This is a genomic window from Bradyrhizobium cosmicum (genome assembly GCF_007290395.2).
GTDB classification, from domain to species: domain Bacteria; phylum Pseudomonadota; class Alphaproteobacteria; order Rhizobiales; family Xanthobacteraceae; genus Bradyrhizobium; species Bradyrhizobium cosmicum.
Genome location: NZ_CP041656.2, coordinates 5,417,039 through 5,474,219, shown reverse-complemented (window position 1 = coordinate 5,474,219; position 57,181 = coordinate 5,417,039). Strand labels below are relative to the sequence as shown.

Here is a 57,181-nt window from a genome sequence, read left to right as displayed (position 1 = left end):
TCGCCGAGCGCGCCGAGCGGCAGCAGCGTCGCCACCAGTGCGATCTGGTAGACGTTGACGACCCAGACCGACTGCTCCGGGCTGACATGCAGGTCGGCGGCAATGGCGGGCAGGGCGATGTTGGCGATCGCGGTGTCGAGCGAGGCCATCGCCAGCGCGGTGAAGATGGCGGCGATCGCCCAGCGCCGCTGCGCAGGCGGCAGACCGTCGGCGACGGTGTGGTCGGGCTCGCGCGCGGCGGCAGGTAACGTGATTGTCATTGCGTTAGCGCGTTGCTCCGGCGGCGTGGCTCAGGGGACTTTGGGCATGTACTACGGCCAAGCCTGCTTCCACAGGCATATGCTTGCATGCTGTGTATGCGCGAAGGCGGGGCGATGCGGCCGCGCGCCGGCGTATGATCGCGCCGGCTGCTGCAATCCAGGGGGATCATCATGCAACTCGTCGTTCTGCCCGGTGACGGCATCGGACCGGAGATCACGACCGCGACATCGGGCGTGCTGCGCGCGGCCTCCGAGCGCTTCCAGCTCAATCTGCGGCTGGAGGAGCATGCGGTCGGGCATGCGAGCCTCAAACAGTTCGGCACCACGGTGCGTCCCGAGCTGCTCGACATCGTCCGCGCCGCCGACGGCCTGATCCTGGGCCCGACCGCGACCTTCGACTTCAAGGACGAGGCGCATGGCGAGATCAATCCGTCCAGGCACTTTCGCAAGGGCCTCGACCTCTACGCCAATGTCAGGCCGGCGCGCACCTATGCGGGGCGGCCCGGCCGGCTCGGCGAATTCGATCTCGTGGTGGTGCGCGAGAACACGGAAGGGTTTTATGCCGACCGCAACATGGAGCAGGGCAATGGCGAGCTGCTGGTCACGCCTGATGTCGTGATCTCGCTGCGCCGGATCACGCGTCTGTGCTGCGAGCGCATCGCGCACGCCGCCTGCCGGCTGGCGATGAAGCGGCGCAAGCATCTCACCGTTGTGCATAAGGCCAATGTGCTCAAGATCGGCGACGGGATGTTCCTCGACATCTGCCGCGAGGCGGCGAAGGCCTATCCCGGCCTCGAAGTCGACGACATCCTGGTCGATGCCATGATGGCGCATGTGGTGCGCAACCCCGATCGCTTCGATGTCATCGTCGCCACCAACATGTTCGGCGACATCCTGTCCGATCTCACCGCGGAGCTGTCAGGCAGCCTCGGCCTCGGCGGCTCGCTCAATGTCGGTGACCGCCACGCCATGGCGCAGGCGGCGCACGGCTCGGCGCCCGACATCGCAGGGCAGGACGTCGCCAATCCGGTGTCGCTGATCCTGTCGACGGCGCTGCTGCTGGCCTGGCACGGCGAGAAGACCGGCGCGGTGCGCTATGAGGAAGCCGCGCGCGCGATCGAGGCGGCGGTGGCGAAGGCGCTTCGCGCGGGCAGGGCGACGCGCGACGTCGGAGGCAAGCTCGGCACCGTCGCGGCGGGGGCGGCGATCGCGGAGTTCTTGCAGGCGGAGTGAGGGCCTCTCGCAGATTTTTTTGGGGCCCAGACCCAAAACGTCGAAAACAACCCCATGCACAGTAGATGGCTTCTTGATCGATAAGGGGTTTTCGGACCGCGTCGCGGCGGCATCCGCAGACGACGTAAAGTTGACCCGTCGGGCAAAACACTGGCATGATGTCATCGTGGCCGCGACTGTGAACAAGGCCCGCGCGCAGGCTGAAAGCCCGCCACGCTTTTCAAGATGATGCTCTAAGCCTTCAGCCGGGGAACGAGGCGTATCGCGTTCTCATGGCCGATCGCATCGAGATCCCCTGCCGGGAGTCCGAGCTTCTGCAACTGCGCCAACTGGCCAAGGCCGAAATACGGATAGTCGCTGCCGTAGGTGATCTGGGAGGCCGGCACGAGCTTGAGCAGCGCGGCCATGGACGGTGCGAACGTCGCATTCGCGGTGTCGTAGTGGAGCCGGGCCAGTTCGCCTTCGATCCCCTCCGGCGCAAACTCCTTCAGATCGGGCCGCGCCCCATAGAACGAATTGATCCGCCCCGCCATCATCGGGATCGTGCCGCCGGCGTGCGAGAACAACCATTTGATGTCGCGGTAGCGGGCAAATGTGCCGCTGAGCAGGAGGCTCGTCACGGTCCGTGTGGTGTCGTGCGGGACTTCGATCACCGCCGGAAACGTGCCGACGCTGAGCGCACTACAGCAGCTCGCGACCAGCGGATGCACGTAAACGACCGCCCTTCAGCTCTTCGAACACCGGCCTGTACGCGGCATTGCCAAGCCATTTGTCGCCGTAGCTGCTTTGCAGGCCGATCCCGTCCGCCTTGAGTGTGTCGAATGCATAGTCGATCTCCTTCAGCGTGGCATCGATGTCCAGCATCGACAGGGTCGCGAACAGGCCGAAGCGACCCGGATGGTCGCGCATCATCTCCGCCGCGTATTCGTTGCAGGCGCGCGCCAGCCGGCCGGCTTCCGCCGGTCCGAGGTCGAACCATACGCCCGGCGTGGAGGCGACCGACAGAATGCCGGTGCGTATGCCATTGCGGTCCATGTCCTCGACGAGCTTTTCGCGGGTCCAGGCCACCTGACCGGGAAAGTGCGGCTGCTTGCGTGCGTCTTCGTAGCCAAGCCAAAGCTTTTGATATTCGAGCGGATAGAAATGAAGGTGGGTGTCGATCAGCGCGGGCCTGGTCTGTCCGTGGACTGCAATTGTCGGAATGGCCGAAGCCAATCCGAGTGCGCCTACTCCAGCGAGAAAGTCGCGGCGCGACGACAGCGGGCCGCAACAGTTCAGGCAGCCCTGATGCCCTCGCGATGTCCGATCCCACATGATCATGTTGCGCATCTCCCGTGACGAGTTGGCAGTGACCTGGCCCGCTGTGTTTCGAGCTAATTGTTGGGAATTGGAATGTGCCGATTTTTCGTCGCGAAGCGATGTCTCTCATCTCGCAATCGCCAGCAATTTTATGTGAACGCGACCCGAGTTTTCCGCTACGTGAGCAATGTTCGCGAATGTCGCCTTCAGCCCGTAAGATGGGTAGAGCAGTTGCGAAACCCATCGCGCTTCACGTTGGATGCTGTCGATGGGTTTCGCCGCGCTCTCCCCATCCTACCGGCTGATATGTTGCGACATTGACCCGTCAGGCAAAACACTGGCAAAATGCAATCGTAGTGGGGATCGCGGTGTGGATGCATCGGTGGTGGCCTCAAGCAATTCCAGTGAGCTGACCTATGACGTCTGACAGTGATGGCATCAACCTCGCGGCCAAGCCAACCGGAACGGGTTGCGTGGAATGCTCGGCTGCAGGCGGGTGGTGGTTTCATCTTCGCAGATGTGTCGAATGCGGTCACATCGGCTGCTGCGATACGTCACCTAATCAGCACGCAACGAAGCACTACGCGGCGACGGGTCACCCGATCATCACCAGCTTCGAGCCGGGCGAACGATGGTTCTACGACTATCGCACAGGGGAGGCTTTCGCCGGCCCGAAGCTTCAAGGCCCTCACGCGCATCCGTTGGACCAGCCGGTGCCCGGACCGGCCGGTGCGGTGCCTCCCGACTGGCAAACGCTGCTGCATGAATAGGCGGTAGCGAACGGTCTCAAGAGGGCCGGACGTCGGCGTTGCAGTCCGATCTTCGCAGTGTCGTAGGATGGGTAGAGCACTTGCGAAACCCATCACGTGTCACGCTCGATACTGTCGATGGGTTTCGCGGCGCTCTACCCATCCTACGAGTCAGTCGATGATGTTGTTTCCCTCCGCCTTCAGGCGGGCGATATTGTCTTTCATCTGTTGCAGCCGCTCGGGCGCGTGGCCTTGCCACTGCGTCACCTCGGCGATGACGCGCAACGGATCGCGGGTGCGATATGACAATGTCGGATTGCCCGGAAACTTCTTATCCGTCACGTTCGGATCGTCCATGATCGGTCCGGTCGGCTCCACGACGTAGATTCGTCCTGGTGCGGTGCCTGCGGCCAGCTCGGCGCCCCAGATCGCCGCATCCAGCGTGGCCGCGAAATAAACCCAGGACAGCGGCTTCACATCGGTGAAGTTGGATTGATAGCCGACGACAATCAGGTCGCCGGGTTTCAGATCAGCACGTGTGCCGTGGAAGAAGGATTGCGAGAACATTGTTGCAGCAGATGACATGAGACGATCCTCGAAACCGTAGCTGAAACGACCCGTTGCTGGCATTGCAGATACCCAACGCAAGCAGAGCGTGCGTTAACACCAGCGTCGCTCAAGTCGCAAGCAAGCAGTCGCGTTCCGCTCCGTCTGTGGCAAGGCGCTCGCAGAGCGCGGCAGCTGAGGGCTCTTGCCGCGCAGGGATGTTCTCCGCAATCCTCGGCAATCCCGACGCGGAGACACCCCCACCAGCGCTCCCCCGCAAGCGGGAGAGGGAGCTCAAGTGCCGATGCCGACGCATCGTGTACTCCAAATGCGATTGGTCCCCATCCACGCGACTCACCGTCCCCGTGCCGGGCGGGATGCAGTTGATGATGATGCCGTGTTCGCCGGTCTCGCGCGACAGGCCTTTGGCCCAGGCGTGCACGGCGGCTTTTGCGGCGAAGCATGTGCGATGCGGCGGTTGCTGGTGAAGTTCAGCGCGATCGCCTCGTCCCGTTTGCTGTCGGACCGCGTCGTGTCCTCGGGTTCGCCGATGCGGAACTCATCCCATTGCCTTCACCGCCCAAGGCGTTGCAGCAGAAGCTCGTTCGACTGGGCGGGCAACGAGGGCAGCTGCCGCTTCAGTTCGGCGAAGGCCCTGTCGGTAATGTCGAGCGTGTTGTTAATGTCGTCCGTCGTCAGGGCGGCGTTGAAGAACATGTTGTGATAGGGGTGAAGGTAGACCCCCGATCGAACCGCATAGCCGGCCCAGAAGTAACCCTTTCGCATGTCCGGATCGTCGTCGAACAGGATTTGCGGCATCTGTGACGGCCCGGTCTGGCGAACGGGAATATCATGTGCGGCGGCTTGCGCCGCGATGCCTGCTCGCAGCCGCGCGGAATTGGCGATGATCCGCTCGAGATAATCGGTCGTCCGGATCTCTCGCAGGGTCGCGATCGCCGCCGCCATCGGCACGGCGGAGAACCAGAAGGATCCTGTCACGTAGATGCTGGACGCGGCGCTGCGCGCCTTCTCCGAACCGACGAGCGCCGAGATCGGATAGCCGTTGGCGAGCACCTTGCCCCATGCGCTGAGGTCGGGCTGCACGCCGTGCACCGACCAGCTGCAGTCGCGCGCGAGGCGAAAGCCGCTGCGCACCTCGTCGAGGATCAGCAACGCATCCGCGTCATCGCAGAGCTTCCGCAGTCCAAGCGCATATTCGGCCGAGGGCGCATATTGGTCATTGAACGTCTCATGACGGAATGGCGTCGCGAACACGCCGGCGACATCGCCGTCAGCCTTGCGGAACGCGTCCACGGCACTGTCGAGGTCGTTGTAGTTGAAATAGATGATGTGGGCCCGGTCTTCCGCCGTGATGCCCTTGATGTTGGGCGTGTTCCAGGGGGCGGAGCCGTGATAGGTGCCCTTCGCGACCAGAATCTTGCGGCGATCCCGATAGGCTCGCGCCGTGACCATCGCCATCGAGGTCGCATCGCTGCCGTTCTTGCAGAACATCGCCCAGGCCGCATGGCCGATCATCGACACGAGATCTTCCGCAAGCACGACCATGGCCTCGGACGGGCCGGTCATGGTGTCTCCCATCGCGGCCTGGGTCCGCGCGGCGTCTTCGACGCCGCGGTGCCGGTAGCCGAGCAGGTTGGGACCGAACGCACACATGTAGTCGACGTAGCGGTTGTCGTCGCAATCCCAGAGATAGGCTCCTTCGGCGCGCGAGAAGAACTGCGGATAATCCTCCGATAGCAGGGCGACCGACTCGTGACCGTACATGCCCTTGGGGATCACCTGCCGTGCGCGTTCGCGCAGCTCGGAGTCCTTCGAATTTCTCTTCATGGATTGTCCTGTCGGTTGTGGGGGCGCACCTCGATGCGAAGGAGGCCGCCGATGCGATCGTCACCTCGAGCGCGATCGGGGGCGATTGTCCCGGAAAGCGCTGCGCGCTTCCCGTTCATGCTCTAGCCCGCCAGCGCAATCTCGGGACGACGCTGCTGCCACGGCATCGCAGCCTCGAAGGCGGCTGCTGCCTGCAGGACACCGAGATCGTCGAAGCGACGGCTGACGATCTGCAGGCCGACGGGCAGGCCGGCGCGGGTCATGCCGCAAGGCACGCTCGCGGCCGGATGGCTCGACATGTTGAAGGGGTAGAGGAATTCGGACCATGCGAGCCAATCCCAATCGTGCTCGGGCCAATGTTCCGGCCTGACGCGCTCGACCGGAAAGGCCTCAACCGAGGCGACCGGGGTGATGAGATAATCCCAATCCTCGAGGAAGCGCGATATGCTGGCGACGTACGCGTATTTGCGCTCGCGCATGTCCATGTACTCGGTCGCGGAATAGTTGGCGCCTTCGCGAATGCAGGCGACGAGGTCGCTGCCCATGCTGCTCTCCCATTTCGGCAACAGCCCGGCGCGGCGGCCCCAGAGGGCCGCCCAGAAGAAGCGCCCGAGTTCCGGTCCCTGCGGCCCCCATGGCGGCGTCACGATCTCCACCTCGGCCTGAAGCTCTCCGGCAAAGACCTTGGCCGCCGCCGCGACGATTCCCGCTATCTCGTCGTCGACACGGGCATGACCGAGGTCGGGGCTGAAGGCGATGCGCTTGCCCTTCATCGAGGTCTTGAGCTTGGCGAGATAGGCATCGGGCTGTGCTTCGCAGGATGTGTGGTCGAGCCAATGCGGCCCGGCCATCGTCTCCAGCATCAGCGCGGCATCGGCCACAGTTCGCGCCATCGGGCCGATATAGGTGGCGTAGTCGTTGTTGGAGACCGGCGCGTAGGGGACCCGGCCGAAGGTCGGCTTCAAGCCGAAGACGCCGCAGAAATGGGACGGCATCCTAATCGAGCCGGCGCCATCCGAGCCGAGGTGCAGCGGTCCGTAGCCGGACGCTGCGCCTGCGCCGGCGCCGGCCGACGAGGCACCGGCATTGTAGCCGCGCTTCCATGGGTTGTGCGTGACGCCCGTGACCGGATTGCGGCTGATGCCGGACCAGCCGAATTCGGACATCGTGGTCTTGCCGAGGATGATCGCGCCGGCATTGCGCAGCCGCGCCACGACGACATTGTCCTCGCTGGCGATGGGGCCCTTCAGCGCATGCGTGCAGGTCGCTGTCTCGTAGCCGGCGACGCCGAAGGCGTCCTTGATCGTGACGGGGATTCCTTCGAGAGGCCGGGCCTCTCCGCTGCGCAGGCGCCGCTCCGATTCCCGGGCTGCAGCCAGCGCCTCGTCTCGCATCACCACGGAAAACGCGTTGATCGACGGCTCCAGCGCCGCGATCCGGTCGAGGATGCTAGACGCGGCCTCCACCGGCGAGAGCTCCCGGCTTTCAAAGCGCGTCTTCAGTTCGGACGCGGTGGCGTAACCCAGTTCGGCGTGCAAGTCGTTCATGTTGTCGGCCATCCCACCGAGGCGTTGATTGCATTGGTCGAGGTGTGATCGATCTGGTCTGACGGGCTCTGAAGATCAGGCCTTCTTCACACCGTAGAACTGGGAGAAGCCCAGGGGAATGCCGCTGAGCTTCTGCGAGTATGCGGCCGGTTGCGCGTAGTAGCCGAGCGGCAGATAAGGGGTGTCCTGCATGGCCTGGGCCTGGATGTCCCGCGCCAGGCGCTTTCTTTCCTGATCGTCCTGGGCCGACAGAAACGCGAGGCGCAGGGCCTCGATCTTCTCGCTGCTCGGCCAGCCGAAGGTGCCCGCCTTTCCAATGCCTCTCAGGTAGGAGTGAGCGGCGGGATTGATGGCGGACGCGCCCGGAACGTAATTGCACCATGCGCTCCAGCCGCCCTGGTCGAGCGGCCGCTGCGACGCGATGCGCTGCAACACGGTGCCCCAATCGGACACCTGGTAGTCGACTTCGAGGCCGATCTTCTTGAACATGTCGGCGGCGACCAAGCTCATGGAATTGAGCGCGTGGAGGTCGGCCGGGACGACGAAGACGATCCGCTCGCCCTTGTAGCCGGCTGCCTGCAGGTCGCGTTTGGCCTTGGCGTAATCCGGGGCGCCGGCAAAGACGTCCATGCCGGCATCGTTTGCGAGGGGCGAGGCGGGCAGGAAGAAGCCGACATTGTCCTTCCAGAAATCGCCGTTGGTGCCCATGACGGCCGTCATGAATTCCGACTGGCTGATCGCCGACAGGATGGCGCGACGGATCGCGGGATTGTCGAACGGCGGCACCAGATGATTCAGCCTGATCATCGCGAGATAGCCGCCGGTGTCCTTGACCTCGACCTTGATGTTGCCCCGCTTGGCGAGCAGCGGCAGCAAGTCCGGAGTCGGCTGCTCCCACCAGTCGACCTCGCCGACCTGCAGGGCGGCCGCGGCCGTCGCCGCATCCGGCAGAACGCGCCAGATCACGCGGTCGAGGTGGACGGTCTTGGGACCGGCCATGAAGCTGGCGGTGCCCGATGGTCGCGGCACGTAACCGTCGAACCGCTTGTAGACGACCTGGGATCCGACGACGCGTTCGTCCGGCACGAACTGGAACGGTCCGCTGCCGATCATCTCCTTGACCTGCTCCGTGCCCGGCGTCAGCGCGAGGCGCTCGGGCATGACGGGGCATACGCTTGACGGCTTGCCGAGCGCATAGGCCAGCAACGGAAACGGCTTCTTCAGGTCGAAGACGATCGTGTTGTCGGACGTTGCGGAGAGTTCGGCGGTCGCGCCGCGAAGGTCTCCACCGAAGACGTCACGGCTCCACCAGCGCTTGATGCTGGCCACGGCATCGCGCGCCAGCACGCGCTCTCCGTCGTGAAATTTCAATCCCTCCCGCAACGTCAGCGTCCAGCGCAGGCCGTCGCGGTCGATCTGGTGACCCGCCACCATCTGCGGCTGCGCTTCAAAACGTTCGTCGACGCCATACAGCGTGTCGAACACCAGCAGTGCGTGGTTGCGGGTCACGAGCCCCGTCGTCTGCACAGGATCGAGCAGAGTGAGATCGGATTGCGGAACGAAGGTCAGGACCTTCTCACCCGCTGCCGATGCAATGCGAGGCGCTGCAATCGCGGCCGTTGCCGTGGCGGTTGCGGCTTTCAGGAAATCTCGGCGGTGCATGGCACTCCTTTCAGGGAATGGAGATCAGGCGCGGACCTCGCCATGCGCCGAATGATATTGATATTAATTTCGATTATAAAGCGGAGTCTTTGGGCGCGTCTTCCAAGGAAAGATTCCTGCATTTTCACGATCATAGCGAAATATGAGCACAAAATCATCACGGGGCCGCCCATGCTGCAAGCAGGGGCGCCCTGAGACTTTCGGGAGATAGTGGAATTTTATATGAGTATGGATCGGCTTAGGGCTCGCGTCGTTCGACGACTTCCGGCAGGTAGCATCGCAAATAGGCGATCGAGCATCTGGTCGATTCCTCGAGATATTCCGGCGTGATGGATCGATGCAGGCTGTAGGACAGCGCCCAGACTCCATCCACCAGCGCGATCGACACCGCGACCCATTTCTCCAGATCCGGCACCTTCGGCATATCGAACGTCGCACGCAGATAGGCGGTGCGCTGCTTGGCGAGTGCGGCGTTGCCGCTCAGATCGGTGTTTCTGACCTCGACGCTGACGCCCGCGCCCATGAACAGGCGCAGCGCGGCGGGATTGCGGTTCAGATGCGCGGCGCCGGCCTTCTGGCTGTTGGCGATGTAGTGCTGCCAGGTTGGAGGAGGAGGGTGAACGGGAGCCATGGCGCGCGCCGCGATCTCGGCGTGGTAGCGCTGCGCCAGGGCGACAAAGGCCGCACCCCGGTTCGGAAAGAAGTGATAGACCGAGGCGAGAGGCACATCTGCCCGCTCGGCGATCTGAGCCAGACTGATATCCTCGTCGAGCCTTTCGGCGAGCAAGTCGGCGGTGGCATCGAGCAGAAGATGAAGCCGCTCGCGACCGCGCTTGCGCATCGGCGAACGACGTTCAGCACCCAATTCTTTGCCGTTCCCCAAATTGGTCGCCATCACGCTAAGAGATTCAGACGAAGCGCGGCGCCAAAGATTGAAATGCGCTGCGCTGATCGACAGCCGGGCGTGTACCGGTCAGCGTAGTTACCATCAACCCCTTGGCCGGATCAACCGGCGCTGGCGGCGTCGAGATCGGCGATGCAGTCTGTCACCCACCCTAGAACTGATACCGCCTCAATCCCCCATCCACCGGGATCACCGTGCCCGTGATGTACCTTGCCACCGGCGAGGCCAGGAACACCGCGAGTGCGGCAAGATCCTCCGGCTCGCCCCAATAGCCGACCGGGATCTCCTCCTCGGCAAAGCGCTCGCGATAATCTGGCGGATAGTTGCGGCGGATCTGCTCGCTCATGATGCGGCCGGGCGGGATGCAGTTGATGGTGATGCCGTGCTCGCCGATCTCGCGCGACAGGCCCTTGGCCCAGGCGTGCACGGCGGCCTTGGCGGCGAACGCGGCGTTGAGGCCTTCCGGCTCGGACTTGCCGGTGATGTTGACGATGCGGCCCCATTTGCGTGCGATCATCTGAGGCAGCAGCGCATGCGCGATGCGGCGGTAGCTGGTGAAGTTGAGCGCAATGGCTTCGTCCCATTGACTGTCGGGCGCGTCGACCGGCAGCGGGCGGCTGCCGCCGGCATTGTTGACGAGGATGTCGACATGGCCGAGCTGTTTCAGCGCGAAGGCCGCGATGTTCTCCGCGGCGTCCTTGGCCATCACGTCCTGCTCGAACGGCGTGATCAGGCCGCCTCCAATCTCCTTCGCCAACTCGGCAAGCAGATCACTCCGCCGCGCCACGCCGACGACGCGCACGCCTTCGGCAGCCAGGCCCTTGGCGATGGCACGGCCGATGCCAATGCTCGCGCCTGTCACGACAGCGGTCTTCGATTTGAGCCCGAGGTCCATGGTCACACGCTTTCTTGTTTTGGTTTTTTGATCTTGGTGTTCGTTTGCTGCTCGTTTCCTGCCCGTCCCAGGTGCGGCGATTTGCCCGACCGGGACGAGCAGTGGTAACCAAGAGCTCATCCGAAGGAAACACGAAAAAGAAAAGGCGCTGAACGATGGTCTGGGATCCGCAGCAATATCTGAAGTTCTCCGGCCACCGGCTCCGGCCCGCTGTCGACCTGTTGATGCGGATTCCGGATTTCGGCCCGCGCACGGTCGCCGACCTCGGCGCCGGCGCCGGCAACGTCACCAAGCTGATCAAAGAACGCTGGCCGGATGCGGCCGTCACCGGTGTCGAGGGCTCGGCCGAGATGGTCGCCGCCGGCCGCAAGGCGGCGCCGGACGTGCAATGGTCGCATGAAGACCTCGGCCATTGGCGTCCCGCGCAGCAATACGACGTCGTTTATTCCAATGCCGCACTGCACTGGCTGCCCAATCACGCGGCATTGTTTCCGTCGGTGATGGAGACGGTCACGCCCGGCGGCGTGCTCGCGGTGCAGATGCCGCGCAACTTCCTTGCCCCCTCGCATGTGTTGATCGGCGAGACCGCGCTGAACGGTCCCTGGCGGTCCAAGGTCGAACATCTCGTCACCCCGCCGCCGGTCGAGGGGCCGGCCTTCTATCACGACCTTCTTGCGCCGCTCTCGCAGAACGTCGACATCTGGGAGACCGAATATCTCCAGGTGCTCGAAGGCGAGAACCCCGTGAAGGAATGGACCAAAGGGACCTGGCTGACGCGCTATCTCGACATCCTGCAGGGCGAGGAAAAGGCCGCCTTCGAGGCCGCCTATGGGATGCGCGTTGCAAAGGCCTATCCGAAGAATGAGGCGGGACAGACGCTGTTTCCGTTCCGGCGCCTGTTCATGGTCGCCCAGCGCAAGGGCTGATCGCGCTGCCGCAATGCGATAGAGGCGCTCGCTCCCCTGGAGAGGCGAGCGCGCCGGGTTGCGTAAGTCACGGCGGTCAAGATAGCTTGCCTGCGGCAAATTGGGCTTAGGTCTAGTTGTTCGGGTGGTGGATTGCTGCCACTACTGACGACGCAAAACAAAAAAGACCCGGTTTTCAGGGGTTATTGGGGAGGTCTTTCATGCGCAAGCTGCTTCTCGCGGTCGCCGCGGCCGCGTTCGCTCTCGTCCCTGCTATCACCCAGGCCCAGAGCCCGATCGTCATCAAGTTCAGCCACGTCGTCGCCAACGACACCCCGAAGGGCAAGGGCGCGCTGAAGTTCAAGGAACTCGCCGAGAAGTACACCGACGGCAAGGTCAAGGTCGAAATCTACCCGAATTCGACGCTCTACAAGGACAAGGAGGAGATCGAGGCGCTCCAGCTCGGCTCGGTGCAGATGCTGGCGCCCTCGACCGCGAAGTTCGCGCCGCTCGGCATCAAGGAGTTCGAGGCGCTCGACCTGCCCTGGCTGTTCAAGGACGACGCGACCTATTCCAACGCGATGAAGGGCACGCTCGGCAAATGGCTGTTCCAGAAGCTTGAGACCAAGGGCATTACCGGGCTCGCCTATTGGGACAACGGCTTCCACATGCTCTCGGCCAATCGTGCGCTGATGAAGCCGACCGATTTCCAGGGCCTGAAGTTCCGCATCTCCGGCTCGAAGATCGCCGACCAGTATTTCCGCATCCTCGGCTCAATCCCGCAGATCATGGCGTTCTCCGAAGTCTACCAGGCGCTGCAGACCGGCGTGGTCGACGGCTGCGAGAACACCGCGTCCAATTATCTGACGCAGAAGTTCTACGAGGTACAGAAGGACATCACCGTGTCCTATCACGCGCATCTGCAATATGCCGTCATCGTCAACTCGAAATTCTGGTCGGGCCTGCCGCCGGATATCCGCACGCAGCTCGAGAAGGCGATGAACGACGCGACCGACTACACCAATTCGATCGCACGCCAGGAAAACGAGGACGCGCTGGCGGAGATTAAAAAGACGGGCAAGACCACGCTGCATTACCTGAGCGATGCCGATCGCAAGGCATGGCAGGAGGCGATGCAGCCGACGTATAAATGGGCAAAGGGCCGGGTCGGGCAGGAAGTGCTCGATCTGGTCGCCAAGGAACTCGACGTCAAGATGAACTGACGGCCGCGTTCTTACCGGAACAACCATGAACGGTCGGGGGTGATCCCACTCCCGGCCGTTTCGCTCTTGAATGACGAGCCGATGCTGGGGGGACCAAGTTGCTGCGCGTGCTGAATCGTTTTCTCGACCACCTCGAGGAATGGCTGATTGCGACGCTGATTGCGGCTGCGACATCGCTCATCTTCGTCGCCGTGCTGCACCGCTATGGGGCGGGACTGTCGATCGACATCGCCAAATGGGCGGAGGCGCGGAATCTCGGCTTCCTCGCCGTGCCTGCACGCGCCGCGTTCGTCTGGCTTGCCGCGCTGGATCTGTCGTGGGCGCAAGAACTCTGCATCTACATGTTCATCTGGATGGCGAAGTTCGGCGCCGCCTACGGCGTGCGCACCGGCATCCATGTGGGCGTCGACGTGCTCGTCAATGTCCTTCCCGGCGGATCGCGCCGGCGCGTCATCACCTTCGGACTGCTGTGCGGCGCCTTGTTTACATCCATCGTGTGCTATTTCGGCGCTGCCTTCGTCGGCCAGATGTGGCAGACCGGCCAGCAGTCGAACGACCTCGAAGCGCCGATGTGGCTGGTGTATCTCACGATTCCGCTCGGCTCCGGCCTGATGTGCTTCCGCTTCCTGCAGGTCGCCTGGTCGTTCTACCGTACCGGCGAGCTGCCGCACCACGACATGGCCGGCGTCGAGGGTGTCGAGCCGGATCCGGTGCATCCGGCGCCGGTCACGCGCAGCCAGGTCGTCCGCGACGAGCGAAGCCCGCTCGGCTGGGTCCTGATGCTGCTGCCTGTGCTGATCGTCGCGATCTGCTTCGCGCATGCCGCACATGTCATCACGCTGCCGCAAGGTCTGCGCGTCGCAATCGTGTTCGGGCTCCTGCTCTCGTTGATGCTCACGGGCATGCCGATCTCGATCGCGCTTGGTCTCACCGTGCTCAGCTTCATGTTCACGCTGACCGACGTGCGCACGGAGTCGGTCGCGCTGAAGCTCTTCACCGGCATCGAGAGCTTCGAGATCATGGCGATCCCGTTCTTCATCCTCGCCGGCAACTTCCTGACGCATGGCGGCGTGGCGCGACGGATGATCGCGTTCGCGACCGCGCTCGTCGGACACTGGTATGGCGGCCTAGCTCTGTCGGGCGTGGTGGCGTGCGCGCTATTCGCCGCGATTTCCGGCTCCTCGCCGGCGACAGTGGTGGCGATCGGCTCGGTGATCCTGCCCGCGATGGTCGCGCAGGGATTCCCCAAGCGGTTCGGCGCCGGCGTCATCACGACGTCGGGCTCGCTCGGGATTCTGATTCCGCCGTCGATCCCGATGGTCCTCTATGCGGTCTCCACCAACACGTCCGTGGGAAAGCTCTTCATCGCCGGCATCGTGCCGGGACTCGTGCTCGCGTTCCTGCTGGGAGCGACGACTTTCTACCGCGCCTGGCAAAACGACTACCCGCGGATGCCGAAGGCGACGTTCATGGAGCGCGTCGATGCGTTCCGCAAGTCGATCTGGGGCATCCTGCTGATCGTGATCGTGATCGGCGGCATCTACAGCGGCCTGTTCACGCCGACCGAGGCTGCAGCGGTCAGCGCGGTCTACGCCTTCATCGTCGCCGTGTTCATCTACAAGGATCTGAAGCTGCGCGACGTGCCGCGCGTGCTGCTATCATCGGCCAATCTTTCGGCGATGCTGCTCTACATCATCACCAACGCGGTGCTGTTCTCGTTCCTGATGACCTACGAGAACGTGCCGCAACAGCTGGCGCAATGGATGATCGACCAGGGACTCGGCTGGATCGGCTTCCTGCTCGTTGTCAACCTGCTGCTGCTGCTGGCCGGCAACGTGATGGAGCCGTCCTCCATCATCCTGATCATGGCGCCGATCCTGTTCCCGGTCGCGATGAAGCTCGGCATCGATCCCATCCATTTCGGCATCCTGATGACGGTCAACATGGAGGTCGGGCTGTGCCATCCGCCTGTCGGGCTCAACCTCTATGTCGCATCGGGCATCGCCAAGATGGGCATCACGGAACTCACGGTCGCGGTGTGGCCGTGGCTGCTGACGATGCTGGGATTCCTGGTGGTCGTGACATACTGGCCGGGCCTGTCGCTATGGCTGCCAAGGTTGCTCGGCATGTAACCGACCGAACGGCGGCGCATGGCTAACGCGCGGTAAATCCGCACGCTCAAATGCCATCGCTTTGCGGTGCACGCATTTTTACGGATGTGCGGTACGACCGTGCCAGCGGATGAGGCTGGCATGTTGTTCAACAGAATGGAAACCGGACCGGCGTCGATATCCGACGCCGTCTATTTGGAAGTCATCACGGGCCTGCACGGCACGACGATGCCCACCATTCTCGCCGCCGCCTGCCAGGCGATGGTCGGCGCCATCACGACCTATGAGACCGGCGACACCGCGATGGCGGCGCTGACGGTTGCCGGAATCGTCGTGGCCATTATCCGCCTGTTCGAAATTGTCGCATTCCGCCGTCGCCTCGCGCGTCCGCCGCAGCTCGGCCGGGCCGAGGCCGCGCGCTGGGAGCGGCGCTATATTGCGGGCACCATCGTGACGGCGCTGGTGCTTGGCGTGTTTGCCGCGCGCAGCATTGTGCTCGGCGATGCGCTCTGCTGCGTGATGGCGATCGGCATCGGCTTCGGGTTCGGTGCCGGTGTGGTGGCGCGGCTGGCGCTGCGGCCCGTCGCGGCGCTGCTCGATCTCGTCGCGATCGCCGCACCAGCCGCGATCGTGACCTTCATGCAGCCCGATCTCCGCCATGTCGGGCTCGGCCTCCTCATCCTGATGTATGTGGCCGCGAGCTTCGAGATGGTGCGGCTGAGCTTCAACGCCTCGATCAGCCAGATTACGCTCAAGCGGCAGTTCGAGCAGCTGGCGCGCTCGGACGCGATGACCGGCGTCTTCAATCGTTCGGTGCTGGCGGAGGATCTGCCCCGGATGCTGGCGGACGGGGCTCCCGGTATGATCGCCGTCCACACGCTTGATCTCGACCGTTTCAAGGAAGCCAACGACAGGTTCGGCCATCCCGTCGGCGATGCGTTGCTGAAGCAGGTCGCCGGGCGGCTCAAGGTGCTCGCGGCTCATGATGATCTCGTGGTCCGGATGGGCGGCGACGAGTTCATCCTGGTGCAGCGCGCGGCGGTCGACGCCGAGGCGATGGCGCGGCGCATCGTGCAGTTGATCAGCGCGCCCTATGATGTCGACGGACAGGTGATCGCGCTCGGCGTCAGCGTCGGCGTTGCCGTGGCGCCGGCGGACGGGCGCACCACGGAAGCGCTGTTGTCGCGCTCCGACCGGGCGATGTACCGCGCCAAGCAGGACGGCGGCGGCTACGGGTTTGCGCGCGAGCTGCGGATGGCGGACGATGCCGTGGCATCGGACAAGCCGGTTGCCGAAGGGCTGGCCGCGTAAGGACCTGTTGGAACCGCAATCGAGATGCGGTTAGATGCCTCCCCAATCAAGACCAGCCGGGGAGGGCTTATGAGCAGCATAGAAGCAGCCGACACGCCGAAGGGCGCAACGCCGTCCGTCATCGCGCAGCAGGCGGCGATGCTGAATGCGCTGCCGTTTTCCGACACGCGGGATTTCGATGATGCCGCGCGCGGCTTCCTCGGCACGATCGAGAACGCGGAGATCACCAACCCGCAGGGGCGAACGGTCTGGAGCCTGAAGCCCTACAGCTTCCTGTCCGATGAACAGGCGCCGCCGACGGTCAATCCGAGCCTGTGGCGGCAGTCGCGGCTCAACATGCAGCACGGGCTGTTCGAGGTCGTGCCCGGCGTCTACCAGGTGCGCGGGCTCGACATCGCCAACATGACGCTGATCGAGGGCGACAGCGGCGTCATCGTCGTGGACACCCTGACCTCGATCGAGGGGGCGCGTGCCGCGCTCGATCTCTATTTCAAGCACCGGGGCCTGCGGCCGGTCGCGGCCGTGATCTTCACCCATACCCACACCGACCATTGGGGCGGTGCGCGCGGCGTGCTGGAGGAGGATGCGCTCGCCACCGGGCGCGTCCCGATCATCGCGCCGAACCTGTTCATGGAGCACGCGGTGTCCGAGAACATCATCGCGGGACCGGCGATGCTGCGCCGGGCGCAGTACCAATTCGGCCCGTTCCTGGCAAAGGGAGCGCGAGGGCAGGTCGATTGCGGCCTCGGCAAGTCGATGGCGGCGGGCTCGGTCGCGCTGCTGCGACCGACCGACCTGATCATGGCGACCGGCGACCAGCGCGTGATCGACGGCGTCGAATTCGAATTCCAGATGGCGCCGAACAGCGAAGCACCGGCGGAGATGCATTTCTTCATCCCGCGCTACAAGCTGCTGAACCTCGCTGAGAATTGCACCCACAATTTCCACAATCTGCTGCCGTTCCGCGGCGCCGACGTGCGCAATGCGCTGGCTTGGTCGAAGTACCTGGGCGAGGCCCTCAAGCTCTGGGACGGCAAGGCGGAGGCGATGTGCGGCCAGCATCACTGGCCGGTGTGGGGACGCGAGCGCATCGGCACCATGATCCGGCAGCAGCGCGACCTTTACAAGTTCGCGCATGACCAGACCATCCGCCTGATGAATCACGGCCTCACCGCCGCCGAGATCGCCGAGACGATCCAACTGCCGAAGAGCCTGGAGGGCGCCTGGCATGGCCGCGGCTATTACGGCCACATCCGCCATAACGTGAAGGCGATCTACCAGAAATATCTTGGCTGGTACGACGCCAATCCGGTCAATCTCGATCCGCTGCCGCCGGTCGAATCCGGCAAGAAGTATGTCGAATACATGGGCGGCGCCGACGCCATTCTCGCGCGGGCGCGTGCCGACTTCGACAAGGGGGAATTCCGTTTCATGGCGCAGGCACTCAGTCATCTTGTGTTCGCCGAGCCGGACAATGCGGCAGCGCGTGCGTTGCTCGCCGACACGCTGGAGCAGCTCGGCTATGCCGCCGAGAGCGCGACCTGGCGCAATGCGTATCTGTTCGGTGCGCAGGAGCTGCGTCAGGGCATGCCGAAGACGCCGGCGCGTCCGCCGATGCCGCGCGAGACGCTGGCGGCACTGCGCACCTCACAGCTCTGGGACGTGCTCGGCATCCGCCTCAACGGCCCGAAAGCGGAAGGAAAGCACATCGTGCTGAACTGGAGCTTTTCGGATACGGGCGAGACGTTCGTGCTCAATCTGGAGAATTGCGCACTGACCTATACCGAAGGCGTGCAAATGGAGGGCGCCGACGCCAGCTTCACGCTCGCGCGCGCGACACTCGATGAGGTGATCGCGAAGCTGATGAGCTTTCCGGAGGCGGTGGCTGCCGGCAAGGTCAAGCTCACGGGCAACCCGATGAAGCTGGCGGAGCTGATGGGCCTGATGGACGAGTTTCCGCGGATGTTCGAGATCGTGGAGCCGAAGCGCGCGGTGGTGAGGTAAGAGCGCGCAACCTCACACTCACTGTCGTCGTCGTCCCCGCGAAGGCGGGGACCCATAACCCCAAGGAGAAGTTTGACGCGACACTGGCAACAGCGAGTCTTCGCCAAACATTATCCTGTGGATATGGGTCCCGGATCTGCGCTTCGCTTGTCCGGGACGACAGTTGCGGTCGGGGCTGCTACTCCGCGCTGCTCACCAGCTTGATCCGCGGCGTCTGCGCTTCCGTCAGGCTGCGATAGGCCGCGAGATAATCCAGCGCCATCCGCCGCGCGGTGAAGCGCGTTTCGAACTGCTTGCGGACCGCGGCGCGGTCCAGTTGCGGAAGCCGCTTGACGACGCCGGCCGCGCTGATGATGTCCTCGACGATGAAGCCGGTCAGGCCCTCGTCGATGATCTCCGGCACCGAGCCGCGATTGAAGGCGATCACCGGCGTGCCGCACGCCATGGCTTCAATCATGACGAGACCGAACGGCTCGGGCCAGTCGATCGGCAGCAGCAGGCCGAGCGCGCCGCTCAGGAAGTCGGACTTTTCGTGGTCGCCGATCTCGCCGATGAAGTCCACCAGCGGATTGCTGGTGATCATCGGCTTGATCAGTTCGTCGTAATAATCCTGATCGGCGCGATCGACCTTGGCCGCGATCTTCAGCGGGATGCCGCACTGCATCGCGATCTTGATGGCGCGATCGACGCCTTTCTCGGGCGCGATGCGGCCGAGCACGGCGAGATACTCCTGCTTGGCCGGCTTGGGTGTCAGCAAATTCTCCGGCAGGCCGTGGTGGATGGTCCGCACCCAGTTCGCCTGCGGCACCGGACGCCGCTGCGCATTCGAGATCGAGATGACGGGGACCTTGGAGAAGGTGTTGAACACCGGCTGATGCTCGGGAAGATCGAGCCGGCCGTGCAGCGTGGTCAGGAACGGTGTCGGCTGCCGGTGGAACAGCGACCATGGATAATAGTCGAGATGGAAGTGGAGGAAGTCGAACTCCTCGTCGTCACATTTCTGCCGCACGCGCTCCAGCATCACCATGTGCAGCGCATTGGGATCGCGCACGGAACCATCGAGGCGAAGCGCCCGCGGCCAGGTTGCGTCCAGCTTCGCCGACGTCTGTGAATCGCCGCTGGCAAACAGCGTCACGTCGTGTCCAAGGGCAACCAACTCTTCCGTCAACCAGTGCACCACCCGCTCGGTACCGCCATACAGCTTGGGTGGAACAGCCTCCGTCAACGGAGCTACCTGCGCGATGCGCATCTCGCCATCTCCTCTGCGATAATGATCGTTGAAACCCAGCCTCGGCACCGGCATGCCAACAGGGGAACGTTCTCGCATATGCGAAGTTCCTCTCCTCGAACGTTACTTCTTCGACACACCGCAGCGTGGTCGCGATGATGCCATCAGCTCTTCTCACATCGTCCGCATCCGCATGTCGTGATGGTCCAGCCCGGGAACCGAGGCGAAGCGGTCGATGTTCAGTCGATCACTAACAAAATTAGAAAACATCACGACGGGGTCGCAGTCACATGGATCATCTTTCTGGATACGCGCGCAGGCCATTTGCCTTTGTCTTGCGCTATCTGCGGCAACATTTGGCCACGCACCTGGTGATCCTGATCGCTGTCGTTGCAGCCGTTGCCTGCTCAGTGGGCACACAATATGGCGTCAAATCTCTCGTCGATGCTCTGTCGGCGGGGCCGTCGCACGGTGGCGGCGTATGGCTGGCATTCATTCTGCTCATGTCGCTGATCGCCGCGGACAACTTTCTGTGGCGGATCGCAAGCTGGACAGCGAGCTTTACCTTCGTGCGCGTCACCGGCGACTTGCGCCGTGACATCTTTCGTCATCTGACCGGGCATTCACCGAGCTATTTCTCCGACCGGATGCCGGGCATGCTGACCAGCCGGATTACGGCCACATCGAACGCCGTTTTCACGGTCGAGAACATGTTCGTCTGGAATGTGTTGCCGCCGTGCATCGCCACAATTGCGGCGATCGCCCTGATTGGAACCGTCAGTCCCTATATGGCGCTCGGCTTGATCGTGATCGCGGGCGGCATGGTGGCCGCCATGTTCCGTCTCGCCGCAGCCGGCAAACCGCTCCATGACGACTTCGCCGACAAGGCCGCTGTCGTCGACGGCGAGATGATCGATGTCATCAGCAACATGCCCCTGGTCCGAGCCTTCTGCGGCATCGGCCATGAGCACGAGCGGTTCGACGCCACGGTGAACCGGGAGCTCACGGCGCGTAGCCGCAGCCTGCGATATCTGGAGAAGCTGCGCCTGCTGCATGCCGCTGTAACCGTGCTGCTGACGATTGCCTTGATGGCCTGGGCGGTCACGCTCTGGCAAAAGGGCGAGGCGACCACCGGCGATGTCGTGCTGGTCTGTACGCTCGGCATCTCGATCCTGAGTGCGACGCGCGACCTTGCCGTGGCGCTGGTCGATGTCACCCAGCATGTTGCGCGCCTGACCGAGGCGATCGCGACGCTGCTGGTGCCGCATGAGCTCCGCGATCATCCGGAGGCGGAGCCGCTGGTCAAGAGCGGCGCGGCGATCGCGTTCAACAATGTCACGTTCGGCTATCCCGGCAGCGAGAAGATCTTCGAGCGGTTCAGCCTGCGGCTGCAGCCCGGCCAGCGCGTCGGCCTGGTCGGCCAGTCCGGCGGCGGCAAGTCCACGCTGTTCACGCTGCTCCAGCGCTTCTACGACGTCGACGAGGGCAGCGTCACCGTCGACGGCCAGGACATCTCCATGGTCACCCAGCTCAGCCTGCGCGAAGCCATCTCCGTGGTGCCGCAGGACATCTCGCTGTTCCACCGCTCGATCCGCGAGAACATCCGTTACGGCAGGCCCAATGCGACCGACGACGAGGTGCTGCGCGCGGCGATTGCGGCGCGCTGCGATTTCATCGACAGCCTACCGGAAGGCCTCGACACCATGGTCGGCGACCGCGGCGTCAAGATGTCCGGCGGCCAGCGCCAACGCATTGCGATCGCGCGCGCCTTCCTCAAGGACGCGCCGATCCTGTTGCTGGACGAGGCGACCGCCGCGCTCGACAGCGAATCGGAGGAAGCAATCCGCGAGGCGTTGTCGCGCCTGATGCGCGGCCGCACCGTGATCGCGATCGCGCATCGGTTGGCAACGCTGCGGAATTTCGACCGCGTGGTCGTGCTGAAGGGTGGTAAGATCATCGAGGACGGCTCGCCCGAGCGTCTGATGCAGGGCCACGGGCCCTATCGTGAGCTGGTCACGCAGGAAATGAGCCGGCTCGCGCAAGCAGCCGCGTAAATCAGTCGCGTTCAAGTCGTTTGCGTCTTGATACCAGCGCAGGGGAGCAGCCCATGGCGGCCGAAGCCGTAACACAACTCGTCTCCGTGACCCGGACTCTGGAACAGGTCGCGGAGCAGCCGTTCTACATTCCGATGACAGGGCCATCGGCGCGGCCACGGCGCTCGCTCAAGCACGACGATACCTTCATCGTGCTCGACAGCCACGGCGACATCGGCGCGTCCGCGGGCGGGCCCGACGGCCTGTTCAACCACGACACGCGTTACCTCGCGCGGCTCGAGCTCGTGCTCGACGATCTCCAGCCTTTGCTGCTCGGTTCGAACCTGCGCGACGACAATTCGGCGCTGACCGTCGACCTCACCAACCCCGATATCTACCGCGGCGGCAGCCTGGTGCTGCAGAAGGACCTGCTGCACATCGTGCGCACGATCTTCCTGTGGCGTGGAACGGCCTATCAGCGCATCGGCGTGCAGAACCATGGCGATCGCCGCGCCAGCTTCGAACTGACGCTGCTGTTCGGCAACGACTTCGCCGATCTGTTCGAGGTCCGCGGCGAACGGCGCGCGCGCCGGGGGACCGGCACGAGCAAATTGCTCGGGCCCACCGACGTGCTGTTCGAATACCGCGGCCTCGACGATGCCCAGCGCACCACCGCCCTGCATTTCGACCCGCGGCCGACGAAGTTGTCGGTGAATGCCGCGACCTGGCAGCTCGAGCTTGATCCGCACGAGTCGAAATCGCTGTTCGTTGCGGCGTCCTGCAACCGGCCGATCGGGGAGAAGCCGGCGCGCTTCTTCAGGGGCCTGCTGGCCCATCGCCGCGAGATGCGGCAATCGACCATGGGCGCGGCCAGCATCGAGACCTCCAACAACATCTTCAACGAGGTGCTGTGCCAGGCCATGGCCGACCTCAACATGCTGATGACGGAGACGCCGCAGGGCCGTTATCCCTATGCCGGCATTCCCTGGTATTCGACGACGTTCGGGCGCGACGGCCTCATCACCGCGCTGCAGATGCTGTGGGTCGACCCGCGCATCGCCAAGGGCGTGTTGCGGCGGCTCGCGCATTTCCAGGCCAAGGCGGTCGATCCGCTGGCCGATGCCGCGCCCGGAAAGATCCTGCACGAGATGCGCGGCGGCGAGATGGCCGCGCTGCGCGAGGTGCCGTTCGCGCAATATTACGGCAGCGTGGACTCGACCGCCCTGTTCGTCATGCTGGCGGGCCGTTATTTCGAGCGCACCGGTGACGAGCAGACGCTCGCCGAGCTGTGGCCGGCGATCGAGGCGGGGCTTGCCTGGATCGACGGTCCCGGCGACCCCGATCAGGACGGCTTTGTCGAATATCAGCGCGCGACCGAAAAGGGGCTGGCCAACCAGGGCTGGAAGGATTCTTACGACGCGATCTTCCATGCCGACGGCCAGCTTGCGGAGGGCAATCTCGCGCTGGCGGAGGTGCAAGGCTACGTCTTTGCCGCCAAGCAGCTTGCCGCGCGTTGCGCGTTGCGGCTGGGCAAGCCCGAGCTTGCCAGAAAGCTCGAGACGGAAGCCAAGTCACTGGCCGAGCGGTTCGAGAAGGCATTCTGGTGCGAGGAGCTCGGCACCTATGCGCTCGCGCTCGATGGCAAGAAGCGGCCCTGCAAGGTGCGGACCTCGAATGCCGGGCAGGTGCTGTTCAGCGGCATGATCCGCGAGGATCGCGCACGTCTGGTCGCCGCCGATCTGATGGGGCCGCATTTCTTCTCGGGCTGGGGCATCCGCACCGTCGCGCAGGGCGAGGTGCGCTACAATCCGATGTCCTATCATGACGGGTCGATCTGGCCGCATGACAACGCGCTGATTGCGCTCGGGCTCGCGCGCTACGGGCTGAAGCATTCGGTCGCGCATGTCTTCAAGGGCCTGTTCGACGCGGCCACTTACATGGACCTGCGGCGGCTGCCGGAATTGTTCTGCGGCTTCCGGCGCGAGAAGCGACGCGGCCCGACGCTCTATCCGGTCGCCTGCGCGCCGCAGGCCTGGGCCAGCGCGACGCCGTTCACGCTGCTGGAGGCGGCGCTTGGCATCGAGTTCGACGTCGGCCGCGGCGAGATCCGGTTGCGCAATCCGCATCTGCCGCCATTCCTGAACGAGGTGATCTTGCGCGATCTGCGCCTCGGCGAGTCCAGCGTGGATCTGCGCGTCAGCCGCCACGGCGACGACGTGGCGCTGGAGGTCTTGCGCACGCGCGGCCAGATCCAGGTGTCGATCGTGCTGGCGCGCTAGCTGTGCCGGCGGGGAGGGTTCATGCGTAGCGCCGGATGGTTGTCCCTGAGCGTCGCGATCGTCGCGGGATTGACGGTCGCGATGTCGCGTGCCGCCGAGGAGCCGCCCGCGGCCTCGAGCGAAGTGAATGCGCCGGCGACGGCAGCGCCGCCGGCCTCGACGGTTCCGGTCACGCCGAAGGACGCCGCCCCGCCGCCGTCGGTGACGATCATCGGCGCCGCCGATGCGCATGGCGTGCTCGGCCGTGACGTGCTCAGCGCGGCGAACGAGGACATGGGCCGGATCGTCGACGTCATCGTCGACCGGAGCGGCCACGTGCGCGCCGCCGTGATCGATTTCGGCGGCTTCCTCGGCGTCGGCAGCCGCAAGATCGTGGTGGACTGGAACGCGATGCGGTTCGGCAAGATTGTCAACAAGAAGGACAGCATCACGCTGGAACTGACCAAGGCGCAGGTCGCGGCCGCGCCGGAATACAAGGAAGACACGCCGATGGTCGTGCTCGGGGCGTCCGGGAGCCTGCAGCCGCTGCAAGCTGTTCAGTGAGGCGCGGGGAGGGATGGCCGCCGGTGATGTTGTCGAGAAAGCCGAACCATGCAGATCGCGAGAGGCGTGTTGAACAGGACAATTCAGCCGCGCCATCGTCCGCGGGTATTCCGGCCCCGTCGCGCCAGAGCCTGCGCGGTCTCGACTGGTTCATCTTCTTCCTCGCCGACGTGCAGACCGGCTTCGGCCCCTTCATCGCGGTCTATCTCACGACGCAGAAATGGACCCAGGTCGAGATCGGCCTCGTGCTGTCCATCGGCGGCATCGTCGCCCTGATCGGGCAGATGCCGGGTGGTGCGATCATCGACGCCGCGAAATCCGAGCGGCTGGTCGCTGGACTTGCGATCGCCGCCATCGGCGGCTGCGCGCTGGCCTATGCGGCGATGCCGATCTTCCCGGTGGTGATGGCCGCGGCTACGCTGCATGCGGCAGCGAGCTGCGTGCTCGGGCCGGCGATCGCGGCGATCAGCCTCGGCCTCGTCGGGCCGCTGGCGATCGGCGAGCGGCTCGGCCGCAACGCCCGGTTCGCCTCCCTCGGCAACGGCGTCGCGGCGGCGGTGATGGGCACGGCAGGTTACCTGCTGTCGAGCCGCTCGGTGTTCCTGGTCACCTTCCTGCTTGCGATCCCGACCCTGATCGCGCTGTCACGTATTCGCGAGGAGGAGGTCGATATCGCGCGTTGTCACGGCGAGATGCCGCGCGAGGCCAGGGATCGCGGTGACACCAATATCTGGCACCTGATCCGGCAGAAGCCGCTGATCGTCTTTGCTCTGAGCGTGCTGCTGTTGCAGCTCGCGAACGCCGCGATGATGCCGCTGATGGCGAGCGCGGTGACGGCGCGATCGAGCCAATGGGCGACGGTCCTTGTCGCCTTCTGCATCGTCGTGCCGCAGGCCATCGTGGCGCTGCTGTCGCCGACCGTCGGACGCAAGGCGCAGGCATGGGGCAGGCGGCCATTGCTGTTGATCGGGTTCGCCGCGCTGACGATCCGTGGCCTGCTGTTCGCGACGGTGCGAGATCCCTATCTGCTGGTCGCGGTGCAGGTGTTCGACGGCATCACGGCGGCGGTGTTCGCGGTGATGATTCCGCTGATCGTAGCCGATGTTGCGTTCGGCAGCGGGCACTTCAACCTTGCGCAGGGCATCGTCGGCACCGCGACCGGCATCGGTGCCTCGCTGAGCACGGCGCTCGGCGGCTATGTCAGTGACAGGTTCGGCAATGCCACGGCGTTCATCGGACTTTCCGGCGTCGCCGCGACCGGGCTTCTGCTGATCCTGCTGTTGATGCCGGAGACCCGGCGCACCGGCATGGTCGCCGCAAAAGAAATGGCCGGCTGAACGAATTCAGCCGGCCATAAGTGGGGGAGGAAAAATCAGGCGTCGAGATTGTGCAGGCGGGCGCGGTTGCGCAGCACGATCTGGCGGGCACCGGAGAAGCCGAGAATGCCCTGGGCGTGAAGCTGGGACAGTGCGCGCGACACAGTCTCGAGCGTGAGGCCGAGATAGTCGCCGATGTCGCGGCGGCACATCGGCAGCGCCATCATGCCGGCAACGGCGAGGCGGCGGTCCATTTCGAGCAGGAAGGTCGCGACACGCTCCATCGCGGTCTTGCGGCCCAGCAACAGCATGTGGTCTTCGGCGTGGCGAAGCTCGCCGGCGGTCATGGCCCAGAGCTTGCGGGCGACCTGCACGTCGGTGCCGGCGGCCTTTTCGAGGCTGGCGCGCTTCACGAGGCGCACGGTGGTGTCGATGATGGCTTCAGCGGCAAGGCGGTGGGTGGGGCCGGACTCGAGGCCGAACACGTCGCCGGGAAGATGGAAGGCGCCGATCTGGCGGCGACCGTCGGAGAGGAGCTTGTAGCTGCGCACGGCACCGGTGACGACCTGGTAGACGTATTCGGACGGCTCATCCTCGCCGTAAATCTCCTCTTCCTTGCGGTAGGAGAACTCGGTGGCGACAAGGCCGATATGGCCCGCGATTGCGCCGAACTGGTCCGAGACGGAATGGCCGGGAGCAATCTTGCCGTTGATCTGGGTGTTGATCGCCTGGGTGTTGAGCGTCTGGGTCAGCATCTGCGCCATCTCCGTTGTGATGGCGAATTCGTACGCGGTATCGGGTGCTTCGAAAATTTCGCGAGATATCTTAAGGAGGTCTACCTACGTAGAATCCCGTAGGTCAGTTCCCGGCCCTGTCCTGGATGGCATGGCGGATGCGCTTGACGAGGTTTTCGTCGAGAAGCGGCTTCAAAATCACGTCTTTTACGCCTGCGGCCGCGGCCCGGGCGGAGATGTTCACGTCCGGATAGCCGGTGATCAGGATCACCGGCGTTTCGCCGTCGGACTGGCGCAGGCGGCCGACGAGCTCGAGGCCGTTGATGTCGGGCATCTTGTAGTCGATGACGTAGCAATCCGCGCCGTGTGCGCCGCTCGCATTGAGCAGCGCCGTGGCATTCCTGAAGGTCCGCACGGCAAAGCCGTCGGTTTCCAGCAGGAAGCGCAGGGATCCCAGCACGGCATCATCGTCATCGACCACGTAGATTGTGGGCTTGGATGATGGCGCCATCGGAAGCTGCCCAGGATAAGAGCTGATCTCAATCATACCTGATCAGATAGCACCGGCGGCAAGAACGCATCTTGACTTGCCTCAATCCTTCAGCATGCCGGCGCGCATCGCCAGCCGCACCAGCTCCGAGAGGCTGTTGGCCTGCATCTTGGTCATCACATTGGCCCGGTAGACCTCGATGGTGCGCGGGCTGATGTCGTATTCCCTGGCGATCAGCTTGTTGGAGAGCCCCGCGATCAGCCCCTCCATCACCTGACGCTCCCTGGGGCTCAAGGAGGCGACCCGGGCCGCGATGTCCTGGGCAATGGATTCGCTCTTGGCTGCCGGCTCGGCCTGGCGAATCGCGGATTCGATCATGGTGACGAGGCGGTCGTCCTCGAAGGGTTTTTCCAGGAAGTCGAGGGCGCCCAGCTTCATGGCCTCGACCGCGAGCGGCACGTCGCCATGACCGGTCATGATCAGGATCGGAAACGGGCTGTGCTGCGTCTTCATGCGCTTCAGCAGCTCGATCCCGTCGATGCCCGGCATGCGCACGTCGGAGACGACGCAGCCGAAGGCGAGGCCGGGCAGGGCGTCGAGGAAGCTCTGCGCATTGTCGAACAGCGTGACGCCGAAGCCGGAGGAATCCAGCAGGAAGTTCAGCGAGTCCCGCATCGCCTCGTCGTCGTCGATGACGTAGATATGTCCCTTGGTCGTCATGGATCAGGTCTCGTCGGCTGCCGGCAGGGTGAAGCGGAATGTCGCCCCGCCCGATGCGTTGCTCTCGGCCCACATGCGGCCGCCGTGAGCTTCGATGATCGAGCGGCTGATGGACAGTCCCACGCCCATGCCGGTGTCCTTGGTGGTGAAGAAAGTCTGAAACAGGTTTGGAATGACGTCATCCCCGAAGCCGTGGCCAGTGTCGGACACCTCCACCTCGATCATGTCGTCCCCAACGCGGGTGTTGGCGACGACGAGCTCGCGCCGCTGCGATTGCGCCATCGCTTCCAGCGCGTTGCGGAACAGATTGACCAGCACCTGCTGGATCTGCACCCGGTCGGCCAGCACGAGATCGGCGTCCGGATCGAGGCTGAAACGGAGCTGAACGTTCTGCTCGCGCGCGCCGGCAAGGCCGAGGGCGCCGGCTTCCTCGATCAGCTTCGACAGGCTCTCGACCCGCTTCTCGGACTCCCCGCGCGCGACGAAGTCGCGTAGCCGCCGGATGATCTGCCCGGCGCGCACCGCCTGCTCGGCGGCGCGATCCATCGCGCTCTCGATCTTGGCGACGTTCGGATCCGAGCTGCCCGACAGCAGCCGCCGCGAGCCCTTCATGTAGTTGCTGATCGCGGCCAGCGGCTGGTTGAGCTCGTGGGCGAGCGCGGAGGCCATCTCGCCCATGGCGCTCAGTCTGGAGACGTGGACCAGCTCGGACTGCAGCTCCTGCAGCCGCGCCTGGGTCTGCTGGTGCTCGGTCAGATCGCGGACGAAGCCCGTGAAATAGGGCTCGCCGCCGGACTGCATCTCGCCGATCGACAGGTGCATCGGAAAGGTGGTGCCGTCGCGGCGCCTGCCGGTCACGATGCGGCCGATGCCGATGATGTGCGGATCGTGGGTGACGCGGTAGCGCGCGATGTAGCCGTCGTGACGGGAGCGGTCGGGCTCCGGCATCAGAATGCTGACGTTCTGGCCGATCGCCTCCTGCTCGGGCCAGCCGAACAGACGCTCCGCGGCGGTGCTGAACAGCTGGATCACGCCGTGACCGTCGATGACGATCATGGCGTCCGGAATGGTTTGGAGGATCGAGCGCAGGTGCGATTCGCGGGTGCGCAGCGCCTCCTCGACCTGCTTCTCCTCGTCGATGTCGAGGAAAATGCCGCTGAGGTGACAGGCGGTGCCGGCCTCGTCCCGAATGAGACCGGCCCGGGCGCGAATCCACTTTCCCCTGCCTTGGCCGCCTGCGACCCTGAAGGACACGTCAAAACTGCCGCCGTGCTCGCAGACGCGCTTGATCGCGCGCTCGACCCACTCGCGGTCGTTGGGCTCGAGGCGTGCCAGGAACAGCTCGTAGCTGTCCGGCTGGTCCGGCTCGACGCCAAACAGGGCCCTGGACGTGTCGGACCATTCCAATTCCATCGTCCTGAGATCGAGATCCCAGGTGCCGACGCCAAACCCCTCGATTCGAACGCGGAAATGCTCGCCCCGACCGTCATCATTCGGATGTGTAACGCGGGTCGGCGACAAGCGGTGGCTCCATCTTCATGCGGTTAGCCCGGATACCGTTACCGCCGATGCAATGTCGCCCAAGGCCGGGCCGGAGGCAAGTTCGGATGTCTTATTCCATCGGCGGAGGCCCCGCCGCGCGGTGCCCGGGGCGTTTGATCTATCTCATCCTGCGGAGCGTCGACTGGGCTACAGTTTCATGAAAGCGTAATGCCCGGAGAGTTTCGATGACATATGCGACCGTGATGGTCAGCCTGGCGCTCGATCAGCCCAACGATTCGCGTTTACTGGTCGCAGGCGAGCTTGCCGAGCGATTCGAGGCGGCTATCGTCGGGGTCGCCGCGGCGCAGTTCGCGCCGCCGCTGTATTTCACCGATGGTGCCGCGGCTCAGGGACTGATCGACCAGGAAGAAGCCTCCATCAAGAGACGCCTGGCCGAACTGGAGGCGCAATTCCGTGCCGCGATCAAAAATCGCGGCGGCCATGTGGAATGGCGCAGTGCCATGGATTTCCCGGAGCGATTTACGCTCACCCAGGCGCGTTGCGCCGACATCATCGTCAGCGGCGGGCAGAGCCCGGCCTTCTCCGACGCATTCGCGCTCGCGAGCCCCAAAGATCTGGTGATGCAGTCCGGCCGGCCGATCCTGGTCGTGCCCGACGGCGTCAACTGGCTCGATCTGCGCAGTGCCCTCGTGGCGTGGAAGGATACGCCGGAGGCGCGGCGGGCACTGGCCGACGCGCTGCCGATGCTGCGCAAGGCAAGGGATATCGCCGTCGTCGCGATTCCCGAGGGCGACGACGACCGTCCCGTCGCCGTCGCCGGTGTGACCGACGTGACGGCCTGGCTTGCCCGCCACGGCGTTGCCGCGACCGCTCGCGTTTGCGAGGCGGCCCGGAACGAAACCGTCGCCGGGCAATTGGAGAAAGTTGCCGGCGACGTCGGCGCAAGCCTGATCGTTGCCGGTGCCTATGGTCATTCGCGCTTCCGCGAAATGATTCTTGGTGGTGTTACCCAATATCTCGTCACGCAATCCGCCCGCTGCGTGCTGCTGTCGCACTGACGGCCGGCTGGAAGCGAATCGAAGAGGACGCGCCGTGTACAAGTTTCTCGAGCAGACCGTCGACGGTTACATGACACGCAACGTCAAGACGGTTCAGCGCGACCTCGACATGCTCGCGCTCAGCGAGATGTTCGAGGACGACGATTTCAACAGCTACCCGGTCGAGGACGACGGGCAGGTGGTCGGCATCGTCACCAAATTCGACATCCTGAAGTGCTTCGCCTTCACGCCGAGCCAGATGCTGCCGCGTTATCCCGACCTGATGAGCCGCAAGGTCGGTGACGTCATGACGCCGGAGTTCATCTATGTCAGCCCCGATACGCGGTTGACGCGGGTGCTCCAGATCATGGTCGAGCACCGCATCAGGAGCATCATCGTGCTCGACGGCGCGCAGAAGCTGGTCGGAATCATCGCCCGCGAGGACGTCATCAAGGCGCTCAAGGCGACGGCGCGCGACTGACGAATCGTCCCTGGATTCCGCGATCGAGACCTCCGTGTTTCCACGGAGGCGAAGCCTTGCCGCGCGCACTGTGCGCGGTGCAAACGATTGATTTCGTTTTCCGATCTTTCTCGGCCTCACATTAACAGAAATCCATCTGTCTTGATTTCAATCAATTCCCCGCGAGGGTGAATGTGGTTTCTGGCCTCGTGTTCTTCAGAGAGAATCCGCATGAGCCAGCCCTCCATCTCAAAATCCATGACCATCGGTGAAAGCGGCCTGGCTGTCGTGTTCGCAGTCACCGCCTTCCTTTGCGTGATCGCCGCAGCCAAGGCGCTGGACGCGCCGTTCGCCTTCCACGCCGCGCTCGGCGCGGCGGCGAGCATCGCCGCGGTGTTCTTCGTCATCAACAATTACTACGATCGCCCGGCGGTGCTGCCGCCCGCCGAGATCAATGGCCGGCCCAACTACAACATGGGGCCGATCAAGTTTGCGTCCTTCATGGCGATGTTCTGGGGCATTGCCGGCTTCCTGGTCGGTCTCATCATCGCCTCGCAGCTGGCCTGGCCCGCCCTGAACTTCGATCTACCCTGGATCCAGTTCGGCCGGTTGCGGCCGTTGCACACGTCGGCGGTGATCTTCGCCTTCGGCGGCAACGTGCTGCTCGCGACCTCCTTCTACGTCGTTCAGAAGAGCTGTCACGTGCGGCTTGCGGGCTATCTGGCGCCCTGGTTCGTTGTGCTCGGCTACAATTTCTTCATCCTGATCGCCGGCACCGGCTATCTGCTCGGCGTGACGCAGTCCAAGGAATATGCCGAGCCGGAATGGTATGCCGACCTCTGGCTGACCATCGTCTGGGTGACCTATCTGCTGGTCTTCCTTGTCACGATCATCAAGCGCAAGGAACCGCACATCTTCGTCGCGAACTGGTTCTATCTCGCCTTCATCGTGACGATCGCGGTGCTGCACCTCGGCAACAACCCCGCGCTGCCGGTGTCGTTCTTCGGTTCGAAGTCCTACATCGCCTGGGGCGGCATCCAGGACGCCATGTTCCAGTGGTGGTACGGCCACAACGCGGTCGGCTTCTTCCTCACTGCCGGCTTCCTCGCCATCATGTACTACTTCATTCCGAAGCGGGCCGAGCGGCCGGTCTATTCCTACCGCCTGTCGATCATCCATTTCTGGGCGCTGATCTTCCTCTACATCTGGGCGGGTCCCCACCATCTGCACTACACGGCGCTGCCTGACTGGACGCAGACGCTCGGCATGACCTTCTCGATCATGCTTTGGATGCCCTCCTGGGGCGGCATGATCAACGGCCTGATGACCCTGTCGGGCGCCTGGGACAAGCTGCGCACAGATCCCGTGCTGCGCATGCTGGTGGTCTCCGTCGCCTTCTACGGCATGTCGACCTTCGAAGGCCCGATGATGTCGATCAAGGTGGTGAACTCGCTCAGCCACTACACCGACTGGACCATCGGCCACGTGCATTCCGGCGCGCTCGGCTGGGTCGGCTTCGTCTCCTTCGGCGCGCTGTACTGCCTGGTGCCGTGGGCCTGGAATCGCAAGGGGCTCTACAGCCTCAAGCTCGTCAACTGGCACTTCTGGATCGCCACCCTCGGCATCGTTCTCTACATCTCCGCGATGTGGGTGTCCGGCATCCTCCAGGGCCTGATGTGGCGCGCCTACACCTCGCTCGGCTTCCTCGAATATTCCTTCATCGAGACCGTCGAGGCGATGCATCCCTTCTACATCATCCGCGCTGCCGGCGGCGGGCTGTTCCTGATCGGCGCGCTGATCATGGCCTATAATCTCTGGATGACGGTTCGCGTCGGCGAACAGGAAGTCCAGATGCCCGTCGCTCTTCAGCCGGCGGAATGAGGAGCTCAAGCAATGTCGTTCTGGACACGCCACCAAATCTTCGAAAAGAACTCGATCATCCTGGTCGTCGGCATCCTGCTGGTGATCGCGATCGGCGGTCTCGTCGAGATCACCCCGCTGTTCTACCTCAAGAGCACGATCGAGGTGGTCGACGGGGTCAGGCCCTACACGCCGCTGGAACTCGCCGGACGCAACGTCTACGTCCGCGAGGGCTGCTATCTCTGCCATTCGCAGATGATCCGGCCCCTGCGCGACGAGGTCGAGCGCTACGGCCACTTCTCGCTCGCCGCCGAGAGCATGTTCGACCACCCGTTCCAGTGGGGCTCGAAGCGCACCGGTCCCGACCTTGCCCGCGTCGGCGCCAAATATTCCGACGACTGGCACGTCACCCATCTGACCAACCCGCGCGCGATCGTGCCGCAATCGGTGATGCCGGGCTATCCCTTCCTGGCTCAGACGGAAGTCGATCCGGATACGATCGCCGATCACATGCGAACGCTGCGGACGGTCGGCGTGCCCTATACCGACGACCAGATTGCCAACGCGGGCGCCGACATGAAGGCCCAGGCCGATCCGGACAATTCCGGCTCCGACGCCTTCACCAAGCGCTACGCCAAGGCCGTCGTGCGCAACTTCGACGGCAAGACCGGGACGCCGACCGAGATGGACGCACTGATCGCGTACCTGCAGATGCTCGGCACCCTGGTCGACTTCAAGATCTACAACGAGAAAGCCAATCTTCGCTGAGAAGGCACGAACGATGAAAGCCATCCTGACACTCGACAATCTCGCGTCCGGTCTCGTGACCACGATCTGGACGCCGGTGTTCGTCGCGATCTTTCTCGCGATCATCGCCTACGCATTCTGGCCCCGTAACAAGGCTGCCTTCGACGAAGCAGCACACCTGCCGTTGCGGGAGGAGTAAGAGATCATGACCGACCATAGCGAAATCGATTCCGTCACCGGCAGGGCCACGACCGGGCATGAGTGGGACGGCATCAAGGAGCTCAACACGCCGCTGCCACGCTGGTGGGTGATTACGTTCTACCTCACTATCGTCTGGGCGATCGGCTACTGGATCGTCTACCCGGCCTGGCCGCTGATCTCCAGCAACACCACCGGCCTGTTCGGCTACTCGTCGCGCGCCGACGTCGCCGTCGAACTCGCCAACCTCGACAAGATCAGGGGCGACAAGATGGTGGCTCTCGGTGCGGCCTCGCTCGCCGACATCGAGAAGGACCCGGCCTTGCTGGCGCTCGCCCGCGCCAAGGGCAAGACCGTGTTCGGCGACAATTGCGCGCCGTGCCACGGCTCCGGCGCCGCCGGTGCCAAGGGCTACCCGAACCTGAACGACGACGACTGGCTGTGGGGCGGCACGCTCGACCAGATCATGCAGACCATCCAGTTCGGCGCGCGCTCGGGTCATGCCAAGACGCATGAGGGCCAGATGCTCGCCTTCGGCAAGGACGGCGTGCTGAAGCCGGACGAGATCGTCACGGTCGCCAACTATGTCCGCGCCTTGTCGGGCCTTCCGACCCGCAAGGGCTATGACGCGGCAAAGGGCGAGAAGATCTTCGCGGAGAACTGCGTCGCCTGCCACGGCGACGGCGGCAAGGGCAACCAGGAGATGGGCGCTCCGAACCTGACCGACAAGATCTGGCTTTACGGCTCGGACGAGGCGACCCTGATCGAGACCATCAGCCAAGGCCGTGCCGGCGTCATGCCGGCCTGGGAAGGGCGGCTCGACCCCGCCACGATCAAGGCGATGGCGGTCTACGTCCACTCGCTGGGCGGTGGAAAATAGCCGACCGGTCACAAGCGGGGGCGAACAAAACCGCCCCCGTTTGAGCTGGATCAACTGACGCGGCGGTGTCGGGTCTAGGTTTAATCGCACCTTTTCGAGAAGTTCCAGGCGATGAACAAGACCGTGAACCCCAAAGACCTCACATCCGACGACGACAACGGGCCACTCTACGTAGCCCGCAAGAAGGTTTATCCCCAGAGCGTCTCGGGGACCTTCCGCCGGATCAAATGGGGCCTGATGGCGGTCTGCCTCGGGATCTACTACTTCCTGCCCTTCGTGCGCTGGAATCGCGGCCTCGGCGCCCCCGATCAGGCCGTGCTGATCGATCTTCCCAACAGCCGCTTCTACTTCTTCTTCATCGAGCTGTGGCCGCAGGAGGTCTACTATTTCACCGGCCTGCTGATCGTCGCCGCTGTTGCGCTGTTCCTGATGAACTCGGTCGGCGGCCGTATCTGGTGCGGCTATCTCTGTCCGCAGACGGTGTGGACCGACGTGTTCTACGCCGTCGAGCGTCTGATCGAAGGCGACCGGCGCGAGCGGATGAAGAAGGACAAGTCGTCCGACCCGATGAAGCTCGAGCGGATCTCCGAGATCGTGCTCAAGCATTCGATCTGGCTCATGATCGCCTGGTGGACCGGCGGCGCCTGGGTGCTCTATTTCTACGATGCGCCGACGCTGGTGAAGGAGCTCGTCACCTTCCAGGGGCCGATGATCGCCTATATCTGGATCGGCATCCTCACCGCGACCACCTATCTGCTCGCCGGCTACATGCGCGAGCAGGTCTGCACCTACATGTGTCCCTGGCCGCGGATCCAGGCCGCGCTCACCGACGAATGGGCGCTCAACGTCACCTACCGCTACGACCGCGGCGAGAAGCGCACCTCGGTCAAGAAGGCGGCCGAGCTGCGCGCGCTCGGCGAGCAGGTGGGCGATTGCGTCGACTGCTATCAATGCGTCGCGGTCTGTCCGACCGGCATCGACATCCGCAACGGGCCGCAGCTCGAATGCATCCAGTGCGGGCTCTGCATCGACGCCTGCGACAACGTGATGACGAAGATCGGCCGGCCGAAGCGGCTGATCGGCTACGACAACGACATCAACATCCACCGCCGCCAGGAAGGCAAGGCGCCGATCTACAAGATCGTCCGCGCGCGAACGGTTGCCTACAGCGCCATCATTGCGGCCGTGGGCGGTTTCATGATCTACACGCTGGCGACCCGCAGCCTGCTCGACGTCAACGTGCTGCACGACCGCAACCCGGTCGCGGTCAAGCTCAGCGACGGCTCGATCCGCAATGCCTATACGGTGCGGCTGCTCAACAAGAGCGGCTACGACCGCGTCATCGCGATCGACGCCAGCGGTCCCGCCAACTTGACCATCCACGTCGTCGGCGCCGATTCGGTGACGCCGGATCGGCCGATGATCGTCATCCCCCGTGATTCCACCAGCGAACTGCGCCTGCTCGTCACCGCTCCGGCGGAGAGCAATCCGGAGAAGTCGATTCCGGTTCGCTTCCACGTCACCGATATCGGCCTTGGCGAAGCCGCCAGCGCCACCGACAATTTCGTCGCGCCGTAGGACCAGGAGACTGCCATGGCAACCAAGCCGCTGACCGGGACCAAGGTGTTCCTGATGCTGGTCGCCTTCTTCGGCGTCGTGATCGGCGTCAACGTGACCATGATGAAGCTCGCGATCGCGACGCTGCCCGGCACCGATGTCGACAGCCCCTATGCCGCCGGTCTCACCTATGACCGTGAGATCTCGGCGGCGCAGGACCAGGCTGCGCGCAAATGGCAGGTCAGTGCCCATATCGAGCGCCGCACCGACGGCGGCGCCGCGCTTCAGGTTGACGCGCGCGACGCCAGCGGCCGGCCGGTGACCGGCTTGAAATTCGGTGGCCGCCTGGAACGGCCGACCGACAAGCGCGCCGATCTCCAGGTCGAGCTCTCCGAAGCCGGCATCGGCATCTATCGCGGCAATGCCGCCGCCGTCGCGCCCGGCCAGTGGGATCTGGTGATCGAGGGCGAGGCGCGCGGGACGCGCGTGTTCATGTCGCGCAACCGCGTGATCCTGAACTGAAGGACATCGACATGCACGTCACGCGGGATTTTTCGCATTACGTCCGCGCCGCGGGCGAGGGCGTCCAGCACATCGATCTCGCCGTCGAGGGCGTTCACTGCGCCGGCTGCATGGCCAAGATCGAGCGCGGGCTGTCGGCGATGCCCGACGTCACGCTGGCGCGCGTGAACCTCACCGACCGCCGCGTCGCGCTGGAATGGAAGGCGGGCACACTCGATCCGGCCCGCTTCATCGACCGCCTCGAGGAGCTCGGCTACAAGGCCTACCCTTACGAGACCGAAAGCGCGGAAGCGACCGAGGTCGCCGAATCGCGCTTTCTGCTGCGCTGCCTCGGCGTCGCCGCGTTCGCCACCATGAACGTGATGATGCTGTCGATCCCGGTCTGGTCGGGCAACGTCTCGGACATGCTGCCGGAACAGCGCGACTTCTTCCACTGGCTCTCGGCGCTGATCGCACTGCCGGCGGCGGCCTATGCCGGCCAGCCGTTCTTCCGTTCGGCTTGGCGCGCGCTGTCGGCGAAGACGACCAACATGGACGTGCCGATCTCGATCGGCGTGATCCTCGCGCTCGGCATGTCGGTGGTCGAGACCATCCACCACGCCGAGCACGCCTATTTCGATGCGGCGATCATGCTGCTGACGTTCCTGCTGGTCGGCCGCTTCCTCGACCAGAACATGCGGCGGCGGACGCGGGCGGTTGCCGGCAATCTCGCCGCGCTCAAGGCCGAGACCGCGGCCAAGTTCGTCGGGCCCGACGAGATCTCCCAGGTGCCGGTCGCCGCAATCCATCCCGGCGACATCGTGCTGCTGCGGCCCGGCGAGCGCTGCGCGGTCGACGGCACGGTGATCGAGGGGCGTTCCGAGATCGACCAGAGCCTGATCACCGGCGAGACGCTCTACGTCACCGCGGAGCAGGGCACGCCGGTCTATGCCGGATCGATGAACATCTCCGGCACGCTACGGGTGCGGGTCTCGGCGGCGTCGGAGGCGACGCTGCTCGCCGAGATCACGCGGCTGCTCGACAATGCGCTGCAGGCGCGCTCGCGCTACATGCGGCTCGCCGATCGCGCCTCGCGGCTCTACGCGCCGGTGGTGCATGCGATCGCGCTCATCACCATTCTCGGCTGGGTCATCGCCGGTGCGTCCTGGCACGATGCGATCGTGACCGGCGTTGCCGTACTGATCATTACCTGTCCCTGCGCGCTCGGCCTTGCCATCCCGACCGTGCAGACGATCGCCTCGGGCGCGATGTTCAAGTCCGGCGTGTTGCTCAATTCGGGCGATGCCATCGAGCGCCTCGCCGAGGCCGATCACGTCATCTTCGACAAGACCGGCACGCTGACGTTGCCGAATCTCGAAGTCACGAACGCGGCCGACATTCCCGCCGGCATCTTCGATCTCGCCGGCCGGCTCGCGCTGTCGAGCCATCATCCGGTGGCCGCCGCGGTCGCGCAGGCCGCCGGCGCGAAATCGCCTGTTGTCGGTGTAGTCGAAGAGGCCGGGCAAGGCGTGCGCGCAACTCTGGACGGCGTCGAGATCCGTCTCGGTCGGCCGTCCTTCTGCGGCGCGGAGGCGCTGGTCAGCGGCGCCAATCTCGATCCCGAAGCCTCGATCGTCGCCTTCAGCAAAGGGCCCGAAAAATTCATCCTGTCGGTGCGTCAGGGCCTGCGGCCTGACGCCCAGGCCGTGATCGCGGCGCTGAAGGCGCGCAACATCGGTATCGAGATTCTCTCCGGAGACCGCGAGCCGGCGGTGAAGGCGGCAGCGCATGCGCTCGGCGTTCCCGAATGGCGCGCAGGCGTGACGCCCGCCGACAAGATTGCGCGGATCGAGGAGTTGAAGCAGCGCGGTGCGAAGGTGCTGATGGTCGGAGACGGCATGAACGATGCGCCATCGCTGGCCGCGGCCCATGTGTCGATGTCGCCGATCTCGGCCGCGCATCTCAGCCAGGCCACCGCCGATCTGGTCTTCCTCGGCCGGCCGCTGGCCCCCGTCGTCGCGGCCATCGACGCTTCGCGCAAGGCGCTGCATCTGATGCGGCAGAACCTCTGGCTCGCGATCGGCTATAATGTCCTCGCCGTGCCGGTCGCGATCAGCGGCGTGGTGACGCCCCTGATCGCCGCGGCCGCGATGAGCGGCTCCTCGATCCTGGTCATGTTGAATTCGCTGCGGGCTCGTAGCCGCGCGCGGGAGATCGTGTGATGGAAATCCTGGTCATCCTGGTCCCGCTCGCGCTGATGCTCGGTCTTGCCGGCCTTGCCGCCTTCCTCTGGTCGCTCCGCAGCGGCCAGTACGACGATCTCGACGGGGCCGCCTGGCGTGCCATCGCCGACGACGAGCCGCCGCAAGAGGCGCCGGTCAAGCGTTAACGCTTCAAATTGAGCGTGAGCAGGGCTGCGGCCGCGAGGGCGGCGCCGATGCCGGCGACGCAGACGGACCAGCCGAAGGCATCGAACAGACGTCCGAGCACGGCCGTGCCGACGAGCCCACCACAGAAATAGCAGGCGAGATAGATGCCGCTGGCCGTGCCGCGGTTTCCGCCGGCGGCCTGTCCGACGAAGCCTGTGGCCGCGGCCTGCGCGAAGAAGGTCCCGACACCGACTAGGACCATGCCAATGAGTACCTCGCCGAGATACGATGCCAGCAACAGCGGCAGGCCCAGTCCGGCGACAGCGAGCGAGCCCCAGATCGTCGGCCGCGTTCCGAGGCGCGAGGCGACCTTGCCGGCCAGCAAGGTCGTGACCACCGACGGCAGGAACACGAAGTAGACGAGGCCGAGGTCCATCATGCCGAGCGACAGCGGCGGCCGGACCAGCACGAAATTGACGAAGGTGAAGGTGCCGATGAAGGCGAACAGGATGCAGAAGCCGATGCCGAAGGCGGCGCGCAGCTTTGGATTGCGCCAGTGCGTGATCGTGCCGGTCAGCGGCGATTCCGCCGGCATCACCGCATGCATCGGTGGCACGCGCTTGACAGTGAAATGGACCAGTGCTGCTCCGGCCAGATTGAGGCCCGCAAAGACGTAGAAATTCCAGGCGAGGCCAAGGCTGTCCGCGACCGCCGCCGAGATCAGCCGGCCGACGAGGTTGCTGGCGACGTTGCCGGTGATGTAGGCGGCGAACGCGCTGCCGGCGTCCATGGCGCTGCATTGCTCGCCGAGATAGGCGAGGGTGAGTGCGAAGGCGGACGCCATGCACAGGCCTTGCGCCACCCGCAAGGCGGTGAAGACCGTAAGGTCCGGCGCCGACGCCAGCAGGCTGGTGGGGATCGCCAGAAGCGTGAGGCTGAGCAGGATGCCGGTCCGCCGGTTGATGCGCGGGCTGAAGAAGCCGACGACGAGGCTGGCTGTCGCCATGCCGAAGGTGCTGGCGTTGACGGCAAAACCCATCGCAGCCGGCGTGACGCCATAGTGGCGCGTCAGCGAAGGCAGGATCGCCTGCGTCGCGAACAGGTCGACGACGGTCAGGAATGCGGTGAGGCCGATCACGAGCGAGCGCCGCGCGACGCCCGGGGAATGCCCGTCCATCGTCATCGCGCCCTGCCTGACGGTTGCGGAAAGATCGGTCATGACCAACTTCTCCTGTGAGTGATGTGGCGCCCGGCATGCGGGCGGCATGGGGATCCCGGGCACCACATCCAGTCACGCGTGCACTGGGGCCACGTGCGCGCGTCACATGTGGTGGTCGTTGGGGTCCTTGCGGACGTCGCCGACATAGAGAATGACCGTCTCCTTGCCGAGGTTCTTCCACCAGTGCGAAGTGCCGAACGTTTCGCGACGGAGGTCGCCGGCCTTGTGCACGATCGGGTCGATGCAATTGGAGGCGTATTCGACGATCTCGCCCTGCTGCACGAAGATCAGCGCCGGGCGGTCGTCGTGGCTGTGCCAGGGCACGATGCCGCCGGGCTCGATCGTCAGCTTGCGGAAGCGCAACTCGCGGCCTTCGATATGCGCCGGCTGCTTGCCGAGGTCGATCGCGCCGAGCGTGGTGTCGGTGACGCCGACCGGCTTGGTGTCCACCATCTGCTGCGCGTTCGGCTTGATCTTGTCGGCCGGGCATTCGCCGGCGAGGACCGGCGTTGCAAACGCCAGCGCGCCGAGAACCGCAAGGCCCGTCCAAACCACGCGCGACAATATGTGGTGCCTAGACATGTAAGTCTCCTCTGTTGGCCGCAACCTCGCTGGTCGCCGGCTATGGCAGCAGCTTCGTCGAGCGCGTGTCGCACCTGAAATGCCGTTTCGCTTTCGGTGCGATAGCGCCGTGCTATGGCGGCGCGATAGGCGGCGGCTATCGAACCGATTGGAGATCGGCATTTCCTCATCGGCAGCTTTCGATGCTCGATGTCGGGGCGCGCCCGATTGGCGGGCGTTCACGTCAATCCGGAGGAGCATCTCATGACGAAAGTGTCCAAGACCTTGCTTGCCGCCGCCGCGTTCGCGATCATCGCGACATCCGCTTTCTCGGAAGCGACCTGGGACTTCAAGGCCGGCATGGCCTATGTCTATGGCGGGCCCGGCAAGATGTCGGCGATGGCCATGGCCCCCGCCGAGAAGAACCACGAGGCCATGATGAAGAACGCGAAGAAGGTGCCCGACAACACCGTCTTCTTCATGGACAACGGATCGCTGTACTCCACCTCAGGGCGGCTCGATCCGACCGGCAATTTCTACGTGAACTGAGCACCGTCCCGGCCTGGTGGCCGCCCCTTGCGGGCGGCCGAGCCGAGAAACTAGTATTCGTCTCAAGAATGCCGGAGCGGAAGATGACGTCACTCTCGCCAGCCGACGCCGAGCGGCTCAGGTCTGCCTTCCAGCGCTGCCGGGACATGGACGGCACGCTGAACGAACAGCTCCGTGCCTATGCCGACGCCAGCCGCGAGGTCTTCCCGGCCTATGGCGAGGCGGTCGATCGCCTAGTGGCGCGACTGGGTGGGAACGGCGGTGGCGAGACCGCGCCGCGCCCGGGCGAGGCGATGCCGCCCTTCATGCTGCCGGATGAGAGCGGCCGTCTCGTCGCGCTGACTGCACTGCTCGAGAACGGTCCGGTCGCGGTGATGTTCTTCCGCGGCCATTGGTGCCCCTATTGCCGGCTCAATGTCCGTGCCGTGGTCCATGCGCTGGACCGCATCGAGGCGATGGGTGCGCGGGTCGTCGCGATCATGCCCGAGACGCAGGAATATACGAGGCAGATCAAGGCCGATTCCGGTGCGCCATTTCCGATCCTGACCGACCTCGACAATGGCTATGCGCTGTCGCTCAATCTCGCGATCTGGCTGGGCACCGAAATCCAGAGCCTGTTGTCTTACCAGGACATGGCGAGATTCCACGGCAATGACGGCTGGATGCTGCCGATCCCGGCCGTGTTCGTGGTCGGCCGCGATGGCATCGTGAAAGCCCGCTTCGTCGATCCTGATTTCCGCAAGCGCATGGAGATCGACGACCTGCTTGCCGCGTTGGAAAGCGCGGGCAGGGAGAACTAGCCGCGGGCTGTCCTCGTATCACCCGGCGATCGCCCGCCAGTCCGCGCCGCGCAGCATCCGCATCACCGCGTTGGCGACCGCCGTGCGTTGCCGGCCGGCCACGCCGTAGAGGCTGACGGTGCGGCGGGCGTCCAGCCCGGCGACCGCGGCGCGCGTCAGCTTCTCCGGCACCGGTGACGTGTGCGGCACCATGGCGACGCCGATGTCGGCCTCGACCAGCTCGATCAGATCGTGCTCGCTGGAGACTTCATGGCCATGTTCGACGTCGATACCGTGCTCGCGCAGGCTCGCCGAGATGCGTCCGGCGTGCTCGCAGAACGTCCGGCCCAGCAGCTGCTCCGCGCGCAGGTCGTCCAGTTCGATTGAGTTGCGGCCGGCCAACCGATGTCCGTTGCTGACGACGAGTTCGAAACCCTCGGTGAAGAGCGGCCAGACGTCGAGCCGGTCCCAGGCCTCGTCGATCTCGGCGGCGATGCCGAGTTCGGCTTCGCCCTTCTTCAGGAATTCGGCGACCTCGCGGCTGGAGCCGCGCAGAAAGCGCAGCTCGAGCCGGTTGAACTGCCGCCTGATCTCGTTGAGATGCGGAATCAGCAGCGCGAGGTCGATCGAGTGCGTCAGCGCGATACGCAGCGCGCCGATTTCGCCGCTCTTGAATGAGGACGCAAGAGAGCGTGCGCCGGCAGCGGCATCGTAGCACTGCTTCAGCAGCGGATGCATGCGCTGGCCGAGTTCGGTCAGCTGCGCCGCCGGCCGTTCGCGACGGAACAGATCGCCACCGAGCTCGGCTTCGAGCTGCTTGATCGCTCGCGTCAGCGAGGGCTGTGTTACGTTGCACTCCTCGGCCGCGCGCGTGAAATTGAGCAACTGCGCGACCGCGAGGAAATAGCGGACCTGATGCATTTCCATGGCTCGGCTCCCGGCAGGATCGGCGGGAAATCTAACCGATCGGGGCAGGGAATGATATCCTGGGCGCGATAGCGCCCGCGTATGGTTTTGGAAGCCAGCCGGCATTTCCAAAAGGCCCGGCAATCGCCGAGAACGGCAAGATGTAACAATGGCCGTACACCTGACGAATGATAAACCACAGGCTCGACAGGAGCGACACATGAACGGCATGCAGCACAACGGGCAACGAAAGGACACGGACCTGCCGGGTCAGGTCGTCCTCGTGCTTCAGGGCGGCGGCGCGCTCGGCTCGTACCAGGCCGGCGTCTACCAGGCGCTGCACGAGGCCGGCATCGAGCCCGACTGGATCATCGGCACCTCGATCGGCGCGATCAATGCCAGCCTGATTGCGGGTAACACCCCAGAGCGCCGCCTCGCGCGCTTGAAGGAGTTTTGGAAGCGGATGGAGCAGAAGCCGGCCTGGGACTGGCGTGCCGCGTTTCCCGGCTTCAACGAGAAGCTGGCCTATTGGTCGGCCGTGACCCACGGCATTCCCGGCTTCTTCCGCCCCAATCCGCTCGCGCATGCCGGAGATTCCTATCCGCTGGGTGCCGATCACGCCGGTTACTATTCGACCGCGCCGCTCGAGAAGACGCTGAGCGAGCTGGTCGATTTCGACCTGGCCAATCGCTGCGCGCCGCGCCTGACGGTCGGTGCGGCTCATGTCGGCACCAGCGAAATGCGCTATTTCGACAGCCGCGACGGCGAGCTGACGGTGAAGCATGTGATGGCCTCGGGCGCATTGCCGCCGGCCTTTCCGGCGGTGCGCATCGACGGCGAACTCTATTGGGACGGCGGCATTCTCTCGAACACGCCGACGGAAGCGGTGTTCGACGACAATCCACGCAGGGATTCGCTGATCTTCTCCGTGCATCTGTGGAATCCCGTCGGCGCCGAGCCGACCACGATGGCGGAGGTGCTGAACCGGCACAAGGACGTGATGTATTCCAGCCGGATCGCGAGCCAGATCACGCGCCAGCAGCAAGCCCATCGCCTGCGCCATGTCATCAACCAGCTCGCGGCGCGGCTGCCCGAGAGCGAGCGCAGCGATGCCGCGGTGAGGGAGCTGATCAGCTACGGCTGTCCGACCCGCATGCACGTCGTGCGGCTGCTGGCGCCGCAGCTCGACCGCGAGACCCATACCAAGGATATCGACTTCAGTCCGTCGGGGATCACGCGGCGCTGGCATGCTGGCTACGCTCACACCAAGTCGGTGCTCGCGCGCAAGCCGTGGATCGGCGAATTCGATCCGCTCGCCGGCGTGGTGTTGCACGAGCATATGGACGAGATGCCGATGGCCGCGGAATAGGGACGCGTCTCCTTCATTGAAATGCCACAGGCTTTGCGGATTGTGGTTGCCCGCAGTCGAAAGGCGTTGCAAGTGGTGTCCGCGAGCGATCTGGAAGCTGCCCTCAATCGGGTCCGCGCTGAGGCGGCCGGACCTGATGCCGGCGTGTTCGGACCTGACACGGTGACCTGGCAACTTGACCGTGAGGCCGTGATCTTTCTCGGCGCCGGCCGCGCGCTGCTGCTGCAACTGGCGCATCCCTGGGTCGCGGCTGCCATCGCTGAGCACTCCAAGACCCTTGCTGATCCTATCGGCCGTTTTCATCGCACCTTCGACATCGTCTTCGCCATGGTGTTCGGCTCGCTCGACCGGGCGCTGTTGTCGTCAAGGCGGCTGCACCGGCGCCACAGCATGATCGTCGGAGCGATGCCGGAGACGGTCGGTCCGTTCGCGGCCGGCTCGCGCTACTGCGCCAACGACACCCCATCGCTGCGCTGGGTCCACGCGACGCTGGTCGAGACCGCGCTGATGGCGCACGATCTGATCCTGCCGCCGCTCCCGGCGGAGGCGCGGGAGCGCTATTGGGCCGAGAGCCGGACGTTCGGCGCGTTGTTCGGATTGACGGCGGACGATCTGCCGGCGGACTGGGCCGGCTTTGCGGCCTACACGGCCGCGATGGTGCGGTCAGACATTTTGACCGTCAGTCCGGCGGCGCGCGGTATCGCCACGCAGATCTTTGCCGGCGCACGTCCGTGGCTGCGGCCACCGCGTTGGTACCGGGCGCTCACGGCGAGGATGTTGCCGGAGCAACTGCGCGTCGGTTTTGGATTTGAGCTCGACGAGCGCGACAAGAGGGCGGCCGACAATGCGCTGCGATGGATAAGCCGCGTCTATCCGAAATTGCCGGACCGGCTGCGCTATGTCGGGCCCTATCAGGAAGCGCAGGCGCGGCTGCGGGGTGAGCCGCGGCCGGATTGGATGACGCGGTGCCTCAACCGGGCCTGGATCGGACGGCCGCAGATGGATGTAAGCGGGAAGGGGTGAAGTTCAAAATTCTTGTGTCCCGGACAAGCTGCAATGCGCGAGCATTGCGGCGCGGAGCCGGGACCCAGGGGCTACGAGCTCCGTCGACACATGGGCCCCGGCTCTGCAGCGCACCGTCGAAGAGACGTTGCGCTGCGTCCGGGGACGAGAGGAAACGCCTCGGCTCACACCGCTGCCAGCTTCCGGTACAGCGCGTTGTAGCTGCCGGCGGAGATGCTCCAGGAGAACGAGCGTCCCATCGCGCTGCGGCGCATGGTGTCGAGTTGGTCTTGCGCCATGAAGGCCTCGAAGGCGCGGCGGACGCCGCCGAGGAAGGAATCGCGCGAGGGCTTCGAGAACAGGAAGCCGGTCTCGCCGTCGGTGATGGTCTCGGCGAGGCCGCCGGTCTGGTGGCCGATCGGCAGCGAGCCGAACCGCTGGGCGTACATCTGGCTGAGCCCGCAGGGCTCGAAGCGCGACGGCATCAACGTGAAATCGCTGCCGGCAAAGATGCGCCGCGCCTGGGCGTCGTTGAAGCCGATCGTGACCCCGATCGCATCGGGGCGGCGGCGATGCGCATCGACCAGCGCCTGCTCGAGCGCAGGTTCGCCGGAGCCGGTGACCACGATCTGCCCGCCGGCGTCGACGATCTCGTCGGCCGCCGCCAGCACGAGGTCGATGCCCTTCTGATGCACGAGGCGCGCGACGATGCCGAACATCGGGCCGCGCGACACCGCCAGCCCGAACTGCTTGCGCACGTAATCCGCATTGGCCTTCTTGCCGACCCAGTCGCCGGCGCCGAACTGCTGGGCGAGCTGGGCGCAGGAGCGCGGGTCCCAGCTCTCGTCGATGCCGTTGAGGATGCCGGTCAGCTCGGCCGCGTCGGAGCGCAGCTGCAACAGGCCCTCGAGGCCGCAGCCGAACTCGGTGGTGGTGATCTCCCGCGCGTAGGTGCCGCTGACGGTGGTGAGATGCGAGGCGTAGACCAGCCCGGCCTTGAGGAACGACATCTGATCGTAGAATTCGACGCCGTCGATGTGGAAGGAGCTCTCGGGTACGCCAATTCGCCGCAGCGAGTCCCTCGGGAAGAGGCCCTGATAGGCGAGGTTATGGATGGTCAGGATCGACGGGACCTTGGCGCCGCGCCAAGCAAGGTAGGCCGGTACGAGCGAAGCCTGCCAGTCGTTGGCATGGACGAGGTCCGCTGCCCAATTCTTGTCCAGCTTGCCCATGGCAAGCTCAGCGGCTGCCGAGGCGAAGCGCGCGAAGCGGATGTCGTTATCCGGCCAGTCGTTCCCAGACTCGTCGCCATAGGGGTTGCCGGGCCGGTCGTAGAGTTGTGAGCACAACAGCACATAGACCGGCAGGCCGTCCTTGGTCGCGGCCCGGCCGAGCGAGCAGGCCGGCATCTCTGCAAACGCAGGGCAGCGGCCGACGATCTGTATGTGCGTGAGTTGCTCGATGATGTCGCGATAGCCGGGGAGCATGATCCGGATATCTGCGAAAGGGCGAAGCGCTCTGGGGAGGGCGGCGGAAACGGCGGCTAGTCCGCCAACGCGGACGAAGTCGTCCATCTCGGTTGTAACGAACAAGACCCTCAAGAACTGCTGCCCTCTTCCGATCCCGCCTGCTGCTATGCAAGAACGGGTCCAGTTGCCCCTGGAATTCCTAGGTCACCCGCAAGACGCGTCGGTTCGGTAAAGACTTTCCTACTCAGCCGCCGCCCTCTAGGCTCGCCGCACCAACGAAAGACAATATCGATAGTTCCTAAGGGACCGCCGGGGATGCAGCTATCAGATAAGCACGAAGAGACGACGACAAAGGCTTTCGCCGGTCTCAGGGTGCTGGATTTTTCGACCACCATCGCAGGCCCCCACTGCGCGCGGATGCTGGCGGACATGGGTGCCGAGGTCATCAAGATCGAGACCGACGGCGGCGAGACGATGCGGACCCGGCCACCGCTGCGCAACGGTTGCAGCACCGTGTTCGGCCAGCTCAATGTCGGCAAGAAGAGCGTGGTGCTCGACCTCAAGTCCGAGGACGGCAAGGAGGCGGTGCGGCGGCTGGTCGCGACATCAGATGTCCTTGTCGAGAACTTTCGCCCGGGCGTGATGCACCGGCTGCGGCTCGACTATGACAGCCTCCGCCCGGTCAACCCGAAGCTGATCTACTGCTCGATCTCCGGCTATGGCCAGAGCGGTCCCTCGGCCGAGCTGCCGGCCTACGCGCCGGTGATCCATGCCGCCTCCGGCTATGACATGGCGCATCTCGCCTACCAGCCCGGCCGCAATCGGCCGGACTATTGCGGCATCTATCATGCCGACGTCGTCACCGGCACTTACGGCTTCGGCGCAATCGCGTCTGCGCTCTATCAGCGCAGCTTGACCGGGCAGGGCCAACACATCGACGTCTCCATGCTGGAGACGATGCTGACGCTGACGGTGCTTGAGGTGCAGAACTCGCAATTCGCGGTGAAGCCGCCGCCGCGCCCGATGTTCGGCCCGACCGAGACCGCGAGCGGCTATGTCATGATCACGGTCGCCAGCGAGAAGACCTTTCAGGCATTGATGGGGGTGATCGGCCGTCCCGAATGGATTTCCGATGCGCGCTTCTCCACCTATGCCGCACGCCGCGACAACTGGGCCGAATTGATGGATGGCGTCGAAGCCTGGTCGAGGCAGCACCCGACGGACGCATGTCTGTTCGCATTGGGCGCTGCCGGCGTGCCGGCTTCGGCCTATCGCACCGTGTCCGAGGCGCTGGCCGATCCGCAACTCGCGCACCGGCAGGCGCTCTCGTCGGTAGAGGACGGCGGCGGCTCCTTCCAGGTGCTCAATCTGCCGTTCCGGATGTCGGGCGCCGACACGGCGCCGGGCAAGACGATGGCCGTGCTCGGCGAGCACACCGACAAATTGCGCGAGGAAATCGGTCTCGCCGACAATGCACCAATTCCGTCAAGCAAGACGGCTGCGACAAACTGAGCGCATTGCAGCACCACTACAGCGTTTGATCTTGCGCGTGTTCCTCTTGCCGTGGCGATCATTTGTCGCCAATCTCGCTCCCGAGTCATTCAACGATCCGAAACATCGGACGAGGGATCCCGGGAGGAACCATGACGAACATCGCTGCTGCGGCACGCAGGCGCGCGCCGATTTTCCTTGTTGCGGCATTTGCTCTTCTCCCGCTGACCGAGCGGGCCCAGGCGCAGAAGCCGGGCGGCAGCATCACCGTCGGCCAGGAGCTGGATATTACGGGCTTCGATCCGCTCAAGGTCGGTGTCTACGACACCTCGACCTTCACCGCGGCGGCTGCGATCTTCGACACGCTCACCACGCTTAATGACAAGGGTGAGGCCGCGCCAAAGCTCGCGGAGTCCTGGACACATTCGGACGATTACAAGAGCTGGACCTTCAAGCTGCGCCAGGGCGTGAAATTCCACGACGGTACGCCGTTTAACGCGCAGGCCTTCAAGGAGAATTTCGACCGGCAGAAGGACCCCGCCAACAAGTGCCGCTGCGCCTTCTACATCACCAACGTCAAGGAAGTGCTGGCGCCCGACGAATATACGGTCGTCTACAATCTCACCGATCCCTCCGTGAACCTGCCGGCGACGATCACCATCCAGAGCCAGAACAACGTCGTGCATTCGCCAACGGCCTGGAAGACCAAGGGCGACGACTACAATCGCAATCCCGTCGGCACCGGCCCCTACATCCTGAAATCATGGACCGCCGGCGACCGCATGGTGCTGGAGAAGAACCCGAACTATTGGGACAAGGGCCGTCCCTATCTCGACCGCATCATCCTGAAGCCGCTGCCCGACGCGCAGTCGCGCTTTGCTTCGCTGCAGTCGGGCGAGGCCGACATCATCTGGGACGACGAGAACGACGCCGACAACATCATGAAGGCGCAGAAGGACTCCAAGCTGACTGTGCACACCTACAAGGGCTCTGGCGCGCAGGTCTATGCCTTCAACACCAAGCAGGCGCCGTTCGACGACGTCCGTGTCCGTCAGGCGCTGGTGATGTCGATCGACCGGCCAAAGATGTCGCAGGCGATCAGTAACGGCCTGAGCCGGCCGGCGTCCAATCCGTATGGCGACGGCTCCTGGGTCAAATGCAAGGACGACGGCGCGCTGCCGTTCGACCTCGAGAAGGCCAAGGCACTGATCAAGGATCACGGCAAGCCGGTCGAGTTCAAGATGCTGGTGACCGCGACCCCGCGTGGCCGCATGATCGGTCAGGTGCTCCAGCAATTCTGGAAGCGCGCCGGCGCCAATATGGAGATTGAGCAGGTCGATCAGGCCACGATTCCGCCGCGCGCCTTCACGCGCCAGTTCCAGCTCGTGCCATGGCGCATCGTCGATCTCGCCGATCCCGATCCGCAGATGTATGCGAACTTCCGCAGCGGCAGCCCGCTGGCGCTCGCCAACTTCGTTGATCCGGAGCTCGACCGGCTGCTCGACCATTCCCGCGTTACCGCCGATCCCGCAGCGCGGATCGAGGATTATTGCGCGATCAGCCGGCTGATCAACAAGGAGGCGATCTGGTTCTGGACTTTCCAGAACACCTATTATGCGCTGTCGAGCGCCAGGCTGAAGGGCTTCCCGAAGATCTACAACGGCGTGATCGACGTCTCCTCCACCTGGCTGGAATGACCGGGCGATGCTGAACTTCATCGTGCGGCGGCTGTTGGCCATCCTGCCGGTTCTGCTCGCCGTTTCGCTGCTCACCTTCCTGATCGCCTCGCTGCTCCCGGGCGATCTTGCCTATGTCATTCTCGGCGATCAGGCGACGCCGGAGAATGTCGCGGCACTGCGCCGTGACATGGGGCTCGACCAGCCGCTGTGGTGGCGTTACCTGAGCTGGCTCGGCCACGTCCTGCAGGGCGATCTCGGCCGCTCCTTCCGCACCGGGCAGACCGTGCTGCAGGCGGTTGCCGAGCGCATTCCGGTCTCGCTCCAGCTGATGCTGATGGCGGAGTTCATCGGGCTCGTGATCGGCGTTCCCGTCGCGATCGCCTGCGCCGCGCGCGCCGGCGGCGCCTTCGACCGCTTCATGACCGGCAGCGCCTTCGCCATGCTGTCGATGCCGTCGTTCCTGATGGCGATCCTGCTGATCTATCTGTTCGCGGTCGAGCTGCGCTGGCTGCCGGCGACCGGCTATGTGCCGTTCAGCGAGGAGCCGCTCAACAATCTGCGCTTCTTCGTGCTGCCGGCGCTGACGCTGGCCCTCGCCGAATGGCCTGGCATCATGCGGGTGCTGCGCTCCGACATGATCGCGACCCTGCAGGAGGACTATATCGCGCTGGCGAAGGCAAAAGGCCTCAAGCCATCGCGCATCCTGTTCGTGCATGCGCTGAAGCCCTCGTCGCTGACGCTGGTGACGGTCACAGGCATCAATATCGGCCGCCTGCTCGGCGGCACGCTGATCGTGGAAACCATCTTCGCGCTCCCCGGTATCGGCCGGCTTCTGGTCGGCGCGATCTACACCCGCGACCTCGTCATCCTCCAGGGCGTGGTGCTGCTGGTGGCCTGCGGCTTCGTCATCGTGAATTTCATCGTCGACATGCTCTACGCCGTGCTCGATCCGAGGATCCGCCATGGCCACGCTTGAACTCTCGATGCAGGACGAGGCCGTGTCCGTGCCGATCCGCCGCCGGCGCAAGCTCGGCCTGCTGTTCTGGCTCGCGAGCATCTGGCTCATTGTGATCCTGACACTCGCGATCCTGGCGCCGGTGCTGCCGCTGCAGAACCCCGTCGACATGGACATGCTGGAGCGCCGCGCCGCGTTCTCCGGGGAGCACGGGCTCGGCACCGACAGCCTCGGCCGCGACGAGCTTGCCCGCCTGATCTTTGGTGCGCGCGTCTCGCTGACGGTGGGGCTGATTGCGCCGATGATCGGTCTGGCGCTCGGCGGTGCGCTGGGGTTGCTTGCCGGCTATTTCCGTGGCCGGTTCGAGACGTTGGTGGTCGGCAGCATGGACGTGCTGCTCGCCTTTCCGCCGCTGATCTTCGCGCTCGCCGTCACCGCCTATCTCGGCCAGTCCATCCCCAATCTCACAATGATCCTCGGCGTGCTCGGCATTCCCGCCTTCATGCGCGTGGCGCGGGCGGCGACGCTGACCCTGGCGCGGCGCGAATTCGTGATCGCGGCCGAAGCGCTCGGCGCCAGCCACGCGCGCATCCTGCTGCGTGAGCTGCTGCCGAACGTGATCCTGCCGCTGCTGGCGTTCTTCCTGCTCGGCGTCGCCGTCACCATCGTGGTCGAGGGCGCGCTGTCCTTCCTCGGTCTCGGGGTGCCGCCGCCGATGGCGAGCTGGGGCAGCATGATCGGCGAGGGCCGCGACAGCCTCGACGTCGCGCCGCGGCTGGCCTTCCTGCCGGCCGTGGGGCTGTTCCTGACTGTGCTGGCGTTCAACCTGGTCGGCGACACCATGCGGGCGCTGACCGACCCGCGTCAGGGGGCGCTGTGAGCGCGCCGCTGCTGACCATCGATAATGTCGCGGTCGAACTGCCGACGCCGCGCGGCAATTTGCGCGCCGTGGATCATGTCGATCTGTCGCTGGAGGCCGGCCGCACGCTCGGCATCGTCGGGGAGTCCGGCTGCGGCAAGACCATGCTGTCGCGCGCGGTGCTGCAGCTGCTGCCGAGGAAGGCGAAGCTCACCGGACGCGTGATGTTCGACGGCCAGGATCTGGTGCGGCTCGATGCGGAGCGGTTGCGCCGCCTGCGCGGACGCGACCTTGCGGTCGTGTTCCAGGACCCCATGACCTCGCTCAATCCGGTGCTCACCATCGGCACCCAGTTGATGGAGACGATCCAGGAGCACCTCGAGCTCGATGCGCCTGCGGCGCGCAAGCGCAGCATCGAGTTGCTCGCCGCCGTCGGCATCCCGGCACCGGAGCAGCGGCTGGCGCAATATCCGCATCAGTGTTCCGGCGGCATGCGCCAGCGCATCGCGATCGCGATCGCGCTGTCCTGCGAACCGAAGCTGCTGATCGCGGACGAGCCGACCACGGCGCTCGACGTGACGATCCAGGCGCAGATCCTCGATCTGCTCGCGCGCGAACAGCGCCGCCGCCACATGGCGATGATCATCATCACCCACGATCTCGGCGTGGTCGCCGGCCGTGCCGACGAGGTTGCGGTGATGTATGCGGGCCGGGTGGTGGAGCGCGCGCCGACGCAGGCGTTGTTCAAGCGGATGCACATGCCCTACACGGAGGCGTTGCTGGCGGCGATCCCGAAGCTGGACACCGCGCCGCATACGCCGCTGCCCGCCATCTCCGGCCGCCCACCCGATCCAACGCGGCCGCTGAAGGGGTGCTCCTTCGCGCCGCGCTGCCGCTATGCCGTCGAGCGCTGCCGCGAGGCGAAGCCGGAGTTGAAGAGCGCCGAGATGCCGGGGCATCTCTATGCCTGCTTCCATCCGATCCAGATGGTGGAGGAGATCGGCACATGATGCAGCTGGCCCTGCGCGATGAGCCGCTTCTGAAGGTCGACAATCTCGTCGTGGAATACGGTCTCGGCAACAAGACGGTGCATGCGGTTTCCGGTGTCAGCCTCCAGGTCGCGCGCGGCGAGACGCTGGGGCTGGTTGGTGAGTCCGGCTGCGGCAAGTCGACCCTGGGACGCGCAGTGCTGCAACTGCGCCGTGCCAAATCGGGGCTGGTGCAGTTCGACGGAGAGGATCTCACGGCGATGCAAGGCGAGGCGCTGCGCAAGATGCGCCGCCGCGTGCAGCTGATCTTTCAGGATCCGATCGCCTCGCTCAATCCGCGCCGGCGCATTGGCGACATCGTTGCCGAGCCGCTGATCATTGCCGGTATCAAGAACGCCGCCGAGCGCAAGCGGCGCGTTCACGATGTGCTCTCTGCGGTAGGGCTCGACCCCGATCTCGTGGCGGGCCGCCTGCCGCACGAATTCTCCGGCGGCCAGTGCCAGCGCATCTGCATCGCGCGGTCGCTGGTGCTCAACCCTGAGTTCATTGTCTGCGACGAGCCGGTCTCGGCGCTCGACGTCTCCATCCGCGCACAGATCCTCAACCTGCTGGAGGAGATGAAGGCGCGTTTCGGTCTGACGCTGCTGTTCATTGCGCATGACCTTGCTGTGGTCAAAGCGGTCAGCGACCGCGTCGCGGTGATGTATCTCGGCCGGCTCTGCGAGGTCGGGCCATCTGAGCAATTGTTCGCGAGGCCCGCGCATCCCTATACGGACCTGTTGCTGAAGGCGATCCCGGTGCCGGATCCGGATGTCCGTCCCGCCGAGAGTGTGGCGATTGGCGAGCCGCCATCGCCGATTGCGCCGCCGTCCGGCTGCCGTTTCCGCACCCGCTGTCCACGGGCGGATCAGCGATGCAGCGCGGAGATACCGGAGTTGCGCGAGGTCGCGCCCGGCCAGTTCGCCGCTTGCCACCATCCGCTGGCCTGAACTAAGACGGCTGCCGGGTTTGTCTCGCCCCGCCGGTCATGGCATGGTGGCGGCGAGAACGACAAACATGCCGGGAGGACGCCGATGAAGAGTTTCAAGGTCGCCGATTTCAAGGCGCCGCTGCAGGAGTTTGACGAGGCGACGCCGCAGCCGTCGGGCACGCAGGTGCTGATCAAGGTCAAGGCCGCCGGCGTCTGCCATAGCGACCTTCACATCTGGGAAGGCGGCTATGATCTCGGCCATGGCCGCAAGCCGCTGTCGCTGAAGGACCGCGGCATCAACCTGCCGCTGACGATGGGCCATGAGACCGTGGGCGAAGTCCTGGCCTTCGGCCCCGACGTGAAGCCGGCTGACCAGGGCGATCTGAAGCTTGGCGACATCGGCCTCGTCTATCCCTGGATCGGCTGCGGCAAGTGCGCCGTTTGTCTGGCTGGTGACGAGAACATGTGCGCGACGCCGCGCTCGCTCGGCGTCTATTGCGACGGCGGCTATTCCGATCACATGCTGGTGCCGCATCCCCGCTATCTGCTCAACCTCAAAGGCCTCGATCCTGCCACGACCGCGCCCTACGCCTGCTCGGGCGTCACCACTTACAGCGCGCTGAAGAAGGTCGAGCAGCATTTTGACACGCCGATCGTGATGTTCGGGGCGGGCGGCCTCGGCCTGATGGCGCTGTCGCTGCTGAAAGCCATGGGCGGCAAGGGTGCGATCATGCTCGATATTGATGCCAGGAAGCGCGAAGCGGCGGAGAAGGCCGGCGCGCTCGCCACCGTCGATCCCAAGGCGCCGGATGCGCTGGAGCAGCTCGCCAGGAAAGCGGGCGGGCCGATCCGCGCCGTGATCGACCTCGTCGGCAACGCCGCCACGACGCAGCTCGGCTTCGACTGTCTGGCCAAGGGCGGCAAGCTCGTCATCGTCGGCCTGTTCGGTGGTGGCGCGACCTGGGCGCTGCCGCTGATTCCGATCAAGGCGGTGACGATCCAGGGCAGCTATGTCGGCAATCTGCGCGAGACGCAGGAGCTGCTCGATCTCGTCCGCACCAAGAAGGTGCCGCCGATCCCGGTGACGACGGCACCGCTCGCCAGGGCCAACGACGCGCTGGTGCAGTTGCAGCAGGGCGCGGTGGTTGGGCGCACGGTGCTGACGCCGTAGTTACTCTCTCTCCTCCGTCATTGCGAGCGAAGCGAAGCAATCCAGAAGTCCCCTGCGGAAACGGTCTGGATTGCTTCGTCGCTTCGGTCCTCGCGATGACAGCCTCTTCTTCCTACGCGCAGGAAACTTCAATGTCCGCAAACAACGCCTTCCACATTGCCGTGCTCGGTGGCGACGGCATCGGCCCCGAGGTCATGGCGCCGGCGATCGAAGTGCTGCGCAAGATCGAGGCGAAGTCGGACTTGCGCTTCCGCTTCACCGAGGCGCCGGCCGGCGCCAACAATTACCTCGCGACCGGCAAGTCGATGCCCGACAGCACCATCAAGCTGTGCGAGGAGGCGGATGCGATCCTGCTCGGGGCCTGCGGCCTGCCGTCGGTGCGCTACCCCGACAACACCGAGATCGCGCCGCAGATCGAGCTGCGCTTCATCTTCGATCTCTACGCCGGCGTGCGGCCGGCGCGGCTGATTCCAGGCGCGCCGAGCCCGATCGTCGGCGCCGACCGGCGCGGCATCGATCTCGTCGTGATCCGCGAATCCACCGAAGGCCTGTTCGCCTCGATGGGTAAGGGGGTCGTCACCCACGAGGACGCACGCGAGACGCTCGTGATCACGCGCAAGACCTCCGAGCGCCTGTTCGAGTTCTCGTTTCGCCTCGCCGAGCGGCGCAAGGCGCGCGGCAAGCCGGGGATGCTGACCTGCGTCGACAAGGCGAATGTGTTCAAGGCCTTTGCGTTCTTCCGCGGCATCTTCGACGAGATCGAGAAGAAGCACCCCGACGTGAAGACCGACCGGCTCTATGTCGATGCCTGCTCGGCGATGCTGGTGAAGCGTCCCTGGGATTTCGACGTGATGGTGATGGAGAACATGTTCGGCGACATCGTCTCCGACATCACCGCGAGCCTGATCGGCGGTCTCGGCATGGCGCCGTCGGCCGACATCGGCGACAAATACGCCGTGTTCCAGCCCTGCCACGGCACCGCCCCCGATATCATGGGGCAGGGCAAGGCCAATCCGACCGGCATGATCCTGTCGGCTGCGATGATGCTGGACTGGCTCGCCGACAAACATGGCGTCGAGAGTGCGGCCGAGGCCGGCGAAGAGATCGAGCGTGCGGTGGATCAGATCTACGCCGACGGCATCAAGCCGATGGAGTTCGGTGGCAGCAACGGCACGGCGGATATCACGAAGGCGGTGCTGGGGGCGCTCTGAGAGCAATCGCACGGCAGCGGTTGCTTCACCTCGCCCCGTCAGAACGGGGCGAGGGAGCGCCGATCCAGCCGGAGCTTGGCCATGCGCGGTTATCAGCATCAGAGAGCTGCGCGACACTGATATTTAAGTTCCGAACGCTATATGGTCGAGGCAGCCGGCAGAGGCTGTTTCTATTTATGTAGATTGTTTCTGGGAGAAACAAATGTCGGTCTCTGGAGCTAGTTCTTCGACCACAGCGAGCGCGCTGCTCTCGCTGCTCAAAACGAACGCGACGGCAAGCGACACATCGGCCACGCAAAGCGCGAGCAATGCATCGTCGGGAACGGCAGCCAGTGCGAAACCGGAAGCCAGCGCGATCTCATCCGGCGCCAGTTCGTCCGTGCAGGTCAGCAGCGATGTGTTGGGTGTGTTGATCGACGCGCAGGCGTCCAGCACGGGAGGCGGCGCGTCCTCGGATAGCTCGACTGCATCAGCTACGGACAGCGGTGCAGCATCCAGCGGGTCTTCGTCGTCGAGCAGCGGGAGTTCGGGGGCAAGCAGCGGCTCCAGCAGCGGCAGTAAGACCTATGACAGCGCCGATACCAACGAGGACGGCAAGGTTTCAGCGGCGGAGCAAGATGCCTATGACGCCAAAACCAAGGTTCACGTCGACAAGACGTCCGCTGGCGGGGTTGCTGCCTAGGCGCAGCCTGGAAGCTATTTCCCCGTAAACTGCGGCTTGCGCTTCTCCATGAAGGCCTGGCGGCCCTCGCGGAAATCCGCGCTGTCCATGCAGGCATTGCCGATCGCCCTGATCGTCTCCATGTCGCGCCCGCTTTCGTCCTTCAGCACCTGCGCGATGGTGATCTTGGCGGCCTTGATCGCGAGCGGGGCGTTTTGCGAGATCGTCTCTGCGATCGCCATGGTCTCGCCCATGAGCTGATCTTCCGGGATCAGGCGTTCGACCAAACCAATGCGCAGCGCTTCCGTCGCGTCGATGCGCATGCCCGTGTACATCAAGAGCCGCGCCCAGGATGGGCCGACCAGCGACACCAGATGCTTCAGGCCGTC

At 64.7% G+C, this 57,181-nt stretch carries 53 protein-coding genes and 1 pseudogene (2 of these 54 cut by a window edge); 35 read left to right on the top strand and 19 right to left on the bottom strand.

The features are described from left to right. A protein-coding gene (locus FNV92_RS26260; RefSeq protein ID WP_143843940.1) for an MFS transporter crosses the window boundary here: on the bottom strand, positions 1–260 show its start. Its footprint begins 1,129 nt before the window's first position; 260 of the gene's 1,389 nt are visible here — the first part of the coding sequence; its start codon is at positions 258–260; its stop codon lies beyond the left edge, outside the window. A 171-nt stretch (positions 261–431) separates the two neighbouring features. On the opposite strand from FNV92_RS26260, the gene FNV92_RS26255 reads away from it, so the two are divergent. Continuing rightward, on the top strand, positions 432–1,493 hold the full coding sequence (locus tag FNV92_RS26255; RefSeq protein WP_143843941.1) for an isocitrate/isopropylmalate dehydrogenase family protein: 1,062 nt from the start codon (positions 432–434) through the stop codon (positions 1,491–1,493). A gap of 233 nt (positions 1,494–1,726) precedes the next feature. Here FNV92_RS26255 and FNV92_RS26250 read toward each other — a convergent pair whose 3' ends face one another. Together FNV92_RS26250 and FNV92_RS26245 are read right to left on the bottom strand one after the other, a co-directional pair. After that, positions 1,727–2,203 (bottom strand): amidohydrolase family protein, encoded by a 477-nt coding sequence (locus FNV92_RS26250; protein ID WP_283812485.1) that lies wholly within the window; start codon positions 2,201–2,203, stop codon positions 1,727–1,729. Further along, positions 2,175–2,822, bottom strand: coding sequence for an amidohydrolase family protein (locus tag FNV92_RS26245; RefSeq protein ID WP_283812486.1), 648 nt, complete (start codon positions 2,820–2,822; stop codon positions 2,175–2,177). Before FNV92_RS26245 ends, FNV92_RS26250 begins: the two co-directional genes overlap by 29 nt. A gap of 386 nt (positions 2,823–3,208) precedes the next feature. Here FNV92_RS26245 and FNV92_RS26240 point away from each other — a divergent pair, with 386 nt between their 5' ends. Further along, positions 3,209–3,562, top strand: a complete 354-nt coding sequence (locus tag FNV92_RS26240) for a UBP-type zinc finger domain-containing protein (protein ID WP_143843942.1) — start codon at positions 3,209–3,211, stop codon at positions 3,560–3,562. Positions 3,563–3,712: 150 nt separating this feature from the next. On the opposite strand, the gene arr is transcribed toward FNV92_RS26240, so the two are convergent. The 6 genes from arr to FNV92_RS26210 all read right to left on the bottom strand — a co-directional run bounded on the left by arr (position 3,713) and on the right by FNV92_RS26210 (position 10,943). Continuing rightward, positions 3,713–4,126, bottom strand: coding sequence for an NAD(+)--rifampin ADP-ribosyltransferase (gene arr, locus FNV92_RS26235; protein ID WP_143843943.1), 414 nt, complete (start codon positions 4,124–4,126; stop codon positions 3,713–3,715). 534 nt (positions 4,127–4,660) lie between these two features. Next, on the bottom strand, positions 4,661–5,935 hold the full coding sequence (locus FNV92_RS26230) for an aminotransferase class III-fold pyridoxal phosphate-dependent enzyme (protein WP_143843944.1): 1,275 nt from the start codon (positions 5,933–5,935) through the stop codon (positions 4,661–4,663). Between the two features lie 122 nt (positions 5,936–6,057). Next, positions 6,058–7,482: an amidase gene (locus FNV92_RS26225; protein WP_244623640.1), complete on the bottom strand. Its 1,425-nt coding sequence runs from the start codon at positions 7,480–7,482 to the stop codon at positions 6,058–6,060. A 75-nt stretch (positions 7,483–7,557) separates the two neighbouring features. Beyond that, positions 7,558–9,144, bottom strand: a complete 1,587-nt coding sequence (locus FNV92_RS26220) for an ABC transporter substrate-binding protein (protein WP_015687725.1) — start codon at positions 9,142–9,144, stop codon at positions 7,558–7,560. 238 nt (positions 9,145–9,382) lie between these two features. After that, on the bottom strand, positions 9,383–10,009 hold the full coding sequence (locus FNV92_RS26215; protein WP_168213558.1) for a TetR/AcrR family transcriptional regulator: 627 nt from the start codon (positions 10,007–10,009) through the stop codon (positions 9,383–9,385). A 190-nt stretch (positions 10,010–10,199) separates the two neighbouring features. Then, positions 10,200–10,943, bottom strand: coding sequence for an SDR family NAD(P)-dependent oxidoreductase (locus FNV92_RS26210; RefSeq protein ID WP_015687722.1), 744 nt, complete (start codon positions 10,941–10,943; stop codon positions 10,200–10,202). Between the two features lie 155 nt (positions 10,944–11,098). Between FNV92_RS26210 and FNV92_RS26205 the strand changes: the two genes are divergently transcribed. The 6 genes and pseudogenes from FNV92_RS26205 (at position 11,099) to FNV92_RS26180 (ending at position 18,497) form a co-directional block, all read left to right on the top strand. Then, positions 11,099–11,869, top strand: a complete 771-nt coding sequence (locus FNV92_RS26205) for a methyltransferase domain-containing protein (protein ID WP_143843947.1) — start codon at positions 11,099–11,101, stop codon at positions 11,867–11,869. A gap of 200 nt (positions 11,870–12,069) precedes the next feature. Continuing rightward, entirely contained in the window at positions 12,070–13,071 is a 1,002-nt protein-coding gene (locus FNV92_RS26200; RefSeq protein ID WP_143843948.1) for a DctP family TRAP transporter solute-binding subunit, read from the top strand. 341 nt (positions 13,072–13,412) lie between these two features. After that, positions 13,413–13,658: pseudogene (locus tag FNV92_RS26195) on the top strand (TRAP transporter small permease); the annotation flags it as partial. Positions 13,659–13,961: 303 nt separating this feature from the next. After that, complete coding sequence (locus FNV92_RS26190) at positions 13,962–15,203, top strand: TRAP transporter large permease (protein ID WP_416377765.1); 1,242 nt, start codon at positions 13,962–13,964, stop codon at positions 15,201–15,203. Between the two features lie 120 nt (positions 15,204–15,323). After that, positions 15,324–16,493: a GGDEF domain-containing protein gene (locus FNV92_RS26185; RefSeq protein ID WP_143843950.1), complete on the top strand. Its 1,170-nt coding sequence runs from the start codon at positions 15,324–15,326 to the stop codon at positions 16,491–16,493. 69 nt (positions 16,494–16,562) lie between these two features. After that, a complete protein-coding gene (locus tag FNV92_RS26180) occupies positions 16,563–18,497 on the top strand; it encodes an alkyl/aryl-sulfatase (RefSeq protein ID WP_143843951.1) in 1,935 nt (644 codons plus the stop codon). Between the two features lie 178 nt (positions 18,498–18,675). On the opposite strand, the gene FNV92_RS26175 is transcribed toward FNV92_RS26180, so the two are convergent. Beyond that, the gene (locus FNV92_RS26175) at positions 18,676–19,746 is read right to left on the bottom strand and encodes a glycosyltransferase family 4 protein (RefSeq protein WP_143843952.1); all 1,071 of its coding nucleotides are present in this window, start codon (positions 19,744–19,746) and stop codon (positions 18,676–18,678) included. Positions 19,747–20,015: 269 nt separating this feature from the next. Here FNV92_RS26175 and FNV92_RS26170 point away from each other — a divergent pair, with 269 nt between their 5' ends. From FNV92_RS26170 to FNV92_RS26155, 4 genes are read left to right on the top strand one after another with little or no spacing between them, the layout of a single operon-like run. Further along, entirely contained in the window at positions 20,016–21,779 is a 1,764-nt protein-coding gene (locus FNV92_RS26170) for an ABC transporter ATP-binding protein (protein WP_041748468.1), read from the top strand. A 53-nt stretch (positions 21,780–21,832) separates the two neighbouring features. After that, on the top strand, positions 21,833–24,037 hold the full coding sequence (locus FNV92_RS26165; protein ID WP_143843953.1) for an amylo-alpha-1,6-glucosidase: 2,205 nt from the start codon (positions 21,833–21,835) through the stop codon (positions 24,035–24,037). 21 nt (positions 24,038–24,058) lie between these two features. Continuing rightward, positions 24,059–24,580 (top strand): PRC-barrel domain-containing protein, encoded by a 522-nt coding sequence (locus FNV92_RS26160; RefSeq protein WP_168213559.1) that lies wholly within the window; start codon positions 24,059–24,061, stop codon positions 24,578–24,580. 23 nt (positions 24,581–24,603) lie between these two features. After that, positions 24,604–25,917, top strand: coding sequence for an MFS transporter (locus FNV92_RS26155; RefSeq protein ID WP_168213560.1), 1,314 nt, complete (start codon positions 24,604–24,606; stop codon positions 25,915–25,917). Positions 25,918–25,952: 35 nt separating this feature from the next. Here the strand turns inward: FNV92_RS26155 and FNV92_RS26150 are convergent, their stop codons facing one another. The 4 genes from FNV92_RS26150 to fixL form a co-directional block, all read right to left on the bottom strand. Further along, on the bottom strand, positions 25,953–26,651 hold the full coding sequence (locus FNV92_RS26150) for a helix-turn-helix domain-containing protein (protein WP_015687712.1): 699 nt from the start codon (positions 26,649–26,651) through the stop codon (positions 25,953–25,955). A gap of 103 nt (positions 26,652–26,754) precedes the next feature. After that, positions 26,755–27,141 (bottom strand): response regulator, encoded by a 387-nt coding sequence (locus FNV92_RS26145; protein ID WP_015687711.1) that lies wholly within the window; start codon positions 27,139–27,141, stop codon positions 26,755–26,757. Between the two features lie 81 nt (positions 27,142–27,222). After that, entirely contained in the window at positions 27,223–27,840 is a 618-nt protein-coding gene (fixJ, locus tag FNV92_RS26140) for a response regulator FixJ (protein WP_015687710.1), read from the bottom strand. Positions 27,841–27,843: 3 nt separating this feature from the next. Next, positions 27,844–29,361 carry a sensor protein FixL gene (gene fixL, locus FNV92_RS26135; RefSeq protein ID WP_143843956.1) on the bottom strand — a complete coding sequence of 506 codons (1,518 nt, stop codon included), beginning with the start codon at positions 29,359–29,361 and terminating at the stop codon, positions 27,844–27,846. Positions 29,362–29,567: 206 nt separating this feature from the next. Between fixL and FNV92_RS26130 the strand changes: the two genes are divergently transcribed. The 10 genes from FNV92_RS26130 (at position 29,568) to ccoS (ending at position 38,972) form a co-directional block, all read left to right on the top strand. Then, positions 29,568–30,401, top strand: a complete 834-nt coding sequence (locus FNV92_RS26130) for a universal stress protein (RefSeq protein ID WP_143843957.1) — start codon at positions 29,568–29,570, stop codon at positions 30,399–30,401. Between the two features lie 34 nt (positions 30,402–30,435). Further along, on the top strand, positions 30,436–30,861 hold the full coding sequence (locus tag FNV92_RS26125; RefSeq protein WP_143843958.1) for a CBS domain-containing protein: 426 nt from the start codon (positions 30,436–30,438) through the stop codon (positions 30,859–30,861). A gap of 210 nt (positions 30,862–31,071) precedes the next feature. Continuing rightward, positions 31,072–32,721 (top strand): cytochrome-c oxidase, cbb3-type subunit I, encoded by a 1,650-nt coding sequence (gene ccoN / locus FNV92_RS26120; protein ID WP_143843959.1) that lies wholly within the window; start codon positions 31,072–31,074, stop codon positions 32,719–32,721. A 12-nt stretch (positions 32,722–32,733) separates the two neighbouring features. Beyond that, on the top strand, positions 32,734–33,468 hold the full coding sequence (gene ccoO / locus FNV92_RS26115) for a cytochrome-c oxidase, cbb3-type subunit II (protein ID WP_015687704.1): 735 nt from the start codon (positions 32,734–32,736) through the stop codon (positions 33,466–33,468). Positions 33,469–33,481: 13 nt separating this feature from the next. Continuing rightward, positions 33,482–33,646: a CcoQ/FixQ family Cbb3-type cytochrome c oxidase assembly chaperone gene (locus FNV92_RS26110; RefSeq protein WP_015687703.1), complete on the top strand. Its 165-nt coding sequence runs from the start codon at positions 33,482–33,484 to the stop codon at positions 33,644–33,646. Between the two features lie 6 nt (positions 33,647–33,652). Continuing rightward, positions 33,653–34,525 carry a cytochrome-c oxidase, cbb3-type subunit III gene (gene ccoP / locus FNV92_RS26105; RefSeq protein ID WP_015687702.1) on the top strand — a complete coding sequence of 291 codons (873 nt, stop codon included), beginning with the start codon at positions 33,653–33,655 and terminating at the stop codon, positions 34,523–34,525. 111 nt (positions 34,526–34,636) lie between these two features. Further along, positions 34,637–36,103 carry a cytochrome c oxidase accessory protein CcoG gene (gene ccoG, locus FNV92_RS26100; RefSeq protein ID WP_015687701.1) on the top strand — a complete coding sequence of 489 codons (1,467 nt, stop codon included), beginning with the start codon at positions 34,637–34,639 and terminating at the stop codon, positions 36,101–36,103. Positions 36,104–36,118: 15 nt separating this feature from the next. After that, positions 36,119–36,604, top strand: a complete 486-nt coding sequence (locus tag FNV92_RS26095) for a FixH family protein (protein WP_143843960.1) — start codon at positions 36,119–36,121, stop codon at positions 36,602–36,604. Between the two features lie 11 nt (positions 36,605–36,615). Further along, the gene (locus FNV92_RS26090; RefSeq protein ID WP_143843961.1) at positions 36,616–38,805 is read left to right on the top strand and encodes a cation-translocating P-type ATPase; all 2,190 of its coding nucleotides are present in this window, start codon (positions 36,616–36,618) and stop codon (positions 38,803–38,805) included. Then, positions 38,805–38,972 carry a cbb3-type cytochrome oxidase assembly protein CcoS gene (ccoS, locus tag FNV92_RS26085; RefSeq protein WP_015687698.1) on the top strand — a complete coding sequence of 56 codons (168 nt, stop codon included), beginning with the start codon at positions 38,805–38,807 and terminating at the stop codon, positions 38,970–38,972. Before FNV92_RS26090 ends, ccoS begins: the two co-directional genes overlap by 1 nt. Here ccoS and FNV92_RS26080 read toward each other — a convergent pair. Both FNV92_RS26080 and FNV92_RS26075 read right to left on the bottom strand, forming a co-directional pair. Then, entirely contained in the window at positions 38,969–40,171 is a 1,203-nt protein-coding gene (locus FNV92_RS26080) for an MFS transporter (RefSeq protein ID WP_143843962.1), read from the bottom strand. The genes ccoS and FNV92_RS26080 overlap by 4 nt on opposite strands. 102 nt (positions 40,172–40,273) lie before the next feature. Further along, positions 40,274–40,753 carry a cupin domain-containing protein gene (locus tag FNV92_RS26075; protein WP_143843963.1) on the bottom strand — a complete coding sequence of 160 codons (480 nt, stop codon included), beginning with the start codon at positions 40,751–40,753 and terminating at the stop codon, positions 40,274–40,276. A gap of 243 nt (positions 40,754–40,996) precedes the next feature. Here FNV92_RS26075 and FNV92_RS26070 point away from each other — a divergent pair, with 243 nt between their 5' ends. Together FNV92_RS26070 and FNV92_RS26065 are read left to right on the top strand one after the other, a co-directional pair. Continuing rightward, complete coding sequence (locus FNV92_RS26070) at positions 40,997–41,281, top strand: hypothetical protein (protein ID WP_143843964.1); 285 nt, start codon at positions 40,997–40,999, stop codon at positions 41,279–41,281. Between the two features lie 83 nt (positions 41,282–41,364). Further along, on the top strand, positions 41,365–42,081 hold the full coding sequence (locus FNV92_RS26065) for a peroxiredoxin-like family protein (RefSeq protein ID WP_015687694.1): 717 nt from the start codon (positions 41,365–41,367) through the stop codon (positions 42,079–42,081). An 18-nt stretch (positions 42,082–42,099) separates the two neighbouring features. Here the strand turns inward: FNV92_RS26065 and FNV92_RS26060 are convergent, their stop codons facing one another. Beyond that, entirely contained in the window at positions 42,100–42,987 is an 888-nt protein-coding gene (locus tag FNV92_RS26060) for a LysR family transcriptional regulator (protein WP_015687693.1), read from the bottom strand. 199 nt (positions 42,988–43,186) lie between these two features. Between FNV92_RS26060 and FNV92_RS26055 the strand changes: the two genes are divergently transcribed. Both FNV92_RS26055 and FNV92_RS26050 read left to right on the top strand, forming a co-directional pair. Next, a complete protein-coding gene (locus FNV92_RS26055; RefSeq protein ID WP_143843966.1) occupies positions 43,187–44,335 on the top strand; it encodes a patatin-like phospholipase family protein in 1,149 nt (382 codons plus the stop codon). Positions 44,336–44,407: 72 nt separating this feature from the next. Further along, complete coding sequence (locus FNV92_RS26050) at positions 44,408–45,358, top strand: oxygenase MpaB family protein (RefSeq protein WP_168213561.1); 951 nt, start codon at positions 44,408–44,410, stop codon at positions 45,356–45,358. A gap of 164 nt (positions 45,359–45,522) precedes the next feature. Here the strand turns inward: FNV92_RS26050 and glgA are convergent, their stop codons facing one another. Beyond that, entirely contained in the window at positions 45,523–46,911 is a 1,389-nt protein-coding gene (gene glgA, locus FNV92_RS26045) for a glycogen synthase GlgA (protein WP_416377764.1), read from the bottom strand. 210 nt (positions 46,912–47,121) lie between these two features. Between glgA and FNV92_RS26040 the strand changes: the two genes are divergently transcribed. The 9 genes from FNV92_RS26040 to FNV92_RS26000 all read left to right on the top strand — a co-directional run bounded on the left by FNV92_RS26040 (position 47,122) and on the right by FNV92_RS26000 (position 56,813). Continuing rightward, complete coding sequence (locus FNV92_RS26040) at positions 47,122–48,318, top strand: CaiB/BaiF CoA transferase family protein (RefSeq protein WP_143843967.1); 1,197 nt, start codon at positions 47,122–47,124, stop codon at positions 48,316–48,318. Between the two features lie 131 nt (positions 48,319–48,449). Next, entirely contained in the window at positions 48,450–49,994 is a 1,545-nt protein-coding gene (locus tag FNV92_RS26035; protein ID WP_143843968.1) for an ABC transporter substrate-binding protein, read from the top strand. 7 nt (positions 49,995–50,001) lie between these two features. Further along, positions 50,002–50,952: an ABC transporter permease gene (locus FNV92_RS26030; protein ID WP_143843969.1), complete on the top strand. Its 951-nt coding sequence runs from the start codon at positions 50,002–50,004 to the stop codon at positions 50,950–50,952. After that, positions 50,939–51,811 carry an ABC transporter permease gene (locus FNV92_RS26025; protein WP_143843970.1) on the top strand — a complete coding sequence of 291 codons (873 nt, stop codon included), beginning with the start codon at positions 50,939–50,941 and terminating at the stop codon, positions 51,809–51,811. The genes FNV92_RS26030 and FNV92_RS26025 overlap by 14 nt, the downstream gene beginning before the upstream one ends. Beyond that, positions 51,808–52,800: an ABC transporter ATP-binding protein gene (locus FNV92_RS26020; protein ID WP_143843971.1), complete on the top strand. Its 993-nt coding sequence runs from the start codon at positions 51,808–51,810 to the stop codon at positions 52,798–52,800. Before FNV92_RS26025 ends, FNV92_RS26020 begins: the two co-directional genes overlap by 4 nt. Then, on the top strand, positions 52,797–53,768 hold the full coding sequence (locus FNV92_RS26015; protein ID WP_143843972.1) for an ABC transporter ATP-binding protein: 972 nt from the start codon (positions 52,797–52,799) through the stop codon (positions 53,766–53,768). Before FNV92_RS26020 ends, FNV92_RS26015 begins: the two co-directional genes overlap by 4 nt. A gap of 84 nt (positions 53,769–53,852) precedes the next feature. Further along, complete coding sequence (locus FNV92_RS26010) at positions 53,853–54,920, top strand: alcohol dehydrogenase (RefSeq protein ID WP_015687683.1); 1,068 nt, start codon at positions 53,853–53,855, stop codon at positions 54,918–54,920. A gap of 131 nt (positions 54,921–55,051) precedes the next feature. Next, positions 55,052–56,131, top strand: coding sequence for an isocitrate/isopropylmalate dehydrogenase family protein (locus tag FNV92_RS26005; protein WP_143843973.1), 1,080 nt, complete (start codon positions 55,052–55,054; stop codon positions 56,129–56,131). 202 nt (positions 56,132–56,333) lie between these two features. Next, complete coding sequence (locus tag FNV92_RS26000; protein WP_143843974.1) at positions 56,334–56,813, top strand: hypothetical protein; 480 nt, start codon at positions 56,334–56,336, stop codon at positions 56,811–56,813. Between the two features lie 14 nt (positions 56,814–56,827). Here the strand turns inward: FNV92_RS26000 and FNV92_RS25995 are convergent, their stop codons facing one another. Continuing rightward, positions 56,828–57,181: the 3' end of an enoyl-CoA hydratase gene (locus FNV92_RS25995; protein WP_143843975.1), read on the bottom strand. 468 nt of this gene lie beyond the right edge of the window; 354 of the gene's 822 nt are visible here — the last part of the coding sequence; its start codon lies beyond the right edge, outside the window; it ends in the stop codon at positions 56,828–56,830.

Coding starts and splice junctions, on each gene's coding strand:
- FNV92_RS26005 (WP_143843973.1), top strand. CDS start 55,052: ATGTCCGCAAACAACGCCTTCCACATTGCCGTGCTCGGTGGCGACGGC.
- FNV92_RS26180 (WP_143843951.1), top strand. CDS start 16,563: ATGAGCAGCATAGAAGCAGCCGACACGCCGAAGGGCGCAACGCCGTCC.
- FNV92_RS26185 (WP_143843950.1), top strand. CDS start 15,324: ATGTTGTTCAACAGAATGGAAACCGGACCGGCGTCGATATCCGACGCC.
- FNV92_RS26095 (WP_143843960.1), top strand. CDS start 36,119: ATGGCAACCAAGCCGCTGACCGGGACCAAGGTGTTCCTGATGCTGGTC.
- FNV92_RS26170 (WP_041748468.1), top strand. CDS start 20,016: ATGGATCATCTTTCTGGATACGCGCGCAGGCCATTTGCCTTTGTCTTG.
- FNV92_RS26200 (WP_143843948.1), top strand. CDS start 12,070: ATGCGCAAGCTGCTTCTCGCGGTCGCCGCGGCCGCGTTCGCTCTCGTC.
- ccoS (WP_015687698.1), top strand. CDS start 38,805: ATGGAAATCCTGGTCATCCTGGTCCCGCTCGCGCTGATGCTCGGTCTT.
- FNV92_RS26240 (WP_143843942.1), top strand. CDS start 3,209: ATGACGTCTGACAGTGATGGCATCAACCTCGCGGCCAAGCCAACCGGA.
- FNV92_RS26130 (WP_143843957.1), top strand. CDS start 29,568: ATGACATATGCGACCGTGATGGTCAGCCTGGCGCTCGATCAGCCCAAC.
- FNV92_RS26070 (WP_143843964.1), top strand. CDS start 40,997: ATGACGAAAGTGTCCAAGACCTTGCTTGCCGCCGCCGCGTTCGCGATC.
- ccoP (WP_015687702.1), top strand. CDS start 33,653: ATGACCGACCATAGCGAAATCGATTCCGTCACCGGCAGGGCCACGACC.
- FNV92_RS26055 (WP_143843966.1), top strand. CDS start 43,187: ATGAACGGCATGCAGCACAACGGGCAACGAAAGGACACGGACCTGCCG.
- fixJ (WP_015687710.1), bottom strand. CDS start 27,840: ATGACGACCAAGGGACATATCTACGTCATCGACGACGACGAGGCGATG.
- FNV92_RS26065 (WP_015687694.1), top strand. CDS start 41,365: ATGACGTCACTCTCGCCAGCCGACGCCGAGCGGCTCAGGTCTGCCTTC.
- FNV92_RS26110 (WP_015687703.1), top strand. CDS start 33,482: ATGAAAGCCATCCTGACACTCGACAATCTCGCGTCCGGTCTCGTGACC.
- FNV92_RS26090 (WP_143843961.1), top strand. CDS start 36,616: ATGCACGTCACGCGGGATTTTTCGCATTACGTCCGCGCCGCGGGCGAG.
- ccoO (WP_015687704.1), top strand. CDS start 32,734: ATGTCGTTCTGGACACGCCACCAAATCTTCGAAAAGAACTCGATCATC.
- FNV92_RS26255 (WP_143843941.1), top strand. CDS start 432: ATGCAACTCGTCGTTCTGCCCGGTGACGGCATCGGACCGGAGATCACG.
- FNV92_RS26000 (WP_143843974.1), top strand. CDS start 56,334: ATGTCGGTCTCTGGAGCTAGTTCTTCGACCACAGCGAGCGCGCTGCTC.
- FNV92_RS26040 (WP_143843967.1), top strand. CDS start 47,122: ATGCAGCTATCAGATAAGCACGAAGAGACGACGACAAAGGCTTTCGCC.
- FNV92_RS26160 (WP_168213559.1), top strand. CDS start 24,059: ATGCGTAGCGCCGGATGGTTGTCCCTGAGCGTCGCGATCGTCGCGGGA.
- ccoG (WP_015687701.1), top strand. CDS start 34,637: ATGAACAAGACCGTGAACCCCAAAGACCTCACATCCGACGACGACAAC.
- glgA (WP_416377764.1), bottom strand. CDS start 46,911: ATGGACGACTTCGTCCGCGTTGGCGGACTAGCCGCCGTTTCCGCCGCC.
- FNV92_RS26165 (WP_143843953.1), top strand. CDS start 21,833: ATGGCGGCCGAAGCCGTAACACAACTCGTCTCCGTGACCCGGACTCTG.
- FNV92_RS26205 (WP_143843947.1), top strand. CDS start 11,099: ATGGTCTGGGATCCGCAGCAATATCTGAAGTTCTCCGGCCACCGGCTC.
- FNV92_RS26035 (WP_143843968.1), top strand. CDS start 48,450: ATGACGAACATCGCTGCTGCGGCACGCAGGCGCGCGCCGATTTTCCTT.
- FNV92_RS26080 (WP_143843962.1), bottom strand. CDS start 40,171: ATGACCGATCTTTCCGCAACCGTCAGGCAGGGCGCGATGACGATGGAC.
- FNV92_RS26060 (WP_015687693.1), bottom strand. CDS start 42,987: ATGGAAATGCATCAGGTCCGCTATTTCCTCGCGGTCGCGCAGTTGCTC.
- FNV92_RS26145 (WP_015687711.1), bottom strand. CDS start 27,141: ATGGCGCCATCATCCAAGCCCACAATCTACGTGGTCGATGACGATGAT.
- FNV92_RS26175 (WP_143843952.1), bottom strand. CDS start 19,746: ATGCGCATCGCGCAGGTAGCTCCGTTGACGGAGGCTGTTCCACCCAAG.
- FNV92_RS26025 (WP_143843970.1), top strand. CDS start 50,939: ATGGCCACGCTTGAACTCTCGATGCAGGACGAGGCCGTGTCCGTGCCG.
- FNV92_RS26015 (WP_143843972.1), top strand. CDS start 52,797: ATGATGCAGCTGGCCCTGCGCGATGAGCCGCTTCTGAAGGTCGACAAT.
- FNV92_RS26190 (WP_416377765.1), top strand. CDS start 13,962: ATGCTCACGGGCATGCCGATCTCGATCGCGCTTGGTCTCACCGTGCTC.
- FNV92_RS26075 (WP_143843963.1), bottom strand. CDS start 40,753: ATGTCTAGGCACCACATATTGTCGCGCGTGGTTTGGACGGGCCTTGCG.
- FNV92_RS26150 (WP_015687712.1), bottom strand. CDS start 26,651: ATGCTGACCCAGACGCTCAACACCCAGGCGATCAACACCCAGATCAAC.
- FNV92_RS26010 (WP_015687683.1), top strand. CDS start 53,853: ATGAAGAGTTTCAAGGTCGCCGATTTCAAGGCGCCGCTGCAGGAGTTT.
- FNV92_RS26210 (WP_015687722.1), bottom strand. CDS start 10,943: ATGGACCTCGGGCTCAAATCGAAGACCGCTGTCGTGACAGGCGCGAGC.
- FNV92_RS26230 (WP_143843944.1), bottom strand. CDS start 5,935: ATGAAGAGAAATTCGAAGGACTCCGAGCTGCGCGAACGCGCACGGCAG.
- ccoN (WP_143843959.1), top strand. CDS start 31,072: ATGAGCCAGCCCTCCATCTCAAAATCCATGACCATCGGTGAAAGCGGC.
- FNV92_RS26030 (WP_143843969.1), top strand. CDS start 50,002: ATGCTGAACTTCATCGTGCGGCGGCTGTTGGCCATCCTGCCGGTTCTG.
- arr (WP_143843943.1), bottom strand. CDS start 4,126: ATGTCATCTGCTGCAACAATGTTCTCGCAATCCTTCTTCCACGGCACA.
- FNV92_RS26220 (WP_015687725.1), bottom strand. CDS start 9,144: ATGCACCGCCGAGATTTCCTGAAAGCCGCAACCGCCACGGCAACGGCC.
- FNV92_RS26225 (WP_244623640.1), bottom strand. CDS start 7,482: ATGAACGACTTGCACGCCGAACTGGGTTACGCCACCGCGTCCGAACTG.
- FNV92_RS26245 (WP_283812486.1), bottom strand. CDS start 2,822: ATGCGCAACATGATCATGTGGGATCGGACATCGCGAGGGCATCAGGGC.